The sequence below is a fragment of the Cellulosimicrobium sp. 22598 genome (genome assembly GCF_052044445.1).
Taxonomy (GTDB): Bacteria; Actinomycetota; Actinomycetes; order Actinomycetales; family Cellulomonadaceae; genus Cellulosimicrobium; species Cellulosimicrobium cellulans_G.
In genome coordinates, this window is record NZ_JBQEMZ010000006.1 from 113305 (window position 1) to 170539 (window position 57235).

A 57235-nucleotide genomic window follows, 5' to 3' on the forward strand; every position below is an offset into this window, starting at 1 on the left:
GAACCGACTGGCGGTCCGCCGATGAGCACCCAGCAGTCCGTCCTCTTCGACGCCCCCGGCCCTCGCGCCCGGCGCGCGATCCTCGTCGGGAACGTGATCGGCGCGGTCGTCGTGCTCGGCGTCGCGGCGCTCGTGCTCGTCGCGCTCGGCCGCAAGGGCCAGCTCGCCCCGGAGCTGTGGTCCTCGCTGTTCACGTCGGACGCCTGGCAGTACTACTTCATCCCGGGCCTGCAGAACACGCTGCGCGCCGCCGGCTTCGCGATCGTCGGCGCGCTCGCGTTCGGCCTCGTGTTCGGCACCGGGCGGCTCTCGCACCTGCGCGCCGTGCGCATCGTGAGCGGCGTCGTGGTCGAGTTCTTCCGCGCCGTCCCCGTGCTGCTCATGATGATCTTCTTCTGGCTGCTGCTGGGTCTGAGCAAGGTCGACGACGCGCCGTTCCTCGCGGTGGTCTTCGCGCTCGTGCTCTACAACGGCTCCGTCATCGCGGAGCTGGTCCGCTCGGGCGTCGGGAACCTCCCGCGAGGCCAGAGCGAGGCCGGGCTCGCGATCGGGCTCACCGCCGGACAGACGCTGCGGTCGATCCAGCTCCCGCAGGCGCTCATCGCGATGCTCCCCGCGCTCGTGTCCCAGCTCGTCGTCGTCCTCAAGGACTCGGCGCTCGGGCAGATCATCACGTACAACGAGCTCCTGCGGGCCGCGCAGCTCTACGGCGTCGGCAACGGCAACATCCTGCAGTCGCTCGTGCTCGCCGCGGTGATCTTCATCGTCATCAACTGGCTGCTCACGCTCGTGGCGCGCTGGCTCTCCCGCTTCCTCAGCGGTCGCACCGCGGGTGCGACCGCCGCCGGCCCCGGCATCGGCAACCCCACGGTCGTCGCGGGTGGACCGACCGAGGACGCGCCCGCGGTCTCCGCCACCCGCTGACGGACTCAGTCGAGCGGGGGCTCGACGGTCTCGGCGTCGAGCTCGCGCTGGACGATCTCGAAGGCCAGCGACGGGCTGTAGCCCTTGCGGGCGAGCGCCCCGACGGTCCGGCGCACACGCACGTCGCGGTCGAGGCCGCGCGTGCGGGCGAGGCGCGTGCGCGCCAGCTCGAGCGCCGCGTCGGCCTCGGAGTCGTCGTCGACCTGCTCGAGCGCCGCGGCGCCGACCTCGCCGTCGATGCCGCGGCGCCGCAGCTCGGTCGAGATCGCGCGGCGGGACAGCCCGCGCTCGGCGTGCCGGGTGCGGACGATCATCTCGGCGTACTGCGCGTCGTCCACCAGACCCACCTCCTCGAAGCGGTCGAGGATCGGCAGCACGACGTGCTCCGGATAGCCCTTGCGCGCGAGGGACTGCGCGAGCTCCGCGCGGCTCTTCGGTGCGGCCGTGAGGATGCGCAGCACCGTCTCCCGAGCACGCTCGGCGAGATCGGCGTCGCTGATCTCGCCCCGTTCGACGAGCTCGTGGAGGGTCGGGCGCGGGCGCCGCGCAGCCGTGCGGCCGGCACGACGCCCGTCGTCCACCTCGGGCGGGTCGGAGCGCTCGACGCCCTCGTCCCCGCCCTGCCCGCCGATCAGAACGGCGACTTCTTCCCCTTGGCGGCCGCGGCCGGTGCCTTCGCCGCGGCGGGAGCCGCAGCACCGTCGGCCGCGACCGTCACGCCCGCAGCCGGGTCGGCCGGCGCGTCGACCTTGGCGCCGACGCCGAGCTTCTCCTTGATCTTCTTCTCGAGCTCGTTGGCGAGGTCCGGGTTGTCGCGCAGGAACGAGCGCGCGTTCTCCTTGCCCTGGCCGAGCTGGTCGCCGCCGTAGGTGAACCACGACCCGGACTTGCGCACGAACCCGTGCTCCACGCCCATGTCGATGAGGCCGCCCTCGCGCGAGATGCCGACGCCGTAGAGGATGTCGAACTCGGCCTGCTTGAAGGGCGGGGCCATCTTGTTCTTGACGACCTTGACGCGGGTCCGGTTGCCGACCGCGTCGGTACCCTCCTTGAGCGTCTCGATGCGGCGGATGTCGAGCCGGACGGACGCGTAGAACTTCAGCGCCTTGCCACCGGTCGTCGTCTCGGGCGAGCCGAAGAAGACGCCGATCTTCTCGCGGAGCTGGTTGATGAAGATCGCCGTCGTCCCGGACGCGTTGAGCGCACCCGTGATCTTGCGCAGCGCCTGCGACATGAGGCGGGCCTGGAGGCCGACGTGGCTGTCGCCCATCTCGCCCTCGATCTCGGCCTTGGGCACGAGGGCCGCGACGGAGTCGATGACGATGATGTCGAGCGCGCCCGAGCGGATGAGCATGTCCGTGATCTCGAGCGCCTGCTCCCCCGTGTCGGGCTGGGAGACGAGCAGCGCGTCGGTGTCCACGCCGAGCTTCTTGGCGTACTCGGGGTCGAGCGCGTGCTCGGCGTCGATGAACGCCGCGATCCCGCCCGCGCGCTGCGCGCTCGCCACCGCGTGCAGCGCGACGGTCGTCTTGCCGGAGGACTCCGGGCCGTACACCTCGATGACGCGCCCGCGCGGCAGGCCGCCGATCCCGAGCGCGATGTCGAGCGCGATGGACCCCGTGGGGATGACCTCGACGGGAGCGCGGCCCTCCTCGCCGAGGCGCATGACGGAGCCCTTGCCGAAGCTCCGGTCGATCTGGGCGAGGGCTGCCTCGAGCGCCTTCTCGCGGTCTGCGGGTGCGGGCATGTCAGTCCACCTTCGGTTCGACGTTCATCTGTTCGTTGTGGCCCGACGCTACGGGCAGCCACCGACACGCGGCTCCGGCGACCCGCGAACCTGTGGATCGTCGTGCTGGACCGGCGTCCTGGGCCCGCCGCGGCGGGCCCTGTGCACAACTCTAGCCGAACACGTGTTCGATCCCGGAACGCGCACCTCGGCGTGTCACGCGTCTCGCGCGTCGCCGGACGACGACCACGCCTCCCCCGGCCGCAGCACCACGACCCGCGTGCCCGGCGCCTCGCGCTGCGCGGCGGCCTCGAACGCCGCCCCCGCGTGGTCCATCCAGCCGCGCGGGAGGTGCCGTCCGCCCGGTGCGTGCAGCGTGCCCCAGTGCACCGGGATCGCGACGCCGACGCCCACTTCGGCGCACACCCGCGCCGCCTGAGCGGGGCCGAGGTGCCCGCCCGACAGGCGCGGGCCCCACCCGCCCACCGGGACGAGCGCGACGTCCACGGGGCCGCCCGCGAGCGCCGGGAGGTGGACCATGTCCGGGTAGTGCTCGGTGTCCCCGACGACCCAGACCCGCACGCCGCGCGGACCGTCGGACCGCACGAGGTGCCCGTTCGCCGCGTTGGGCCGGTGCGGCATCGGCCGGTGCCCGTGCACCGCCGTCACGAGGCGCACCTCGACCCCCGCCGCGGCCGGACCGACCGCGTGCCACGCGTCGTCGAGCCCGACGCCGCGCAGGCCCCGGGCCCGCAGCCACCGCGCGTTCGCCGGGGCGGTGAGCACGGGCGCGTCGCCGAGGAGGCGCAGGGAGCGCAGCTCGGCGTGGTCGTGGTGCAGGTGCGAGAGGAGGACGGCGTCGCTGCCCTGCCACACCGCGGCGGGCCTCTCCCCGCGCCGCCGCAGCATCCCGGCGTGCCGGTGCAGGAGCGGGTCGGTGACGAGCCGCACGCCCGGGACGCCGGCGCGGCCGGAGCCCAGGTCGAGGACGACGCTCGAGTGACCGAGCCACGTCACGCGGACGCTCACGGCTCCCCCTCCGCCGCGGGCGCGGCGGGTCGCAGGCCGAGGTCGCCGAGCCAGGCGACGAGCCGCCGGTGGACCGCCTCGGCCCCGACGAGCATGCGCGCGCCGTCCACGTCCTCGAGCTCGTCGTCGGGCAGCGCCAGGTGCGCGGGATGCAGGAGCACGGCCTCGTTCTGCGCCCCGCCGAGGCCGCCGTGCGACCCGACCAGCCCCTCGAACGCGTGCACCATCCCGACCTCGTCCACGCGCGAGACGAGCACGAGGTCGCCCGCGTCCTCGAGGTCCGCGACGCGCAGCAGGTCCGCCGCCGCTCGCGACCCGTAGCCCGTGAGCGGGTCCTGCCCGACGACCTCCCCGGTCCGCAGGTCGCGCGAGCCGCCCCGTCCGTGCGCCCGCAGCGCGCCGCCGGTCCCGCGCTCGACGACGACGCCGACGGCGGGGCTGGCCACGAGGCCCGGGAGCAGCGCGGGCCACCGCGCGCGCACCTCGTCCCCGGTGAGCCGCCGCGGCTCGCGCGGGAACCACACCATGCCCAGGTTGCCCGACCCCACCACCGCGACCTTGGGCAGCTCGGGCAGCGCGGCGGCCCCGGGACCGCCGCGTCGCTCGGAGCGGTCCGGGCCGACCAGCATGCGCCCCGCGCCCTCCGGGACGGCCTCGGGCGCCGCGGGCCGCAGGGCGTTGAGGGCCGTGTTCGTCGGGCCCCACGCCTCGCTGTCCGGGGCCGTGGCCCGACGGCGTCCCTCACCCCGCGACCTGCCCTCGCCCGCGCGGGGGCCCTCGTGCGGGCCGGGTCGGAGCGCCATCAGACGACGGACCTCGTCGAGGAAGGACCGGCCCTCGACCTGCTCGAACGTGGACCCGAGCGACTGCCCGTGGTCGGACAGCACGACGACGTCGTACCGGCGCGGGGACACGGCCGCGACCTGCTCCCAGAGCCCGACGACGCGGTCGAGGCCTTCCAGGGCGCGGAGCGACTCGGGGCGCAGCGGCCCGGCGTGGTGGGCGATCTCGTCGTAGTCGACGAGGTCGACGCACACGACCGGCGCCCCGCGCACGAGCTGCTCCGCGACGAGCGTCGTGTTGAGGTCGCGCAGCACGACGTTCGTGACCGCGCGCAGCACCGGGTACCAGCCGAGGCGCGAGACGCGGGGCTCGACGCCGCGCACGGCCTGCTGCCAGCCCTGGTAGAGCTCCTTGAAGAACTCTCCCAGCGCGACGACGACCGCACGCACGAGCACGAACGGGCTCGCGAAGAAGTGCACGAACATCTGGCCGGGCCCGAGCCCCTCGCGCGCCCGGCTCATGACGAGCAGGCTCGTCGCCGCGTCGCCGGAGAACATCGTGGAGACGGCGACTCCCCCGCCCGCGAGCAGCCCGGAACCGTCGCTCGTGCGGGCCTCGACCGCCGCCGCGTCGGCGGGCCGGTTCGTCACCACGAGCCGCCCGAGGGCACGCGACCACCAGCGGAACGCGGGCACGTGCTCGGTCGAGCCGTGCAGGAGTCCGATCGTCGAGGCGGGCGTGGTCGCGGGCACGCGGGCCCACCACGTCGTGAGGTGGTGGCTGCCGCTCCCGAGCCAGCGCGCGAGGGTCGGGGTGAGCCCGGCCTGGAGCGCGTAGTCGAGCGTGGGGCGCGCGACGCCGTCGAGCAGGACGACGAGCAGGCCGGCCGGGCGCTCGGCCGCGCCCACCGCGCCGCGGTCCCGTCGCGGCAGACCGGCCTGCCGGCGCGCGCGCCGGAGGAGGTCGCCCAGGACGTACTCGTTGTCGCTCGCCCCCACGACCCAGCGCCCGATCGCCATGAGGACGGCGGCGAGCACGAGGACCGCGAGGACGTCCACCCAGGACCCGCTCCGGAACCCCGGCAGGTACGTGAGGGCCGCCCACGCGACCGCGAGCTGGGCCACCACGCCGGACACGAGCGCGCCGACCACGCCGAACCGGTGCGCGAGGCTCCGCAGCACGGGGCGCAGGAGCACGTCGCCCAGACCGACCGCGAGCGCCGCGAGGAGGAGCGACCACGGGTTGGTGACCTCGACCCCGGGCACGAACCAGATCGCGAGCCCCAGGCCGACGGTCGTCGAGACGAGCGACCAGACCGCGCCGCGGACGTCCGCGGCGGTGACGCGCGGCCCCGGCGCGGGGCGACGACGGGCGGGGACGCTCATGGCGCCATCATGGTCGCGCGCGGCGCGGTGTGCCCCTCGACCGGGTCGGAGGCCGGGACCCGGCGTGCCGCGCTCACCGGCGGGGCGGCGCCTGGCGGTGGTCGTCGTGGCCCCAGCGCCGCGCGTCGGGCACGTCGAGCGCGTCGCACAGGGCGTGCCAGACGACGCGCGGCTCGACGCCGTCCTCGAGGGCCTGGGCGGCCGTCCGGTCGTCGAGCGCGGACAGCACCTGCTCACGGACGTAGGCGCGTCCCAGGGACGCGCCGAACACCTCGTCGACCAGCTCGGAGAACTCGCGGTAGCGCACGGCACCAGCCTCCCACGGACGAGGGGCGGGTCCACCCCCTCCTCGCCCGGACGGGCCCGGCCCCGCGGCGGGCGACGCGTCCCGGCACGCGGCGTCGGCGCGCCGACGCGGCGCTCGGCCGCCGTCCCTCGCGCGGGCGGCACACCGGTCTCCCGTCGCGCGGCGCGTGTGGGTGGGCGCGACGACAATGAGCGGGTGACCACGGACCCGCTCGCGCGCTTCGCCGCGCCCACGCGCTCCTGGTTCTCGGGCGCGTTCGACGCCCCGACCGCCGCGCAGGCGGGGGCGTGGGACGCGGTGTCGAGCGACCGGCACGCGCTCGTCGTCGCCCCGACCGGGTCGGGCAAGACGCTCGCGGCGTTCCTCTGGTCGCTCGACCGGATCATGGGCGCGCCGAGGGCCGGCGAGGAGGTCGCCCGGGAGCACCGCTGCCGCGTCGTGTACGTGTCGCCCCTCAAGGCGCTCGCCGCCGACGTCGAGCGCAACCTCCGGTCGCCGCTCGCGGGCATCCGGCAGGCGGCGGTGCGCCTCGGGCTCGAGGTGCCGGACGTCGTCGTCGGCACCCGGACGGGCGACACGCCCACGAGCGAGCGGCGGCGCCTCGCGACGCACCCGCCGGACATCCTCATCACGACGCCCGAGTCGCTGTTCCTCGTGCTGACCTCGCAGGCCCGTGCGGGCCTCGCGGGCGTCGAGACGGTGATCGTCGACGAGATCCACGCCGTGGCGGGGACCAAGCGCGGCGCGCACCTCGCCGTGTCCCTCGAGCGGCTCGACGCCTTCCTGGAGGCGCAGGGCCGACCGCCCGCGCAGCGCGTCGGGCTCTCGGCGACGGTCCGACCCGTCGAGGCCGTCGCGACGTTCCTCGGCGGCCACCGCCCGGAGGCGGAGGCCGGGCGCGAGGTGGTCGTCGTGCAGCCGCCCGCGAGCAAGCGCATCGAGGTCGACGTCGTGGTGCCCGTCCCCGACCTCGCGGACCTCGGCACGGCCGCGCTCGTGCCCGACACCTCGAGGCGGACGGCGGCGGGGGCAGACGATCCCGGTGGGCGTGCCACGGCGCCGGGGACGACGACCGACGGCCTTCCGCCCCTGCCCCCGGGCGAGCCCGACCTGTCGGGTCCGGCGACCTCGCGACCCACCGGGGCGCCAGACGTGCGCCCGCCGCGGCCGTCGGTGTGGCCGCACGTCGAGGAGCGCGTCGTCGACCTCGTCGCCGACCACCGCTCCACGCTCGTCTTCACCAACTCGCGCCGGGGCGCCGAGCGGCTCACGGCGCGCATGAACGAGGTGTGGGCGGAGCGTCAGGGCGAGGACGTCCTCGACCCCGGGACGGTCACCGCGGCCCAGGTGCAGGCCCAGTCGGGCGCGAGCTCCGGCGTCGAGCCCGTCATCGCCCGCGCGCACCACGGGTCGATGAGCCGCGCCGAGCGCACGCGCACGGAGACCGAGCTCAAGGACGGACGGCTGCCCGCGGTCGTCGCGACGTCGAGCCTCGAGCTCGGCATCGACATGGGCGCGGTCGACCTCGTGGTGCAGGTCGGCGCCCCGCCGTCGGTCGCGTCCGGGCTCCAGCGCATCGGGCGCGCGGGGCACCAGGTGGGCGCCGTCTCGCACGGCGTCGTGTTCCCCACGCACCGGGGCGACCTCGTGCCGTCGGCCGTCGTGGCCGAGCGCATGCGCACCGGGGGCATCGAGGAGCTGCACGTGCTCGCGAACCCGCTCGACGTGCTCGCGCAGCAGGTGGTGGCCATGGTCGCCGTCGACGAGTGGACGGTGGCGGAGCTCGCGACCGTCGTGCGCCGCAGCGCGCCCTACGCCCACCTGGGCGACGCGTCGCTGCACGCGGTGCTCGACATGCTCGCAGGACGCTACCCGAGCGAGGACTTCGGCGAGCTGCGCGCACGGATCGTGTGGGACCGCGCGTCCGGGCGGATCACGGGTCGTCCCGGGGCGCTGCGCCTCGCCGCGACGAGCGGCGGGACGATCCCCGACCGCGGGATGTACGGCGTCTTCCTCGCGACGGACTCCGGGACCGTCGCGGGCGACCCGGACACCGCGGGCGGCCGGGCGCCGCGCGGCGGGAAGCGCGTCGGCGAGCTCGACGAGGAGATGGTGTACGAGTCGCGCGTCGGCGACACGTTCACGCTCGGGTCGAGCACGTGGCGCATCGAGGACATCACGCCCGACCGCGTGCTCGTGACCCCGGCGCCGGGCATCCCGGGGCGCCTGCCGTTCTGGAAGGGCGACTCCCCCGGCCGGCCCGCCGAGCTCGGCCGCGCCCTCGGTGCCTGGGTCCGCGAGACCGACACCCTCGCGGCGGACGACCACGACGCCGCGGCCGACCGGCTGCGCTCCGCGGGGCTCGACGCGTGGGCGAGCGACAACCTGCTCGCCTACCTCCGCGAGCAGCGCGACGCGACCGGCCGCGTCCCGGACGACCGGACGGTCGTCGTCGAGCGGTTCCGCGACGAGCTCGGGGACTGGCGCGTCGTCGTGCACTCGCCCTACGGGGCGAAGGTCCACGCCCCGTGGGCGCTCGTGCTCGCCGCGCGGCTGCGGGAGCGGTACGGCGTCGACGCCGCCGCGATGCACGCGGACGACGGCATCGTCCTGCGCCTGCCCGACACCGGGGACCCGTGGCTCGAGGGGTCGAGCGACGGGACCGGCGGGCTCGGCGGCGACGCGCCGGTCGTCCCCGTGGAGGACCTGCTCCTCGACCCCGACGAGGTCCTCGACGCGGTGCGCGACGAGCTCGGCGGGTCCGTCATGTTCGCGTCCCGGTTCCGCGAGGCCGCGGCGCGCGCGCTCCTGCTCCCCCGGCGTCGCCCGGACCGCCGCCAGCCGCTGTGGCAGCAGCGCCAGCGCTCCGCCCAGCTCCTGTCGGTCGCGTCGCAGTACCCCGAGTTCCCGATCGTCCTCGAGGCCGCGCGCGAGTGCCTGCAGGACGACTTCGACGTCGCGGCGCTCACCGACCTCATGCGCGACCTCGCCGCCGGGCGCGTGCGCCTCGTCGAGGTGACGACGCCGACGCCGTCGCCGTTCGCACAGTCCCTCCTGTTCGGGTACACGGCGCAGTTCCTCTACGACGGCGACGCCCCGCTCGCGGAGCGGCGGGCGGCGGCGCTGTCTCTCGACCCGACGCTGCTCGCCGAGCTGCTCGACGGGGACGGCGTCGCGGCCCAGCTCGCCGACCTGCTCGACCCGGCGCAGATCGAGCGGACCGAGGCGGAGCTCGGCGCGCTCGCGCCGGAACGCCAGGCCCGCCACGCCGAGGACGTGTGGGACGTGCTGCGCCGCGTCGGCCCCCTCACGGACGCCGAGGTCGCGGCCCGCACGCGCGAGGACGTGCGCGCCGGCGCACAGGAATGGCTCCGCGAGCTCGAGGCGGCCCGGCGCGTGATCCGCGTCCGGCTGGCGGGCGTCGTCCCCGGGCGGGCGGTGCAGTGGGCCGTCGTCGAGGACGCCGGGCGACTGCGCGACGCGCTCGGCGTCGCGCTGCCCGTCGGCATCCCCGAGGTGTTCACCGAGCCCGTGCCCGACCCGCTCGGCGACCTCGTGCGGCGCCACGCGCGCACCCACGGACCGTTCACCGCGGCGGACGTCGCGGCGCGGCTCGGCCTCGGCGTCGCCGTCGTGGCGCAGACGCTGGAGCGGCTCGAGGCCGCCCGGATGGTCGTCCGCGGTCGCCTGCGGCCGGAGTCGATCGGGGGCACCGGCGACGACTGGTGCGACGCCGAGGTGCTGCGCGTGCTGCGGCGCCGCTCGCTCGCCGCGCTGCGCGCGGAGGTCGAACCGGTGGCGTCCGAGACCCTCGGCGTCTTCCTCCCGCGGTGGCAGGGGCTGGGTGCGCTGCGCGGGGCCGACGGCCTCCTGCGCGTCGTCGAGCAGCTCTCGGGGGCCGCCGTGCCCGCGTCGGCGCTCGAGACGCTCGTCCTGCCGTCGCGGGTCACGGACTACACGCCGACGATGCTCGACGAGCTCACGACGACCGGAGAGGTCGTGTGGTGCGGCCACGCCCCGCTGCCCGGCTCGGGCGGGGGCGACGGGCTCGTGAGCCTCCACCTGGCCGAGTGGGCGCCGCTCACGCTGCCGGACCCCGGTCCCGCGCCGGAGACCGGGCTCCACGCGACCCTCCTCGACCTGCTCGACGGCTCGGGCGGCTACTTCCTCCCACGGCTCGCCGAGCGGGCGGGCGCCGAGGTCGGGCCGACGCTCGAGGCGCTGTGGGACCTCGTCTGGTCGGGGCACGTGACCAACGACGGGCTGGGCTCGTTGCGCGCCCGGCTCGGCACGGGCGGTGGTGCGCACCGCGCCCCCCGGGCTCCCGCGCGCGCCCGTCCGGTGGGGCGCGGCCGGTTCGCGGGCCTGCGGCCGCCGACGTCCCCGGACACCACGCTGCGCGGCGGAGCGGGCCGCTGGTCGGCGCTGCCGCCGCGCGAGACCGACCCGACCCGGCGCGCGCACGCGCTCGCGCGCGTGCTGCTCGACCGGCACGGGGTGCTCACGCGCGCCGTCGCCCCCGCCGAGGGCGTCGCGGGGTCGTTCCGCGCGGTGTACCGCGTGCTGAGCGAGCTGGAGGCGACCGGGGCGGCGCGGCGCGGGTACTTCGTCGAGCACCTCGGCGGTTCCCAGTTCGCGCTGCCGGGCGCGGTCGACCAGCTCCGCACCGACGCCCAGGACCGTGAGCGGGCGATCGAGTCCGCCGCGGCCCGCGGGTCGGGCACCGGGCCGGACGGCCTGCCTCGGCCGCGTCCCGACGACGGCACGTCGCGCGGGGGCCCTCGCCCGGGCGCGGTGCTCCTCGCGGCGACCGACCCCGCCAACCCCTACGGGGCCGCGCTGCCGTGGCCCGCGCGACCGGCCGCGGCGAGCCCGGGGCCGGGCACCGCGGCGGCCGCGCCGGCCGGCGGCGGAGCGCCGTCGGATCGTGCGGCGACCAGTGGCGAGGCGTCTCGCGGGCACCGCCCCGGGCGCAAGGCCGGGGCCGTCGTCGTGCTGAGCGACGGCGACCTCGCCCTGTACGTCGAGCGCGGAGGACGGTCGGTCCTCTCGTTCGTCGACGGCCCGCGGCTCGCGGAGGCGAGCGCCGAGCTCGTCCGCGCGGTGCGCGCGGGCCGGCTCGGCAAGGTCGTGGTGCAGCGGGTCGACGGCGTCGAGGCGCTGGCCGGGGCGGGCACGACGGCCACGTCCGCCGACGAGGCGGTCCGTGCCCTCCTCGACGCCGGGTTCCGCGCGACGCCGCGCGGTCTGCGGGCGGCCTGACGTGGCACCCCTGCGATCACGACCCGGTGGGAGCCGGGGACGCCCGCCGAGCATCGGGAGGGACGGCCGTGCCCGAGGGTGACATCCTGCGGCTCGTGTCCGCGCGTCTGGACGAGGCGCTCGCCGGGCGTGTGCTGGTGCGCGCGGAGCTGCGGTGGCCGACCGCCGCGGAGGCCGACCTCACGGGCCGCACGGTCGTGGCGAACGTCCCGTACGGCAAGCACCTGTTCACGCGGCTCGACGACGGTCGGTCGCTGCACACGCACCTGCGCATGGAGGGGTCGTGGCGGATCGCGCGCACGGGCGCCCGGGACGCGCGCGCCGCGGAGCCGTCGGTGCGCGTGGTGCTCGCCAACGCGTGGTGGACGGCAGTCGGGAACCGCATCGGGATGCTCCACGTGCTGCGCACCGCCGACGAGCCGACCATCACCGGCCCGCTCGGCCCCGACGTGCTGGCCGACGACTTCCCCACGGAGGGGGTCGTGGAGGCCGTCGTGCGCCTGCGGGCGGACGACGCCGCGGGCGGCACCGGGCCACGGCACCGGCCGGGCCGGGAGAGGACCGGCGTCCCGGTCGCGGAGGCGCTGCTCGACCAGCACCTCGTCGCCGGCATCGGCACGATCTACACGGCCGAGTCGCTCTTCGCGGAGCGGATCTACCCGTGGACGCCGGTCCGGGACGTCGAGGACCTCGCGGGCGTGCTCACGACGGCACGAGCGCTCATGCAGCGCACCGTCCGGCACGGGTTCGACCCCCGGGCCGGCGTCGTGCGTCACGTGCACGCGCGCACACGAAAGGCGTGCCACGTCTGTGGCACGCCTGTCGCAGAAGGTACGGCGAACGAGCCGCCGTACGAACGTCCGGTCTTCTGGTGTCCCTCGTGCCAGGCGCCGCCCGCGAGCGGGTGATCGCGGGCGTCTCTGCCCGGCACCTGCTCCGGGGCGGCCCCGGCGTGGACCGTCAGCCGACGGGCTGCAGGTCCTCTCGTCGTGCGGTGCCGTCGGGGTTCTGCCGCCCGAGGACCGCGGTCGCGAAGTCTGCCGGGATCGTGTCCGGGATGAGCAGACCCTCGGCGACGGCGACCCGGTCGCTGACCTCGCGCAGCACCAACGACATCGGGATGTCGAGCGCCTCGCAGATCGAGCCGAGGAGCTCCGACGACGCTTCCTTCTGACCGCGCTCGACCTCGCTGAGGTAGCCCAGCGAGACCCGCGCGGCGGAGGACACCTCTCGCAGGGTGCGCCCCTGTCGCTGGCGAGCGTCTCGCAGCACGTCCCCGATCTCTCGTCGAAGAACAATCATCTGGCGACCCCCTTCCGTGTCCCGTGCGCCCCCGGGAGCCGGTGAGGCCCCCACCGGGGTGCGCGTACTGCTCGTGCCGGTCTTCCTGTTCACTGCCCCGCGTGACGGGGTCGTCCTACCGTACCCCGCCCGCGGTCCGCTCACGTCTCCGGTGCGGCGTGCCGGACCGGCCGTCGGCGCGTTGTCCGTGCGGCCCACCGGTCGGTTGACGGTCCTGTTGGCGATCACGTGCTGTGCAACGTCCCGACGTGGGGCCTTGTTCCCGCACCCCGCCGCCCGGCGAACCCCCCGCGGCACGTTCACGACCTCTCCACCTGCACCTCCCGGACCGGGCTCTGCGGGCCGCTCGGGCGACCACGGTTCACCCGCGGATTTCACCCCGCCGGTCCGCGGAGGGCCGGTCCTCCGTCACCGCGCGCGCGAGGTCGACCGCCGCCGCGACGGTCCCGGCGCGGACCGCCGCGCGCTCGCCGTCGAGGTGCAGCCGCCGTACGTGCGTCCCGCGGGGCCCGCTCGCCGCCACGAACACCGTGCCCGGTGGTCGGCCGTCCTGCGGGTCCGGTCCCGCGACGCCCGTGGTCGCGACCCCCACGTCCGCGCCGAGCACCTCCCGTACCCGCTCCGCCATCTGGCGCGCGACGTCCGGGTGGACCGCCCCGTGCGCGGCGAGGAGGTCGCCGTCGACCCCGAGCACCGACTGCTTGACGTCCGTCGCGTAGGCGACGACCGCGCCGCGGAGCACGCGCGACGCGCCCGGGACGTCGACGATCGTCGCGGAGAGCAGCCCGCCCGTGAGCGACTCGGCGGTCGCGAGGGTCCACCCGCGCGCCTCGAGCGCGGCGAGGAGGCCGACGACGTCCGGTCGTGCGACCAGGGGCCCCGCGGCCTCGGCGTCGCGGGCCGCTCCCGTCATGACGTCGACGCGGCGCCCGGCGTCGCCCCGCGCTCGGCGAGGCGGGCCGCGCGGATCGCGTCGCGCCGCAGCCGCCAGCCCTGGTAGGCGTACTCCACGCCCGTCACGACGGTGACGAGGATCGCCGCGGCGAGCACCACCCACGCGACGACGCCGATCCACGCGGGCAGGTGCGCCAGCGGGAGGAGGAAGAGCGTGATCGCGACCGTCTGGAGCACGGTCTTGAGCTTGCCGCCGCGGGACGCGGGCATGACCGCGTACTTGAGGACCGCGAACCGCAGGAGCGTGACGCCGAGCTCGCGCGCGAGCACGACCACGGGCACCCACCAGGGCAGCACGCCGAGGGGCCACGCGAGCAGGACGAGCGCGGTGCCGACGAGCAGCTTGTCCGCGATCGGGTCGAGCAGCTTGCCGAGGTCCGTGACGAGGTCGTACCTGCGCGCCAGGTAGCCGTCCAGGCGGTCCGACGTCGCGGCGAGGACGAAGATGCCCGTCGCGACCAGCCGCCACGTGACGGACTCCCCGCCGTCGACGAGCAGCGCCCACGCGAAGAACGGGACGAGCAGGATCCTCGCCATGGTGACGAGGTTCGCGGAGTTCCACGGCGAAGGGACGGCGGTGACCACGCCACCAGCCTAGGGGGTGCTCAGGGGTGCCCCGACCGGCGACCGCTCCTCGCGGTGCCGATCCCGGGGCGGCTCCGGTCCCACCCCGTGCGCCCTCAGCGCCAGCCTGACTCCACGTCGGCCCCGTCGTGGTAGTCCGTCGCCACCGGCGGCATGTGCCCGTCGGTGCCCTCGCCGTAGTCGTGCCCCGTCCCGCCACCAGGCGCCGCTGCGGACGCGGGTGCCTGGCCGTCGAAGACGTCCTGTGCCGGCTCGCCGCGGATCAGCGCGAGCGCGGACGGCAGCTCCTCGGGCGAGACGAGGACCTCGCGCGCCTTCGACCCCTCGGAGGGGCCGACGATCTCGCGCGACTCGAGCAGGTCCATGAGGCGGCCGGCCTTGGCGAACCCGACGCGCAGCTTGCGCTGGAGCATCGACGTCGAGCCGAACTGCGACGTCACGACGAGCTCCGCGGCCTGCAGCAGCAGGTCGAGGTCGTCGCCGATGTCCTCGTCGATCTGCTTCTTCGCCGCGGCCTGCGTGACGTCCTCGCGGTACACCGGCTTGAGCTGGCCCTTGACGTGCTCGACGACGGCGTGCACCTCGGACTCGGAGACCCACGCGCCCTGGACGCGCATCGGCTTCGCCGCGCCCATCGGGAGGAAGAGGGCGTCGCCCTGGCCGATGAGCTTCTCGGCGCCCGGCTGGTCCAGCACGACGCGCGAGTCCGCGAGCGAGGAGGTCGCGAACGCGAGGCGCGACGGCACGTTGGCCTTGATGAGGCCGGTGACGACGTCGACCGACGGCCGCTGCGTCGCGAGGACGAGGTGGATGCCCGCGGCGCGCGCGAGCTGCGTGATGCGCTGGATCGACGCCTCGACGTCGCGCGGCGCGACCATCATGAGGTCGGCGAGCTCGTCGACGACGACGAGCAGGTACGGGTACGTGGCGATCTTGCGCTCGGAGCCCGGCAGCGGCTTGACCTTGCCCGAGCGCACGGCGGCGTTGAAGTCGTCGATGTGCTTGTACCCGAACGCGGCGAGGTCGTCGTACCGGGCGTCCATCTCGCGCACGACCCAGTCGAGCGCCTCGGCGGCCTTCTTCGGGTTGGTGATGATGGGCGTGATGAGGTGCGGGATGCCCTCGTAGATCGTCAGCTCGACGCGCTTCGGGTCCACGAGCACGAGGCGCACCTGCTCAGGCGTCGAGCGCATGAGGATCGACGTGATCATGGAGTTGATGAAGCTCGACTTGCCGGCGCCCGTCGCGCCCGCGACGAGGATGTGCGGCATCTTGGCGAGGTTCGCGACGACGTAGCCGCCCTCGACGTCCTTGCCCACGCCCATGACCATGGGGTGCTCGGTCCGGCGCGCCGCCGACGAGCGGAGCACGTCGCCGAGCACGACCGTCTCGCGGTCGGTGTTGGGGATCTCGATGCCGATCGCCGACTTGCCGGGGATCGGCGCGAGGATGCGCACGTCCGCGCTCGCGACGGCGTAGGCGATGTTGTTCGAGAGCGACGTGATGCGCTCGACCTTGACCTTGGGGCCGACCTCGACCTCGTACCGCGTGACCGTGGGGCCGCGCGTGAAGCCGGTGACCTTCGCGTCGACCTCGAACTGCTCGAAGGTCTGGGTGAGCGCCTCGACGACCCGGTCGTTCGCGGCCGAGCGGACCTTGTGCGGCGCGCCCTTCACCAGGGAGTCCTCGTTCGGCAGGAGGTAGACGGTGTCGCCCTCGAGCATCGGCTGGACGCCGCGCGGCAGCGGACTGCTCGGCGGGGGCGGCGGGACGCTGCCCGCGCCGTCGCCCGGGGCGGGGGCGACGGCGCCCATCGCGGCTGCCGCGGTGTCCTGCGCGAGGCCCTGCCCGACGGCGGGCACCGCCTCGGTCGGCGCGGTGCCGGGCGCCGGGTCGTCGCCGCGGCGCTTCTTGCCCCGGCCGCGAGGGGAGTCGTCCTCGTAGTCGAGGAACGCCGCCGTCTCGAACGCCTCGTCGCCCGAGAACCCGCCCTCGGGCTTCTCGATCTCGGCGGCCTCCGCCGCGCGCTGCGCCTTGGTCTTCCGGGGCTTGCGCGGGCGACGACCCGCCGGCACGTCCGTGCCGTCGTGGCGCGAGACACCCTCCGCGAGCGCGAGGCCGTCGGCGTCCAGCTCCTCGTCGTCCGCGCGGTGGTTGCCCGTGAGCACGTCGTAGAGGCCGCGCAGCCGGCTCGGGATCCGGTGCACCGGGGTCGCGGTGACGACCAGCAGCCCGAAGAACCCGAGCAGCAGGAAGATGGGCACCGCGAACCAGGGCGTCAGGCCGGTGGTCACGGGCGTCGCGGCGAGGTAGCCGACGATGCCGCCCGCGTCCTGCACGGCCTCGAACCCGTCGCGAGGCGCCGGGAGGTCCTCGGAGATGTGCACGAGCGAGCACACCGACACGACGATGAGGGTGAGGCCGATCGCGACCCGCGAGTTCGCCTGGGCGCGCTCGGGGTGGCGCATGATGCGCACGGCGAGCCAGAGCAGGAGCACGGGCACCGCGACGCCCGCGAGGCCGAACGTGCCGGCGACGACGCCGTGGACGACCAGGCCGAACGTGCCCTGGATGCCCCACCACTCGCGGGCCGCGACGACGACCGCGAGGGCGATGAGGAAGAACGCGACGCCGTCGCGCCGGTGTGCCGGGTCCAGCTCTCTTGCTCCCTTTCCGATGGTGCGCACGAGCGCTCCGAGGCCGTGCGCGGCGCCGAGCCAGACCGCCCGCACCGCGCGGACGGGCCACGGCGGACCCGACGCGGGGCGCCGCGCGGGCCGGCGCGTGCCGGAGGAGGAGGACCGCCCGCGACCGGTACCGGCGCGCGACGTGCCGCGGGCCGAGGACGAACCGCCGCGCGCCGAGGTGCGGGGCGCTGGCGTGCGGTTGCTCGCGGTCCGACGTGCCTGCGGGGACGTGCGGGTCGCCATAGTGGTCCTAACCTACCTGCGGGGGACGACACGGACGCGGACCCGGCGGCGCGTGTCCCGGCCGGGACGCGACCGGGCCACGACCGGTGAGCGACCACCCGTGACGAGGACCGGTGGCGGACGAGGACCGGAGGCACCGTGCACGAGCCCACGCACGCCGGGCGACGCGACGTACCGAGCGACCGATCGAGCGGCCCACCGGCCGGCCCGGACGCCATCGCGCCGCTCGGGGCGACCACCGCGCCGCGAGCGCGCGACCTCGTCGAGGTGGCTCCCGGCGTCTGGGTCGCCACGGCGGAGATCTGGACGACGACGTCGACCGTCGTCACCGCGCCGGACGGCGAGGCGCTGGTCGTCGACCCGGCGGTGACGGTCGCCGAGGTCGAGGGGCTCGCCGCCGCGGTCCGGGCGCGCGGCTGGCGCGTGACCGCCGGTTTCGCGACGCACCCGCACTGGGACCACGTGCTGTGGTCGCCCGCGCTCGGCGACGCGCCCCGCTGGGCGACGGCGCGCACCGCCGACGCGACGCGGCGGCGGCGGGCCGCGGTCCTCGCGTCGGCCGACGCCGCCGCACCCGGCCACGACCCCGCGCTCGTGGGGACGCTCACCCCGCTCCCCCGCGGCGCACGACGGGTCCCCTGGCCCGTCACCGCGCCGGAGGGCCCGGGGCCCTCCGGCCCGGGCACGGTGACCGTCGTCGAGCACGACGCCCACGCACCGGGCCACGCCGCTCTCGTGGTGCGCACGCCGCACGCGAGCGTGCTCGTGGCGGGCGACATGCTCTCGGACGTGGAGGTACCGCTCGTCGACACCGACGCCCGGGACCCCGTCCGGGTCTACCGGGGCGCGCTCGACGCGCTCGAGCTCGCCGCGCGCGACGTGGACGTGCTCGTCCCCGGCCACGGGAGCCCTGCCGTCGGTCGCGCTGCGGTCGCCACGCGCTTCGCGGCCGACCGCGCCTACCTCGACGCGCTCGACGCGGCGGTCCGGCAGGGCACGGCCGTGGACGACCTGCGGATCGCCGGGTACGTCGCCGAGTGGCACGCCGACCAGCTCGACGTGCTGCGCTCCCGCTGACGCTCTCACGGCCGCCGACCAGCCCGTGGGCGTCGGGGCCGCCTCAGTCGTCGAGCCCGAGCTCCGTGGACCGGGCGAGCGCCGCGTCGAGCGCCTGCTCGTCCGTGACCAGGCGGTGCAGGTGCCGGGCCGCGGCGTGCAGCGCGTCGAGGTCCGACCCGTAGACGCTCACCATGCCGCCCTCGGGGTCGAATCCGACGGCGTCGAGGACGCTCGGCTCGTGGTCGGTCAGCGTTGCCTGGAGCGCGCCGGAGAAGTCGTACCCGGAACCCTCGACGCCGCGACGCTCGAGAGCGTCCCGGTGCTGGTGCCACTCCGGCCCGCCGGGCGAGTAGATGACGCTCCATCCCTGGGCCTGGGTCACGAGGCGGACGGGTTCGAGCGGGGCGAAGTCCTCGGCGGTGGTCATGCGGGAACCGTAGCGGTGACCACCCACGACGCCGCAGCGGACCTCCGGGGACGCCGGCCGGGCCCGGGTCCGCCGTCGTCACCCGAGGAAGAGCCCGATCGCGAGCGTCACGACGCCCGAGGCGAGGACCAGCCCGCCGGCCGGGAGCAGCACGACGGCCCGGTTCGGCGCCTCGCGTCCCGAGCCCACGGCGGAGAGGAAGAACCCGGCGGGCAGGAGGATCGCGGCGACGAGCACCCCGGTGGCCGCGAGCCACCGCCAGAGGCCCGTGAGGTCGGTGGCCTCCGCGAGCAGCAGGCACACGAGACCCAGGACCACGAGCACGCCCGCGTGCGCGTGCCCGGCGCGGAAGAAGGACGTCTGGAAGCCCGTCGCCGGCACGCGCCGCGTGACGACCTTGACGAGGAACGCGCCGCCGGACTCGATGCCGACGACCGTGAGCAGGACGATGCCGGCGGTGATGCGGGCGGCGTCGGTGAGCTCGAGCACGGGAACCTCCGGGGTGGGACGGGCAGGACGACCCGGGCACCGCGCGCCGCCCGGGTTTACGAACACTGTTATAGAACACCGTTCGCATACGCGGGTCAAGCCCCCTAGACTCGTCGCGTGGCACGCCCCCGACTGCACGACGACGCGCTGCGCGACCGCCTCCTCGACGTCACGTCGCGCGCCCTCTCCGAGCACGGCGAGGGCGCGGTGACGGTGCGGTCGGTCGCGGTGGCCGCCGGCACGAGCCCGTCAGCGGTGTACGCGCTCTTCGGCAGCCGCGACGACCTCGTCGCCGCCGTGTCCGCCGAGGGCTTCCGGCGCTTCGCCGCCCACCTCGCGGCGGTCGAGCGGACCGACGACCCGGGAGCGGACCTCGCCGCCCTCGGCCGCGCGTACCGCGCCTTCGCGCTCGCGGACCCGCACTTCTACGCCGTGATGTTCGCGCGCGGCGTGCGGCCCGGCGCGGACCGACCCCGCGCCGTCGAGGAGGCGACCTTCCTCGTGCTGCGCGACGCCGTCGCGCGCCTCGTGCCCGACACGGGGGCCGTCGACGACGTCGCGCTCGGGCTGTGGGGCCTCGTGCACGGCCTCGTCTCGCTCGAGCTCGCCGGCCTCGTCCCCGGCGACGACGCGGAGCGCACCGCGCGCTACGGCGCGACGCTCGCCGCCGTCGGCCCCGGGCTGGTCCGCAGCGCCGGGACGTGACGACCCCAGCCCCGAGACGTGAGAAGTGGCCCCCGCCAGACCGACGGCAGGGGCCACTTCTCGCTTCTCGCGCCGGCGAACGACGTCGCCGGTCAGGCCTCGACGACCACCGGGACGATCATCGGGCGGCGCCGCAGGCGGTTGGAGACCCACCGCCCGATGACGCGGCGCATGACCTGCTGGAGCTGGTGCGTGTCGGTCGCGCCGCCGGCGATCGCGTCCTCGAGCGCCTTGACGACCTCCGGCTGGATGTCCTGGAACACCTTGTCGTCCTCGGCGAAGCCGCGCGCGAGGATCTGGGGGCCGGCGAGCACCTTGCCGGTCGCGGAGTCCACGACGGCGAAGACGGACACGAAGCCCTCCTCGCCGAGGATGCGCCGGTCCTTGAGCTCGGCGTCGGTGATCTCGCCGACGCTCGACCCGTCGACGTACACGTACCCGCACGGCACCGCGCCGACGACCGACGCCTTGCCGTCGACGAGGTCGACGACGACGCCGTCCTCGGCGAGCACGACGCGGTCCGCGGGCACTCCCGTGCGGACCGCGAGCGCCCCGTTCGCGACGAGGTGACGGACCTCGCCGTGCACCGGCATGACGTTCTTGGGCTTGAGCACGTTGTAGCAGTAGAGGAGCTCGCCCGCGCTCGCGTGCCCGGACACGTGCACCTTGGCGTTGCCGCCGTGCACGACGCGCGCCCCGAGCCGGGTGAGCCCGTTGATGATGCGGAACACGGCGTTCTCGTTGCCCGGGATGAGCGACGACGCGAGGATCACGGTGTCGCCGTGGCCGACCTGGACCTTGTGGTCGCCGTTGGCCATGCGCGACAGCGCCGCCATGGGCTCGCCCTGGGATCCGGTGCACATGAGCACGATCTCGTCGTCGCGCAGCGAGTCGACCTTCTTGAGGTCGATGAGCACGCCCTCGGGCACGTGGAGGTACCCGAGCTCGGCGGCGATGGTCATGTTGCGGACCATCGAGCGCCCGACGAGCGCGACACGGCGCCCGTGGTGGTGCGCCGCGTTGAGGACCTGCTGCACGCGGTGCACGTGCGAGGAGAACGACGCGACGATGATGCGCTTCTCCGACGCCGCGAAGACGTTGTCGAGCACCGGGCCGATCTCGACCTCGGGCGTGACGAACCCGGGGACCTCGGCGTTGGTCGAGTCGACCATGAACAGGTCGACGCCCTGCTCGCCGAGGCGCGCGAACGCGCGCAGGTCGGTGATGCGCCCGTCGAGCGGGAGCTGGTCCATCTTGAAGTCGCCCGTGTGCAGCACGGTCCCGGCGCCGGTCGTCACGGCGACCGCGAGCGCGTCGGGGATCGAGTGGTTCACGGCGACGAACTCGCAGCGGAACACGCCGAGCTGCTCGACCTGCCCCTCCTTGACCGCGAGGGTCACGGGCGAGATGCGGTGCTCCTTGAGCTTCGCCTCGACGAACGCCAGCGTGAGCTGCGACCCGACGAGCGGGATGTCGCGGCGCAGGCGCAGCAGGTACGGGACGGCGCCGATGTGGTCCTCGTGGCCGTGCGTGAGGACGATCGCCTCGATGTCGTCCAGCCGGTCCGCGATGTAGTCGAAGTCCGGGAGGATGAGGTCGACGCCGGGCTGGTTGTCCTCGGGGAAGAGGACGCCGCAGTCGATGACGAGCAGGCGCCCGTCGTACTCGAGGACGGCCATGTTGCGGCCGACCTCCCCGAGCCCGCCGAGGGCGACGATGCGCAGCCCTCCGGTGGGGAGCTCGGGAGGCAGGGAGAGTTCGGGGTGGGGATGGCTCACGGGGCCTCCTGTCGTGGCTGAGCCGGGGGTTTCGAGGGCTCCTGCCCTCGCTAGTTCGTGGGTGCGGCAGCGCCGGCGAGCACGCCCGCGGCCGCGAGGGCGTCGCGGACCAGCGCGACGTCGTCCTCGGTCGCCGCGACGTTCGGCAGGCGCAGGAACCGGTTGTCGGTGATGCCGAGCAGCTCGACGGCGGCCTTGGCCATGACGGCCTGGAAGCCCGCGCCGTTGAGCGCGTCGATGACCGGCGTCGTGGTGAGGAAGACGTCGAGCGCGCCCGCGTGGTCGCCCGCGTCGAAGCGGCGCACGACCTCGGCGAACGGTCCGGCCACCACGTGCCCGGAGACGGAGACGATGCCGGCCGCGCCGTGCGCGAGGAACGGCAGCAGCAGGCCGTCGTCGCCGCTGTAGAACGCGAGCCCGGTCGCGGCGGCGAGCTTGGCGGCGGCGTACACGTCGCCCGTCGCGTCCTTGCTCGCGACGACCCGGTCGTGCGCCGCGAGCCGCGCGTACGTCGCGGGCGCGATCCGCACGCCCGTGCGGCCGGGGACGTCGTAGAGCATGACGGGGAGGTCGGTCGCGTCGGCGATCGCCGTCACGTGCCGGTACACGCCCTCCTGGCTGGGGCGCGAGTAGTAGGGCGAGACGACGAGGAGCCCGTCGGCCCCGGCCTCGGCCGCCTGCTCCGCCATGCGCAGGGCGTGGTCGGTGTCGTTGGACCCTGCCCCGGCGACGACCGCCGCGCGGTCGCCCACCGCCTCGACGACGACGCGCACGAGGTCCTGCTTCTCCGGCGCGTGGGTCGTGGGCGACTCGCCCGTCGTGCCGCTCAGCACGAGACCGTCGTTCCCGTCGTCCACCAGGCGCTTCGCGAGCCGGGCCGCCGCCGCGAGGTCGACGGCGCCGTCGGGCGTCATCGGGGTGACCATGGCCGTGAGGACGGCACCGAACGGGCGCGCAGGGGTGGCGGGAAGGACCATGTGCACAAACTACCGTGCGGCGGCTCCCCGCACCGCGCCCGTCCAGGCCCGGGACCGCCCCGCGCGACCGCCGCCCGGGTGCGGCCCCGCGACCCCGAGGGCGATACTCGGAGCATGTCCCGCCCCGCCTCGACGTCGAACCTCTCCCCCGCGCTCGTCGCGCACGTGCCCACGGGGCTGCTCGTCGACGGGCACTGGGGCCCGGCGGAGGGGGGCCGGACGTTCGAGGTCGAGGACCCGGCCACGGAGGAGTCCCTCTTCGACGTCGCCGACGCGAGCCCGGCCGACGCCCTGCGCGCCCTCGACGCCGCGCACCGGGCGGCGCCCGCGTGGCGCGCGACGCCCCCGCGGGAGCGCGGCGAGGTCCTGCGCGCGGTCTACGACCGGGTCGTCGCGCGCGCCGACGACGTCGCCGCGCTCATCACGGCCGAGTGCGGCAAGCCGCTCGCCGAGGCGCGCGCCGAGGTGCTCTACGGCGCCGACTTCCTGCGCTGGTACGCGGAGCAGGCGGTGCGCGCCGACGGGCTCGCCCGCACCGCACCCGCGGGCGGCAACCGGCAGCTCGTCTTCCGTCGCCCCGTGGGCCCGGCCCTCCTCGTCACGCCGTGGAACTTCCCCATCGCGATGGCGACGCGCAAGATCGGGCCGGCGCTCGCCGCGGGCTGCACCGTCGTGATCAAGCCCGCGCGGCTCACGCCGCTGACGACGGCGCTCGTGGCCGAGGTCATCCGCTCCGAGCTCGCGGACCGCGGTCTGCCGATCGGCGTCGTCAACGTCGTCCCGTCGTCGCGCGCCGCGGACGTCACCGAGCCCCTCCTCGCCGACGAGCGCCTGCGCAAGCTGTCGTTCACGGGCTCGACGGCCGTGGGGCGCACGCTCCTGGAGAAGGCCGCGCCCCAGGTGCTGCGCACCTCGATGGAGCTCGGCGGCAACGCGCCGTTCCTCGTGTTCGCCGACGCGGACCTCGACGCCGCGGTCGAGGGCGCGCTCGTCGCGAAGCTGCGCAACGCGGGCCAGTCGTGCGTCGCGGCCAACCGCTTCCTCGTGCACGACGCCGTCGCGCGCGAGTTCGCGCAGCGGCTCGCCACCGCGTTCGAGGACCTGCGGGTCGGTCCGGGCGCGCAGGACGGGACGCAGGTCGGCCCGCTCATCGAGGCGAAGGCGGTGGACAAGGTCGCCGAGCTCGTCGACGCCGCGTCCGACGGCGGCGCGCAGGTCCTCACGGGTGCCGACCGGCCGCGGTCCACGGGATACTTCTACGCGCCGACCGTGCTGTCCGGCGTCGACCCGGACGCGCGCGTCGTCACCGAGGAGATCTTCGGGCCGGTGGCGCCGGTCGTCGCGTTCGGCGACGACGACGAGGGCCTCGCGCTCGCGAACGCGACCGAGTACGGCCTCGCCGCCTACGCGTACACCACCTCGCTCGACCGCGCCGTGCGGGTGTCCGAGGAGGTCGAGGCCGGGATGATCGGCATCAACCGCGGGATGGTGTCGGACGCGAGCGCGCCGTTCGGCGGGCTGAAGCAGTCGGGCCTCGGCCGCGAGGGCGGGGAGGCGGGTCTCGAGGAGTACCTCGAGACCGTGTACGTCGCGCTCTGACGCGGGACGTCGACACGACGCCCGCGGGGCCGGCGGGCGCGTCCGGCACCGTGGTGACCGACGACGTGCCGACGCCGCACGTTGGTAGCCTGACGCTCCCCTGCCACCGACTCCCGGAGAGCCCACGCCCGTGCCCTCGTCGCCCGCGTCGACCGTCAGCCCGAACGTCCCCTCGCCCAGCGCCCGCGTCACGACCGTCGGGTACATGATCTTCGCGTCCCGCTGGCTCCAGGCACCGCTCTACTTCGGCCTCATCGTGGCCCAGGTGGTCTACGTCTGGCAGTTCCTCAAGGAGCTGTGGCACCTCATCGTCGGCGGCTTCGCCGGCGAGGTGTCGGTCATGAACGCGGACACGCACCAGCTCGAGACGCACACCTACGGCGCCGAGGAGATCATGCTGGCCGTCCTCGGCCTCGTCGACGTCGTCATGATCTCCAACCTGCTCATCATGGTCATCGTCGGCGGCTACGAGACGTTCGTGTCGCGCATCCGCCTCGACAACCACCCCGACCAGCCGGAGTGGCTGAGCCACGTCAACGCGAACGTGCTCAAGACCAAGCTCGCGATGTCGATCATCGGCATCTCGTCGATCCACCTGCTGCGCACGTTCATCGAGTCGTCGAGCAACCGCATCACGTCCGAGACCATGCTGTGGCAGACGATCATCCACCTCGCGTTCGTCGTCTCGGCGCTCGCGCTCGCGGCGATCGACCGCATGTCCCTCACCGCGCACCAGCGCGCGGCCAACGCCGCCGCGGCGGGCGAGGGCCCGGCCGACCCGCACGCATGAGCCGGCCCGACGACGTCCCGCGCCCAGGCGCCGAGCCGGACGCCCCCGCGTCGCTCGACGCCGAGGTGACGGGCGCCGTCGAGCACGCCGTCGAGGACGAGGTCCGCGCCGCGGTCCGCCAGGCCGTCTCGGTCTCCGTCGCGACGGGGCTGTACGGGATCTCGTTCGGGGCGCTGTCCGTGGTCGCGGGGCTCGACGTCGCGCAGACCATGGCGCTGAGCCTGCTCATGTTCTCGGGCGGCTCGCAGTTCGCGCTCATCGGCGTGGTCGGCGCGGGCGGCGCGCCGACGGCCGCGATCGCCACCGCGGGCTTCCTCGGGGTCCGCAACGCGCTGTACGGAGCGCAGCTCGGCCCGCTGCTCGCGCTGCGGTCGTGGCACAAGGTCGTCGCGGCGCAGTTCACCATCGACGAGTCGACGGCGGTCGCGACGGCGCAGCGGTCCCGCCGCGCCGTCCGGGCGGGGTTCTGGTGGACCGGCGTCGGGATCTTCGTGCTGTGGAACGCCATGACGCTCGTCGGCGCGCTCGCGGGCGACGCGCTCGGCGACCCGCGCGCGTGGGGGCTCGACGCCGCCGCGGCGGCCGCTTTCCTGGCCCTCCTGTGGCCCCGGCTCGCAGCGCGGGCGATGCAGCTCACCGCGGCGGCGGCCGTCCTCGTCGCGGTCCTGCTCGTCCCGGTCGCGCCGGGCGGCGTGCCGGTGCTCGCCGCGGCCGTCGTCGCGATCGTCATCGGGCAGGTGGACGCGCGACGGCGACGCCGCGCCGCGGGCGCGCCACCCTCGTCGTCCACGGACGAGAAGGAGACCTCATGACGTCAGCGACCGTGTGGGTCGTCGTGCTGGCCGCGTCGGCGCTGTGCTTCGCGCTCAAGCTCGCCGGGCACCTCGTGCCCGAGCACTGGCTCGCCGACGAGCGCGTCGCGCGCACGGCCGCGCTCGTGACCGCCGCGCTCCTCGCCGCGCTCGTCGCGGTCCAGACGGTCGGCGACGGCCAGGCCCTGGTCGTCGACGCGCGCCTGCCCGCGCTCGGCGTCGCGGCCGTCGCGCTCGCGCTGCGCGCGCCGTTCATCGTCGTCGTGGTCCTGGCGGCGGCCACGGCCGCCGGCCTGCGCGCCCTGGGCTGGGGCTGAGCGCCGGCCCGAGGCGTGGCCCACGTCTCGTAGGGTGAACCCGTGAGCCTCTTCCGCGAGACCGCCGACGTCTCCGTCCGCCCCGCCGTGCCCGGAGACGACGTCGCGATGACCGCGATCCAGGTGGGCGCGTGGCGCTCGTCGCACGAGGAGGTCCTCGGCGAGGACGTGCTCGACGCCCTCGACACCGTGCGGATGCGCGAGCAGTGGGCCGCCGCCATCTCCTCCCCTCCGGGACCGGGGTTCGGCGTGCTCGTCGCGTGCGTCGGCGCCGACGTCGTCGGGTTCGCCGCCGTGGCGCCCGGGCAGGTCCTCGCGCTCGAGGTCGAGCCGCGGCACCAGCGCGGCGGGCACGGGTCGCGCCTGCTCGCCGCCGCGGTCGACCGGCTGCGCCGGGACGGCGCGGAGGAGGTCGTCACGTGGGTGCTCGACGGCGACACCGCGCGCGAGACGTTCCTCGCCGGCGCCGGGCTCGGGCCCGACGGGCGGACCCGGACGCTCGCCACCGGGGTGCGCGACGTCGTGGAACGCCGGTGGGCCGCCGAGATCTGAGGGCTCGCGCGACCGTTCGTCACGCAGCCGTGACACCGCCGTGACCCGTTCGCGCGCGTGACCTGCGAGGATCGACCGCCATGGGCATCCTCACCGACTACTTCTCCGCACCCGACGACGCGCAGGCCGGTCGCGCGGCACGGACGGGCCCGAGCAGCCCCGACCCGCTGACGAACCAGCCGGTGTTCCCCACGGTCGAGCTCAAGGGGATCGACCCGTTCGTCGTGCTGGGCACGCTCGCGGGCCTCCTCACGGACCGCCCGTACGCCGAGGCGGAGAGCGACCCCCGGCACGGGGAGCTCGTCGCGAGCGCGGGCGACGAGGGTCCGTGGGTCGTCGCGGTCACCGCGGAGCTCGTCGCGGCGCTCGCCGCGGCGACACCGACCGACCTCGACGCCGTCGCCGTGCGCTGGGCCGCCACCGAGGAGCTGGAAGGCTCCGACCCCGCCGACCTGGCCGGTGCCCTGCACCGGCTCGCGACCCTGTGCGTCCAGGCGGACGACGCGGGCCACCGCCTCTACTGCTGGACGAGCCTCTGACCTGCCGACGTGGTCCGCCCACGCCGGGTGGACCGCCTCGGTCAGCGACGGGCGCGGTAGAGAGCCGCGGCCTTGCGCAGCGCCTCGCGCGCCCGACGGCGGTCGCGCGCGGCGTCGTACGCGAACGCCAGGTGGTACCACGCCTCCCAGCTCTGCGGGTCGGCGTCGACCGCGTCGCGGTACGGCCCGAACGCCGCGTCGGCGGCGTCCCGGTCGATGCGCCCGCCGGGTGAGCGCGGCAGGTCGTCGACCGGGAGCCGACCCTGGGCGGCGAGGTCGTCGGCCATGCGCTGCACGGTCCCCGCGAGCAGGAACTCGCGGCCGACCAGGCCGACCACGAGCAGGGGCAGGACGAGCACGCCCGCCCCGATCACCATCGCGACGGGTTCGCCCGTCCCGATGAGCGCGGCGGCACGCCACGCCACCTGCGACACGTAGATCGCGAGCAGGATCGTCACGAGCACCGCGCCGACGATCGCCTTCCAGGGCCGGACGGCGCGCGACCGCCCGGTCGTCCCCTCCGGACGGCCGTCGTCGCTGCCGCCGCCGGCGTCGGGACCGACCGGACCGCCGGGCGCGCTCACGCCAGGTCCAGCACGTTCTCGAGACCGACCGCCAGGCCCGGGCGCCCGACGACCTCGCGCACGGCGAGCAGCACGCCCGGCATGAAGGAGACGCGGTCGAACGAGTCCTGGCGGATGACGAGCTGCTCGCCCGCGTTGCCGAACAGGATCTCCTCGTGCGCGACGAGGCCGCGCAGACGCACCGCGTGCACGCGCACCCCGTCGACGTCGGCGCCGCGCGCCTCCCACCCCGTCTCCGTCGCGTCGGGGCTCGCCGCGAGGCCCGCGTCGGCGCGCGCGGCGGCGATCGCCGCCGCGGTGTGCCGGGCGGTGCCGGACGGCGCGTCGACCTTGTCCGGGTGGTGGAGCTCGATCACCTCGGCCGACTCGAAGTAGCGGGCGGCCTTCGCGGCGAACGTCATCGCGAGGACGGCCGAGAGGCCGAAGTTCGGGGCGATCAGGACGCCGAGGGCGGGGCCGCCGCCCGCGGCGACACGCTCGAGGTGCTCGGTGACGCGGCCTCGGCTCTCGTCCGTCCAGCCCGTGGTCCCGACGACGGCGTGCACGCCCGCGTCGATCAGCGCGTGCACGTTCGCCTCGGTCGCGGACGGGACGGTGAAGTCGACGGCGACGTCGGCGCCGCCGAGCGTGGCGGACGTGACCTCGTCGCCGGCGTCCAGGCGCGCGACGAGGTCGAGGTCCGCCGCGCCCTCGACGGCCGCGCACACGGTCGCGCCCATGCGTCCGGCCGCGCCGAGGACGGCGACCCGCAACGGGCGGCCCGGCCCCTGGCCGGGGGCGGTCGCGGCGGGATCGGGCGCGGGGATGTTCTGCTCGCTCACGCCCGTCACCCTATCGCCGGTGCGCGGGCCGGCCGGTGCGCCGTCCGCGGCACCGGCGCCGAGCCCGCCCACCGCACCGGCCCGGCACGACGGCGGCCGCCCTCCGGGAGGAGGACGGCCGCCGCGAGTCGCCGTGGTCGGCGACGGTTCAGCCGCCGAACGGCCCGACGCGCACGACGGACCGGGGCCGCGAGGCGAGCTCGCTCGCCAGCTTCTGCACGTCGTCGGCCGTGACCGAGCGGATCGCGTCGAGCGACTCCTCGACGCTCAGGAGCTCGCCGTAGACGAGCTCGGCCTTGCCGAGCCGGCTCATGCGCGAGCCGGAGTCCTCGAGCCCGAGGACCATGCCGCCGGAGAGCTGGCCGATGCTGCGGTCGAGCTCGGCACCGGTGATGCCGTCGCCGGCGAGGCGGTCGAGCTCGGCGTGCAGGAGCTCGGTCACCTCGTCGACCTTCGACGGCGCGCACCCGGCGTAGAGGCCGAACGTGCCGATGCCGCCGTGACCCGAGGCGAAGGAGTACGTCGAGTACGCGAGGCCGCGCTTCTCGCGGATCTCCTGGAACAGGCGCGAGCTCATGCCGCCGCCCAGCACCGCGCTGAGCACGGAGAGCGTGAAGCGACGGTCGTCCGTCGCCGACAGGCCCGTGCCGCCGATGACGACGTTCGCCTGCTCGACGGCCCGGTGGACCGAGAGCTCGACGCCCGTGGTCCCGACACCGGCGAGGGCGGGGTCCTCGGGGTCGCGCCGGGGTCGCGGCGCGGTGGCCGCGTCGAGCGACCAGCCGCCGTCGTGCAGCGCCTGGCCCACCTGCGCGACGAGCGTGTCGTGGTCGACGCCGCCGGCCGCCGCGACGACGAGCGTCTCCGGGCGGTAGTGCCACCGGTAGTGCTCCCAGACCGCGTCGCGCGGGACCGCGTTGATCGTGTCCGGGGTGCCGCCGATGGGGCGGCCGAGCGCGTGACCGCCGAGGACGGCGGCCGCGAACTCCTCGTGCACGACGTCCGAGGGGTCGTCGTCGTTCATCGCGAGCTCTTCGAGGATCACGCCGCGCTCGGTCTCGAGCTCGTCGGGGTCCAGGCGTGCGGACGTCACCATGTCGGCGACGACGTCGACCGCCATGGGCAGGTCCGCGTCGAGCACGCGCGCGTAGTAGCACGTGTGCTCCTTGCCGGTCGCGGCGTTGGCCTCGCCGCCGACGGCGTCGAACGCCTCGGCGATGTCCATCGCCGAGCGGCGCGCGGTGCCCTTGAACAGCAGGTGCTCCAGGAAGTGCGTCGAGCCGAAGTGGCCGTCGGTCTCGTCGCGCGATCCGACGCCCACCCACGCGCCCATCGTCGCCGAGCGCAGGCCCGGCATCGACTCGGTGAGCACGCGGACCCCGCCGGGCAGGACGGAGCGACGGATCGTCGCGCCGTCCTGCCCGGCGGTCAGCTCGGCCCCGGCGTCACCCGCCGGGACGAGCGGGAGGTCCCAGGGCACGTCAGGCGTCCGCGCCCTCGGTCGCGGGAGCGTCGGCCGGAGCCTCCTCCTCGACCACGGCGTGCAGCGAGAGCTTGCCGCGCGGGTCGATCTCGCCGATCTCGACCTGGACCTTCTGGCCGATGGACAGCACGTCCTCGACGTTCTCGACGCGCTTGCCGCCCACGAGCTTGCGGATCTGGCTGATGTGCAGCAGACCGTCCTTGCCCGGGGAGAGCGAGATGAACGCGCCGAACGACGTCGTCTTGACGACCGTGCCGACGAAGCGCTCGCCGATCTCCGGGACGTGCGGGTTGGCGATCGCGTTGATCGCCGCGCGGGCGGCCTCGGCCGACGGGCCGTCGGTGGCGCCGATGTACACGGTGCCGTCGTCCTCGATGGAGATGTCCGCGCCCGTCTCCTCCTGGATCTGGTTGATCATCTTGCCCTTGGGGCCGATGACCTCGCCGATCTTGTCGACCGGCACCTTCACGGAGATGACGCGCGGGGCGTTCGGGGACATCTCGTCGGGCACGTCGATGGCCTCGGCGAGGACGTCGAGGATCGTCAGGCGCGCGTCGCGCGCCTGGGTCAGCGCACCGGCGAGCACCGAGGCGGGGATGCCGTCGAGCTTGGTGTCGAGCTGGATCGCCGTGACGAACTCGCGGGTGCCGGCGACCTTGAAGTCCATGTCGCCGAACGCGTCCTCGGCACCGAGGATGTCGGTGAGCGCCGCGTAGCGGGTCTCACCGTCCACCGTGTCGGAGATGAGGCCCATCGCGATGCCCGCGACGGGGGCGCGCAGCGGCACGCCCGCGTTGAGGAGCGAGAGCGTCGAGGCGCACACGGAGCCCATGGACGTCGAGCCGTTGGAGCCGAGGGCCTCGGACACCTGACGGATCGCGTACGGGAACTCCTCGCGGCTCGGGAGCACCGGCACGAGCGCACGCTCGGCGAGCGCGCCGTGGCCGATCTCGCGGCGCTTGGGGCTGCCCACGCGGCCGGTCTCGCCGGTCGAGTAGGGCGGGAAGTTGTAGTTGTGCATGTAGCGCTTGCGCGTCTCCGGACCGAGCGAGTCGATCTGCTGCTCCATGCGGAGCATGTTCAGCGTGGTGACGCCCATGATCTGGGTCTCGCCACGCTCGAAGAGCGCGGAGCCGTGCACGCGCGGGAGCACCTCGACCTCGGCCGACAGGGTGCGGATGTCCGCGAGCCCACGGCCGTCGATGCGCACGCCCTCGGTGAGGACGCGCTGGCGCACGAGCTTCTTCTGCAGCGCGCGGTACGCGGCGGAGAGCTCCTTCTCGCGGCCGTCGAAACCGGCCTGGAGCTTGCCGACCATCTCGTTCTTGATCTCGTCGAGACGGTTCTCGCGGTCCTGCTTGTCCGCGATGGCGAGCGCGGCGCGCAGGTCGGTCGCGACCTCGGCCTCGACCGCGGCGAACGCGTCGTCCTGGTAGTCCAGGAAGACCGGGTACTCCTTGACGGGCTTCGCGGCCTGGGCGGCGAGCGCCGACTGCGCGTCGCACAGGGCCTTGATGAACGGCTTGGCCGCCTCGATGCCCTCGGCGACGACCTCCTCGGTCGGCGCGGCGACGCCCTGGTCCTTGACGAGGCCCCAGGCACCGTCGGTGGCCTCGGCCTCGATCATCGCGATCGCGACGTCGTCACCCACGACACGGCCGGCCACGACCATGTCGAAGACCGCGCGCTCCTTGTCGGAGTACTTGGGGAACGCGACCCACTGGCCGTCGACGAGCGCGATGCGGACCGCGCCGACCGGGCCGGAGAACGGCAGGCCGGAGATCTGCGTCGACGCCGAGGCGGCGTTGATCGCGAGCGTGTCGTACGCGTCGTCCGGGTGGATCGCGAGGACCGTGATGACGACCTGGACCTCGTTGCGCAGGCCCTTGACGAAGAGCGGGCGCAGCGGGCGGTCGATGAGGCGGCACGCGAGGATGGCGTCCGTCGAGGGGCGGCCCTCGCGGCGGAAGAACGAGCCGGGGATGCGGCCCGCGGCGTACATGCGCTCCTCGACGTCCACCGTCAGCGGGAAGAAGTCGAACTGGTCCTTGGGGTGCTTGCCGGCCGTCGTGGCCGACAGGAGCATGGTCTCGTCGTCGAGGTACGCGGCGACGGAGCCGGCGGCCTGACGGGCGAGGCGCCCGGTCTCGAACCGGACGGTGCGGGTGCCGAAGCGACCGTTGTCGATCGTGGCCTCGGCGAACTGGATCTCGGGACCCTCCACGGGTGCCCTCCCTTTCTCGAAGCGCCGCCCGGGTAGCCCCTGTCGAGGGTTCCGGTCCGCGCCCCGGCGCGCGTGGCGCGGGGGCTCCGGTCGCACTCGACGCTCGGCGGTCTTCGATCGAGGTCCACGGCGGTTCCCGCACGATCGCGTCCGGGGACGAGACCGCGGGGGTCCGTGAGCCACTACCGAGGACCGAACGAGAGGCCGGCGGCGCGGTGGGTGGTGTGCGGCTGGGTGGTGCTCAGCCGGGGTGTGACGGGTACATCACACCAGACCAGCCCGGTCCCCGCAGGGACCGGGCTGGCGGTGTCGTGTCAGCGACGCAGACCGAGGCGCTCGATGAGGCTGCGGTAGCGGTTGATGTCGACCTTCTGCAGGTAGCCGAGGAGGCGACGGCGCTGGCCGACGAGGAGGAGCAGACCACGACGGCTGTGGTGGTCGTGCTTGTGCTCCTTGAGGTGCTCGGTGAGGTCCTTGATGCGCTGCGTGAGGAGCGCGACCTGGACCTCGGGCGAACCGGTGTCGCCCTCGCTCGTCGCGTACTCGGTCATGATGCGCTGCTTCGTGGCAGTGTCGAGCGGCACGGTTCTCCTTCGGGTTCGTTGCGCGGTGCGCCGGGGACGGTTCTCCCGGGCTCTCTGGATCCGCGGCCGGTCAGACGGCGCATCCATCGTACCAGCGCGCGGCCGCGCCGCCGGCGACGGGCGGTGCGGCCGGCGTCCGGACGCACCTCCGCCGACGGCGCGGCCGCACCGCCCTCGGCCTTCAGGCCCCGTCGTGCCCGGCCGTCCCGTCGCCGCGGAACCGGCCCGCCGCGTCGGGCAGCACGCCCGCGAACCGGAGCAGGTCCGGCAGCGTGAGGACGAGGGACCCGTCCTCGAAGTGCACGCCCTGCGCCGGGGTCCAGTGGTTGCTCGCCCGGACGTACGACGTGTCGTCCTGCCGCAGCAGGTACACGAACGTCTCCGCGAGCACGCGGCTGCCGACCTCGCCGAGGAAGCTCCCGTCGCCCTGGAGCTCGGCCTCCTTGAGGACGTAGTACCACAGCGGGGTGCCGCCGTGGTCGCCGTCCCGCAGGGCCGCGAGCGCCTGCTTCACGTCGTCGCCGGCCCGGTCCTCGAGCTGGGCCGGGGTGAGCGGGGTGACGCCGAGCGCCGAGGCGACGGCCTCGCCCGTGGGCAGCGCGAGCATGTAGCCGCGCAGCAGGTTGCGCTGCGCGAGCTGCTTCTGCAGCGCGCTGGCCACGAGCTGGGCCTGCGTGTGCGCGGGCGGCTCGGGCGGCAGCGCGCCCTCCTTGACGAGATCGCCGAGGCTCGGTGCCAGGAACGTGTCGATCTTCTCGGCGGCCCGGAACGGTGAGGGGTCGCCCTTGTCGACGAACCGGGCCCACTCGATCGGCCAGTTGGACGGCAGCGCGGGGACGCCCGCGGGGCCGGGGCGCAGGCTCCCGCCGTTGCCGGTGAACTGGAAGAGCTGGACGAGGCTCGCGTTCCGGGGCGGCGGCCCCGTGAAGTTCACGTTGTAGTCGTACGAGTCGCGGATCATCGAGTGCCCGAACCGGAACGCCGCGACCGCGAACTCGAGCGGCATCGAGACCGGGTAGCGCGGCCGGAAGAACGACGTGTCACGCAGGAGCGTCGCGTCGAGCACGCCCGGCTTGGTGAGGGTGCGCAGGTAGTCGTTGACCACGAGCCACTGGTAGTGCCAGCGCACGAGCTGGCTCGCGCGCTCGAAGACGCCGCGCTCGCCGCCCGTGAGCCGCGTCCACGGCTCGACGTCGTCCACCCAGTCCACGACGGCGTTGTGGAACCGGATCATGGCGAGGTGGAGCTGGGCCACGACGAGGTTCTCGTCGTTGCGCCCGTCGGGCACGAGCGGTGCGCCCTGCTCGTCGCGCGGCAGGTCGCGCTGGGCGTCGCCGCCGGGCTCGACGACGGCGAACGACGGGCCGCCCGGGATCACGAGCGGCTCGGTCGAGATGCGTCCGAGCCGGAGCTTGGTGGACCCGGGGACGTAGGACGCCTCGCTGCGGGTGGTCCGGTAGCCGCGCTCCCCCGCGAACACGGGGCCGCTCCCGTAGAGCGAGTCGAGGTTGAGCGCGGGGTGCCGCCCGTTGTGGAGCGAACGCACGACGACGCGCGGCGCGAAGACCTGGAACGGGACGGCGTCGACGTCGCCGAGCGCCTGGTCGCCGTCGCGGCCGGCCGTCGTGTCCGGGCCGTTCGTGTTGAGCGTGATGTCGTGGTCGATGAACTGGCCCCAGTACGTGTACACCGCCGGCACGTGGGAGTTCAGGTCGCGCGGCGGCTGCCCGGGCGGGGCGACCGGCCGGGCGACCATGGACGCCCCGAGCGTCTTGAGCGCCTCGACGGTGCCCGCCGTCGCGCCGTCGCCGACCGGCAGGTGGAACGCGGGGAAGCTCTCCGCGAGCTCCGGGAACAGGTAGTCGAACGCGGTCGTGGAGTCGTAGCGGTGGAGCTCGTGGTCCCGCGCGACCGCGGCCTCGGCCGCGGGCAGGAGCGGGGCGTTCGACTCCGCGGGGTCCACGTCCGCGTCCGGCGTCGGGCCGTCCGGCGCGACGGCCGAGCCGTGACCGACGCTCCGGACGGTCCGGCCGATCGGGGTGGACGCCTGGTCGACGGCGTCGGGGGCGACGTCGTCGACCACCGTCTCGGCGACGGGTGTCGCCGCGTGCTGCTGAGCCTCCATGGCTCTGCCTCTCTGTGGGGAGGTCGTCGTGCGGCCCGCTCGACGGGCCACCGGACGCCCCCGCGGGCGGCTCGCGCTCGCGCAGGGGCGTGTGCGACCGCCCCCTGGACTGCGGCCCGGGGATCGCGCGGCCGCGACGGACGCCGTGCACGACGGCGCCGCTCACCCGGAGGGAGGGGCCGCACCCGGGCCTGTGACACCCCGCGGGCGACGACGGACGCCCCGCCGGCAGGCGTCCGCTACCCGCGCAGGAGGCCGCGCCGTCGGGCCTCGGCGACCGCCGCGGTGCGCGAGGGCGCGCCGAGCTTGTCGTAGACGTGGACGAGGTGCGTCTTGACGGTCGCGCGCGAGAGGAACAGCTTGTGCGCGATCTCGTCGTTGGTGCGCCCCTCGGCGACGAGCGAGAGCACCTCGAGCTCGCGCGCTGTGAGCGCCGTGCCGGGGCTGCGCAGGCGGCCGAGCAGGCGCCGCTGCACAGCCGGTCCGAGCGCGACCTCGCCCGCCGCGGCGGCGCGCACGGCGGCGACGAGCTCGTGCGTCGGCGCGTCCTTGAGCAGGTAGCCGCGGGCGCCCGCCTCGACCGCCGCGAGGATGTCGGCGTCCGCGTCGTAGGTGGTCACGACGAGCACGGCGGGCCCGTCGGTCGCGACGATCTCCCGGACCGCGTCGACCCCTCCGAGCCGGCCGGGCCCGAACTGCAGGTCGAGCAGCACGACGTCGGCCCGCAGCCCGCCGCGCAGCCGTGCGAGGAGCTCCTCGGCCGCGCCGACCTCGGCGACGACCCGCACGTCCGGCTCGGCCTCGAGCACGGCGCGCAGCCCCGTGCGCACGACCGGGTGGTCGTCCGCGAGCACGACGTCGACGACGGCCGGTCCGGTCATCGCCCCTCCTCGACGTCCTCGGCGGCCCCGAGCGGCACCCAGGCCGCGACCGCGGTGCCCGCGCGGGGCGCGGACTCCACGGACAGCGTGCCACCCAGCTCGGCGAGCCGCGCACGCATCGCCACGAGGCCGAACCCGCCCGACGGCCCCGGCCCGTGCTCGGACCGGCCGGGGACGCCGCCGGCGTCGAAGCCGCGCCCGTCGTCGACCACGTCGAGGGCGACGGCCTCCTCCCCCGGCGCGACACCGGCCAGGAAGCTCAGCGTGACCGCGACGCGCGACGCGTCCGCGTGCTGCTCGACGTTGGCGAGCGCGGACTGTGCCACGCGCAGCAGCGCTGCCTCGACGTCCGTCGGCAGCGCCACGGGGTCGCCGCTCACCTGCACGACGACGTCGGGCCCGCGCCCGTCCCCGTGCGCCGCGATGCGGGACGCCGTGCGCGCCGAGGTGCGGCGCAGCGCGTCCACGAGGTTCGACGACGCGAGGTCGGCCGGCGCCAGCGCGCGCACGACGCGGCGCGCCTCGGCGAGGTTGTGCCGCGCGACCTCCCGCGTCTGCTCGACGTACCCGCGCGCGGTGCCGACGTCGCCGGCGTCGAGCGCGGTCTGCGCGGCACGCAGGAGGAGCTCGGCCGAGGAGAAGCCCTGGGCGAGCGTGTCGTGGATCTCGCGCGCGAGGCGTTCGCGCTCCGCCGCGACGGCGCGCTCGCGCTCGGCCGTGGCGAGCTCGTCGCGCGTGCGGACGAGCTCGTCGAGGGTGCGCTGCCGCTCCTGCGACTCGCGCACGACCGCCTCGAGCGCGAGCACGACGACGACCGCGACGGCCCCGCCGATCGCCGGTCCGAGCACGAACGGCAGCGCGACGTCCGCCGTGTAGACCCCCATGACCCCGACCACGAGGAGCACGAGCACCCCCACCGCGACCGGGCCGCGACGCGGGCCGAGCACGTGCATCGCGAGGAACATGAGCGGGAACGCGACCCACACGGCCGTGACCGAGACCAGGCACAGCGCGACCCACAGCACCACGAGCCCGGTCACCCACGCGCCCGCGGGCCACCACGCGCCCCGGGGCGCCCGCACGTCGGCCGGGAGCGGCAGTCGGCGCCGTCCCAGCACGTAGAGGGCGAGCAGCGCGGCGCCCACCCCGACGGCGACGACGCCGCGCACCGTGCCCGTCGCGAGAGCGCCGACGAGCGCGAGCACGAGCAGTCCCACGAGCAGGACGTCGAGGCCCCGGCGCAACCACCGCGTGGCCGCCGGGACGACCCGCGCGCCGTCCCCGACGAGCCCGGCACGCCCACGGGGCGCGACAGCAGGGCTCGAGGACGCGGTCGGGATCACGCCGTCACCCTAGCCACGCCGCCCGCGCCCGGCATCGTCCGAACGGTCGATGCCCGGCTCCACCCCACGGCGCCGCAGGACCGACCGGCACGGCGATCCGGACCGGCTCCCGCCGCGGGACCGTGGAGAGGACGTCGGGCACGCACGGCACCCACGGGGTGCCGGGTCCGTCGTCGTCCACCCGCCCACGGCACCCCTGGAGGTCCTCCCCGTGTTCCTCGCCCTGCGCGACCTGCGCCACGCCCGCGGGCGCTTCGCGCTCATGATCACGGTCGTCGCGCTCATCACGTTCCTCGTCGCGTTCCTCGCGGCGCTCACCGCCGGGCTCGGTCGCGCGAGCACGTCGGCCGTGACCGGGCTGCCCGTCGACCGCCTCGCCTTCGCGCCGCCGGCCGAGGACGCCTCGCCGACCTTCACCGAGTCCGAGGTCACGGCCGCGCAGCAGCAGGCGTGGGCGGACGTCCCCGGTGTCCGGTCCGCGGAGCCGCTCGGCGTCGCGACCGTGCGCGCGTCCGGCGAGGGCACGGCCGCCGTCACCGCGTTCGGCGTCCGGCCGGGCTCCGGCCTGGTCCCCGGGACGGGCGACGGGAGCGCGGACGTCTCCGCCGGGACGGTCGTGCTCTCGCGCGGCGCCGCCGACGCGCTGGGCGCGGACGTCGGCGACCAGGTCGGGGCCGGACCGCTCGACCTGCGCGTCGCCGCGGTCGAGGACGCCGAGGCCGACTTCGCCCACACGCCCGTCGCGTGGGTCGCCCTCGACGACTGGCAGGCGGTCGGCGCGCGCGGGGGCGATGCGCAGGACGGCCCGACCGCGACCGTCGTGGCGCTCCGGTTCGGCGACGACGCGCCGTCGGCGGACGCGCTCGCCGCGGCCGACGCGGACCTCGGGACCGTCACCGCCACCCCCCGCGAGGCTCGGTCGGCCATCTCCTCGTTCACCGCCGAGAACCTCTCGCTGACGCTCATGCAGGTGTTCCTCCTCGCCATCTCCGCGCTCGTCGTCGGCGCGTTCTTCACCGTCTGGACCATCCAGCGCGCCGGCGACGTCGCCGTGCTGCGCGCGCTCGGCGCCTCGACGCGCTACCTCCTGCGCGACGCGATCGGCCAGGCGGGCGTCGTGCTCGGCGTCGGCGTCGGTCTCGGCACGGCGCTCGCGGCCGGGGCGGGGCTGCTCGCGGCGCAGGTCATGCCCGTCGTCGTCGACCTCTCCACGACGCTCGTCCCGGCCGTCGTGCTCGTCCTCCTCGGCGGGCTGGGCGCGGTGCTCGCCGTGACGCGCGTCGCGCGCGTGGACCCCCACGCCGCGCTCGCCGCCCGCTGACCGCCGCCCGCCCTCGGCCCACCACGCACCCGAACCTGTACCGAAGGAGTCCCCGTGGACCTCGTCCTCGACCGTATCCGCCTCGCCTACCCCGACGGCGACGACGTCCTCGTCGCCGTGGACGACGTCTCGCTCACCGTGCCCTCGGGCACCACGACGGCGCTCCTCGGCCCGTCGGGTGCCGGCAAGTCCAGCCTGCTCGCCGTCGCCGCCACCCTCACGCCGCCGACGTCCGGCGTCGTGCGCGTCGGCGACGACGTCGTCAGCGCCCCGCTCTCCGCGCCCGACGTCTCCGCGGGCGGGCCCAGGACGGGCCGCGGCGCCCGCCGTCGGGCGCGGCGCGCCGCCGACCGCGCGGCCGCCCTGCGCCGCGAGCGCATCGGGATCGTGTTCCAGCAGCCGCAGCTCGTCGCGTCCCTCACCGTGCTGGAGCAGCTCGAGCTCATGAGCCACCTCCGGGGCCGGCCCGCCGCGTCGCGCCGCGCGCACGCGCTCGCCCTCCTCGACGCGGTGGGCGTCGCCGACCGGGCGGACCGTCGCCCGGAGCACCTCTCGGGCGGGCAGCGCCAGCGGGTGGCGATCGCGCGGGCGCTCATGAACGACCCCCAGGTGCTCCTCGTCGACGAGCCCACGTCGGCGCTCGACCACGAGCGCGGCGTGCAGGTCGTGGAGCTCGTCGTGCGGCTCGCGCGCGAGCTCGACGCCGCGACGCTGCTCGTCACGCACGACGAGGCGACCCTCGGCCCGGTCGACGCCCGCGTGCACCTGGCGGACGGCCGGGTCGTCGAGGCGCCGGTCGTCGCCTGACGGCTCCCCCCGGCCGCCGACCGCGGTCAGCGCGCGGCGCGCACGTGCGTCGCGACCGCGAGCGCCAGCCCCGCCGCGACCGCCTGGGCGACGACCGCTCCCCAGCCGGGGACGCCGACGAGGAGCGCCACCCCGAGGGGGACGGCGCCGAGGACCGCGACGTCCGGCCCCTTGCGCAGCACCGCGGCGGCGCCCGTGGGCACCCCGCCCGCGGGCGTCGCGAGCAGCGGGCCGCCCCAGTTCGGCGGCTCGCGGTAGGCGCTGCGCACGGCGGCGGCGCCCTGGACGACGGCCGCGAGCGCACCGAGGGCCAGCCAGCGCGCGTCGCCCGTCGCGACGACGAGCGGCACCGACCCGGCGACGAGGCAGGCGGCGGCCGTGAGCGTGGGGACGACGCCGCGCGCGAGCCGGGTCCACCGCGCGGCGAGCGGCACGAGCGCGTCGACGACGGGCGCCATCTCGGCGGTGCGCGCTCCCTCGGCGCCGAGCACCGCGGCGCCGAGGCCCGCCACGACCAGCACCGCGAAGAGGCCGAACCCCGAGCCGAGGCCCGGGACCTGCTGGGCGACGACCGTCAGCGCGCCCAGGCCGACGAGCTGCGCGAGCGCGGACGGGCTGCGCCCGAGGAGGACGAGGTCGGCCGCCACCACCGCGCCGAACGCGCCGCGGACCGCGGCGAACCGGCGCGAGCGCCGGACGCGCACGCGCGTCGCGCCCGCCCGGCGCAGGGCGCGGCCGAGGTCGCGGGTGTCGAACGAGAGCACGGCTCCGCCGACCTGGTCCGCCACGGAGCTCTGCGCGCGCAGGACGGTCGCCCCGAGCGACTCCAGCCCGCGCCACCAGCGCAGCACGAGCACGGCCCCGACGGCGAGGAGGCCGAGCGCGACGAGGGGCGGGGCGACGAGCGCGGGCAACCCGGGTCGGCCGGCGGCGACGAGCACGAGCCCGGCGACCGGGACGGCGGCGACCGCGACGTCGCTCGCGCGGGCGAGAGCGCCCGCCGCCCGGGGGTAGGGCTGGACGAGGCCGGCGACGGCCACGAGCAGGAGGCCGAGCGCGCCGCCCGTCAGCGTCGCCCGGAGCGCGGTGACGGCGTCGAGGCCGGCGGCGACCGACACGACCGCCGTCCCGACCGCGCCCAGAACCCCGCCCAGGAGCACCGCCCGGACGAACGACGGCGACACGAGCCCGCGCCGGTCCGCCGGTGTCGGCACCCACCAGCGCACGCCCGCGCTGCCCGCCCCCACGGGTCCGAGCCGCACGGCCGTGCCCGTGAGGAGCGCGAGCAGCGCGGCGGTCCCGAGCGCCTGGACCGCGCCCGGCCCGAGCACCGGCGCTCCGGCCGCCGAGCCGGGGTCGAGGGTCGAGCGCAGCATCGAGGCGAGCCCGATCACCCAGCCGGTCGCGAGCGCGACGGACACGACGGCGTAGGCGGCGTCGACGACGATCTCCCCCGGGCCCGCGTCGGCGCGCGCCGCCGCGGCGCGCGCGGTCAGACGGCGCAGCTCGCGTCCGGTGAGCAGCTCGTCGGGGTCCGTGCGCAACGCGTTCGCCGCGCCGTCGGCATCGTCGCGGTTCGTGCGGCGGGCCTCTCCGGGGAGTCCGCCGGGGCGCGCGTCGGTCACCGTCAGCGCACCGCCAGGAGCGCGTCGTGGGTGTCCGACGGGTCGAGCGCGACGCACGCGTCGTCGCCGACGAGGAGGCCGCGGGCGCCGGTCCGCGCGACGAGGTCCGGGTCGTGCGTGGCGAGGACGACCGCGACGCCGCTGCGCGCGTCGTCCACGAGCAGGCCCGCGAGACGCTCGCGCATCCCGGGGTCGAGGCGCTGCTCGGGCTCGTCGAGCACGAGCAGCTCGCGGGGCCGCACCAGCCCGGACGCGAGGAGGAAGCGGCGCCGCTGGCCCGACGAGAGCGCCGACGGCAGCGACGCCGCCTGCTCCGCGATCCCGAACCGCTCCAGGAGCCCGTCCACGGCCGCCCCCGCGCCCACCACGCCGTGGCCGCGCGCGACGAGGACGAGGTGCTCGCGCACCGTGAGCGCGGGGAAGAACGCGTCGTCGTCGAGCACGCCCGCGACGCGGGCGCGGAAGCCCCGCTCGCGCTCGTCCACGTCCCGACCGAAGGCGCGCACCGTGCCGCCGAGCGGTGGCTGCAGGCCGATCACCGTGCGCAGGAGCGTCGACTTCCCGCTGCCGTTCGCGCCGATGACGACGACCAGTTCGCCGGGGTGCACCGTGAGGTCGACCGGCGCGCACACGGCCACGTCGGCGTAGCCGACGCGCAGGGCGCGCGCCTCCAGCACGGGGGCGGGCGCCGGTGCGGGAGCCACCACGGTCAGGCCCCCGACGTCGGCGCGGCCGGCTCCCCGCCCGTGCCGGCGAGGATCTCGCGGGCGCGGGCGACGTCGTCGTGCATCTGGGCGACGAGCGGCTCGATCCCGTCGAAGCGCAGCGTCGGGCGCAGGCGCTCGACCAGCTCGAGGACGACGTCCTCGTCGTACAGGTCGAGGTCGGCCCGGTCGAGGACGTAGGCCTCCACGCGACGTTCGACGCCGTCGAACGTCGGGTTGGTGCCGATGGAGATCGCGGCCGGGAGCCGGACGTCGGCGTGCCGGGGGTCGGCACCCGCGAGCTGCGGGCGCTCCAGCCAGCCCGCGTACACGCCGTCGGCCGGGACCATGCCGCTGATCGCGCCGAGGTTCGCCGTCGGGAAGCCGAGCTCGCGGCCCCGGGCGTCGCCGTGCACGACCGTGCCCCGCACGCGGTGCGCTCGGCCGAGGATGCGGGCCGCCTCGCGCACGTCGCCCGCCGCGAGCAGCGCCCGCACGCCCGTGGAGGACCAGCGCACCTGCGAGTCGCCCGGCGTCGCCTCGTCCGTGACGGGCACGCCCTGGTGCTGCCCGACGTCGTCGATCGCCACGACCTCGAACCCGAACCGCGACCCGAGCTCGATCATCGTCTCGATCGTCCCCGCGTTGTCGCGGCCGAAGCGCACGTCATGCCCCACGACGACCGTCCCCACCCGGAGCCCGTCGACGAGGTACGTGCGCACGAACTCCTCCGGGGTCTGGCGCGCGAACTCGAGCGTGTACTCGACGAGGAGGACGGCGTCCAGGCCCGTCGCCGCGAGCAGCTCGACCCGGTCGGCGATGCCCGTGATGAGCTCCGGCGCGCTCTCGGGGCGGTGCACGACCGCGGGGTGCGGGTGGAAGGTCACGGCGACCGCCCGCGCGTCGCGCGAGCGGGCGAGGTCGACGATCCGCCCGAGCACCTGGGCGTGGCCGCGGTGGACGCCGTCGAAGTTGCCGATCGTCACGACGGACGGGCCGAAACCCGGGGGAACCTGGCTCAGGTCCGTCCACAGGTGCACGCGAGAACTCCTCCGGTGAGGGGGCGGGTCGGGCGCGCCGGCAGGGAGTCGTCGGCGCCGCTGGACAAGACTGCCACGCCCCGGCCCCGACGCCGAACCGAGCGCGTCAGGCGGGCGCCAGGACGAGCACGGGCTTCGCGAGGTCGGCGCCGCCGCGACGCGTGTCCTCGACGAGCGCGACGAGCTCGCCCGCCGGGGAGATCGCCGCCGCCGTGCCCCGCGTCCCCGTCGCCGGGATCCACTGCCCGTACGACAGGGCCGTGGCCTCCTGCGCCGTGAGGTCGCGCACGGGGAACGTCGCGCGCGCCGCCTCGGCGAGCGGCAGGGTCGCGAGGACGCCGTCGCGGTCGGCCTGGGCCTCGAGCTCCTCGAGCGTGGAGGCGACGTCGAGCCCGTACCCGCCGACGCGCGTGCGCCGCAGGGCCGTGAGGTGCCCGCCCACGCCGAGCGCGGCACCGAGGTCGCGGGCGAGCGCCCGGACGTAGGTGCCGGACGAGACGGTCACGGCGACGTCCACGTCCAGGGCGGGGGGCGCGCCGTCGGACGCCTCCCCCGGGCCCACCGGGCGCACGTCGAGGACCTCGAAGCGCGAGACGACGACGGGCCGCGCCGCGAGGGCGACGTCCTCGCCCGCCCGGGCGCGCGCGTACGCCCGCTTCCCGTCGACCTTGATCGCGCTCACCGTGCTCGGCACCTGGAGGATCTCGCCCGTGAGGCCCGCGATCGCGCGGTCGAGGTCCGCGCGCCCGACGCCGGACGCGTCGGCGCGCGCGACGAGCTCGCCCTCGGCGTCGTCGGTCGTCGTGCTCGCGCCGAGCCGGATCGTCGCGTCGTAGTCCTTGTCCGCGCCGACGACGTACGTGAGGAGCTTCGTCGCCCGGCCGACCCCGAGCACGAGGACGCCCGTCGCCATCGGGTCGAGCGTGCCCGCGTGCCCGACCTTGCGCGTGCCGGCGAGCCGGCGGCCTCGACCGACGACGTCGTGGCTCGTCCAGCCGCCCGGCTTGTCGACGACGACGAGACCGTCGGGTGCGGTGGGCCGGCGCGGGGACGTCGTGCGGGGTCGTCCCGAGCGCGACTCGGTCATCGTGCCTGCTCCGTCGCGACCCGCCGCAGGGCGGCCGAGGGGTCGATCGTGCACCGCACGAGCATCGCCAGCGACGGGTCGTCGTCGGCGTGCGCGTCGGCCTGGAGCGCGAAGAGCGTGTTGAGGAGCATGCCCTGCGCCACGAAGTCGCGTGCCTCGACGTCGCTCGCACCGGTGCGCGCGCGGTAGAGATCGAACGACCGCGCCAGCACCTCGCGCCCCCGCGATCCGAGCACGGGGTCCGAGCCGAGGACGAAGCCGTGCATGAGGACCCGGAGCTGGTCGGGGTCGGCGACGAGGCGCGTGTAGGCCTCGACCATCGCGGCCTTCGCGTCAGGACCGGGCCGAACGGCCTCGAACCGCGCGAGGACCTCCGTCGCGATGCGGTCGAACACCTCGCGGAACAGCTCCTCCTTGGTCCCGAAGAGCCGGACCACGTACGGCTGGGAGACGTTCGCGGCGCGCGCCACCTGGTCGGTGCTCGTGCCCGCGTAGCCGCCCTCGGCGAACACCGCCGTCGCGGCGTCGAGGATCTGCTCGCGACGCTCGTCGCGCGTCATGCGCCGGGTCGGGACGTCGGGACTCATGGTTGACAGGTTATCAGTCGATAACTAGCGTCCGTCGGGTAGTAATCAATCAATGCTTACTAGCCGGAGGATGCCATGTCCGTCTCCCCGCCCGACGCCGTCGCCCGCGACGACGAGCACCTCGCCACCGTCGCGGAGCCGTCGCCGTCCGCCGCGCACGCCCCGCCCGAGGCGGGCCCGCGGCGCGCGCGGCCGGTCGCGCTCGCACTCGTCGCCGCCTCGCTCCCGATGTTCATGGCGACGCTCGACAACCTCGTCGTCACCGGCGCGCTCCCCGTGATCTCCGCGGCGCTGCGCCCGACGGTCGAGGAGCTGCAGTGGTTCGTCAACGCGTACACGCTCACCTTCGCCGCGCTCATGCTGCCCGCGGCCGCGCTCGGAGACCGGTTCGGTCGCCGCCGGGTGTTCGTGGCCGGGATCGCGCTCTTCACGCTCGCGTCGGCGGGGGCAGCCCTGGCGTCCACCCCGGGCGCGCTCGTCGCGGCCCGTGCGGTGCAGGGCGCAGGAGCCGCCGCGATCCTCCCGCTCTCCCTGGCCCTGCTGGTGGGCGCGGTGCCGCCGGCGCGACGCGCCCTCGCGATCGGCGTCTGGAGCGGCGTCTCCGGCCTCGGCGTGGCGCTCGGCCCGCTCGTCGGCGGCGCCGTCGTCGAGGGACTGAGCTGGGAGGCGATCTTCTGGCTCAACGTCCCGGTCGCGCTCGTCGCCGTCCCGCTCGTCCTCGCCGGGCTGCGCGAGACCTTCGGGCGGCGCCAGCCGTTCGACGTGCCCGGGCTGCTGCTCGCGGGCAGCGGGATCCTCCTCGCGGTGTGGGGCATCGTCGACGCCGAGCGGCGCGGCTAGGGCTCGGGGGCCACGGTCGCCACGCTCTCCCTCGCGACGGCCCTTCTCGTGCTCTTCGTCGTCCACGAGTCGCGCACGGCGCACCCGCTCGTGCCGCTGCGGCTGTTCCGCTCGCGGAGCTTCAGCGCGGCGAACGTCGCGAGCCTCGCGTTCGCGGTCGGGATGTTCGGCGCCGTCTTCCTGCTCACGCAGTTTCTGCAGGTCGGGCTGGGCTTCTCCCCCCTCGATGCCGGCGTCCGCACCCTCCCCTGGACGGCCGCACCGATGGTCGTGGCACCGCTCGCGGGCGCTCTCGCGGGCCGCCTCGGCACCCGTCCGCTCGTCGTCGGCGGCCTCGTGCTCCAGGCGGCGGCGCTCGGCTGGATGGCCGTGCTCGTCGGGTCCGGGATGTCCTACGCCGCGCTCGTCCCGGCGTTCGTCCTCGCCGGGGTGGGCATGGGCCTGACGTTCGCCCCGGTCTCGACGGCGGCGCTCGCCGGGGTGGGGGACGCCGACCACGCGACGGCGAGCGGCGTCAACGCCACCGTGCGGGAGGTCGGCGTCGCGCTCGGCGTCGCCGTCCTCACCGCCGTCTTCCTCGGCGCGGGAGGTGCGCTCACCCCTGCCGCCTTCGCCACGGGCCTCGCTCCGGCGCTGGCCCTGGGCACGGCGGTCCTCGTCGTCGCCGTCGTGGCGGGCCTCGCCATCCCGCGCGGCACAGGTCGCTGACCGGCGGCGCACGACGACGGGACGCCCCGCGAGACGACGGTGCCCGGCCGGGGAGCGCGTGTCCGCCGCTCCCCGACCGGGCATCGATGTCCTGTGGCGCAGGACGCTACGCCTCGGTGGCGCCGTCCTCCTCGCTCGTCCGGTACGGGTCCGCGTCCCCGGCGAAGGCCTTGCCCTCGCGCAGGGCCGCGAGCTCCGCGTCGCGACGGCGCGCCTCGACGAGCGCGGCGTCGAGGTGCGCAGCCGTCTCGGGGACCGAGTCGAGGTGGAACTCGATCGTCGGCGTGAGACGGATCCCCGTCTGCTTGCCGACCTCGGACCGGATGAGCCCCTTGGCGCTCTCCAGCGCGGCGGCCGTCCCGGCCCGCTCCTCGTCCGTGCCGTACACGGTGTAGAACACGGACGCGTTCTGCAGGTCACCGGTGACGCGCACGTCCGTCACCGTGACGAACCCGAGCCGCGGGTCCTTGATCCGCGTGTCGAGCAGCTGCGCGACGATCTCCTTGATGCGGTCGGCGAGCTTCCTCGCCCGGGGGTGGTCGACCATGGCTTCTTCCTTTCGTGCCGAGCGTTCCGGCGACGGTCCCGACGACCGTACGCCGAACGGTCCCCGTCGGCCGGGCGTGACGAGCGTCAGGAACGCGGCTTCTCCCGCATCTCGAACGTCTCGATCGTGTCGCCGACCTGGAGGTCGTTGAACGAGCCCAGTCCGATACCGCACTCGAAGCCCTCGCGGACCTCGGTGGCGTCGTCCTTGAACCGCTTGAGCGACTCGACCGTGAGGTTGTCCCCCACGACCTTGCCGTCGCGCAGGACGCGCGCCTTGGCGTTGCGGCGGATCTCGCCCGACCGGACGATCGAACCCGCGATGTTGCCGAACTTGGAGGAGCGGAAGATCTCGCGGATCTCCGCCGTGCCCAGCTGGGCCTCCTCGTACTCCGGCTTGAGCATGCCCTTGAGCGCGGCCTCCACGTCCTCGATCGCCTGGTAGATGATCGAGTAGAAGCGGACGTCGACGCCCTCGCGCTCGGCCAGGTCCTCGACGCGCTCGCCGTACTTCACGTTGAAGCCGATGATGATCGCGTTGTCGACCGTCGCGAGGTTGACGTCGTTCTGCGTGATCGCACCGACACCGCGGTGGATGACGCGCAGCTCGACCTCGTCGCCCACGTCGATCTTGAGCAGCGCGTCCTCGAGAGCCTCGACGGCACCGGACACGTCACCCTTGAGGACGAGGTTGAGGGTCTCGACCTTGCCCTGCTGGAGCGCCTGCGTGAAGTCCTCGAGGCTGATGCGCTTGCGGCGCTTGGCCAGGAGGGCGGCGCGCTCGGCGGCCTCGCGCTTCTCGGCGATCTGGCGCGCCGTGCGCTCGTCCGGCGCCACGAGGAACGTGTCGCCCGCGCTCGGCACGGACGCGAGACCCAGCACGAGGACCGGACGGGCGGGGCCCGCCTCGGTCACGGCGTTGCCGTGCTCGTCGAACATCGCGCGGACGCGGCCGTGGGCAGTGCCGGCGACGATCGCGTCACCGACGCGCAGCGTGCCGGACTGGACGAGGACGGTCGCGACGGCGCCGCGGCCCTTGTCCAGGTTCGCCTCGATCGCGACGCCGCGAGCGTCCTTGTCGGGGTTCGCGCGCAGGTCGAGCGAGGCGTCGGCCGTGAGCAGGACGGCCTCGAGGAGGTCGTCGATGCCCATGTTCTGCTTGGCCGACACGTCGACGAACATGGTGTCGCCGCCGTACTCCTCGGCCACCAGGTTGTACTCGGTGAGCTGCTGGCGGATCTTGGCCGGGTTGGCCGACTCCTTGTCCACCTTGTTCACCGCGACGACGATCGGCACGTTCGCCGCCTGGGCGTGGTTGAGCGCCTCGATGGTCTGCGGCATCACGCCGTCGTCCGCGGCCACGACCAGGATCGCGATGTCCGTCACCTGGGCACCACGGGCACGCATGGCGGTGAACGCCTCGTGACCCGGGGTGTCGATGAAGGTGATGGCGCGGTCGGTGCCCTCGTGCTCGTGGCGCACCTGGTAGGCACCGATGTGCTGGGTGATGCCGCCGGCCTCGCCCGCGACGACGTCCGTCTGGCGGATCGCGTCGAGGAGCTTGGTCTTTCCGTGGTCGACGTGACCCATGACGGTGACGACCGGCGGACGAGCCATGAGCTCGTCGTCGCCCTCGGCCTCGAGCTCCGCGTCCAGGTCGATGTCGAAGGACCCGAGCAGCTCGCGGTCCTCCTCCTCCGCCGAGACCATCTCGATGACGTAGCCGAGCTCGGCCGCGAGCGTGCCGAACGTGTCCTCGTCGAGCGACTGCGTCGCGGTCGCCATCTCACCGAGGTGGAAGAGGACCGTGACGAGGCTCGCGGGGTTCGCGTCGATCTTGTCCGCGAAGTCGTTCAGGGACGAGCCGTGCCGCAGTCGCACGACGGTCGAGCCGTTCCCGCGGGGAACCTGCACGCCGCCGAGCGACGGCGCCTGCATCTGCTCGAACTCCTGGCGCTTCGCGCGCTTCGACTTGCGCCCGCGCACGGGACGGCCGCCGGCGCGCCCGAAGGCGCCCTGCGTGGAGCCGCGACCCGCGCCGCCGCGACCGCCGCCACCGGGACGACCGGCGAAGCCGCCGCCGCCACCGGGCGCGCCGCCACCACCGGGACGACCGCCGAAGCCGCCACCGCCGCCACGACCGCCGCCGCCACCGCCGGGACGACCGCCGGGAGCGGGACGCTCGCCGGGGCGACCGATCGAGGTGCGGCCGGGCATCATGCCCGGGTTCGGGCGCGGGCCACCGGGACGCGGAGCGGGACGGGGGCCACCCGGGCGGGGGCCGCCCGGACGCTCGCCCGACGCCGCCGCGGCACCCTCGGCGCGCTCGGGACGCGCGCCGGGCCGGGGCATGCCCTGGCTGGACGCGAAGGGGTTGTTGCCCGGGCGCGGGGCGCCCGGACGCGGGCCGCCACCCTGCCGGGGCATGCCCTGGCTGGAGGCGAACGGGTTGTTGCCCGGGCGCGGGGCACCGGGGCGCGCGCCCGAGCCACCCGGACGGGGGGCGGGCGCGTTCGTGCCGCCGCCCGGCTTGGGCGTGGCGGTGGGCTTCTGGGGCGCCGGGCGCTCGGCCGCGGGGGCCTGGGGCGCAGGAGCCTTCGGTGCCGGTGCGGCGGGCGCCGGGACCTGAGGTGCCTTCGCGGGCTCGGCCGGGGCCGGGGCCGCCGACCGGGGCGCGGGAGCCTCCGCCTTCGGCGCGGCCGGCTCGGTCTTTGCCTCGGGCTTCGGGGCCGGCTTCGGCGCGGCCGGGCGCGCGGCGGGCTTGCTCGCGGCGCCGCCCCCGGCGGGGAAGGCGTCGCGCAGCTTGCGGACCACCGGTGGCTCGATGGTCGAGGATGCCGAGCGGACGAACTCACCGAGCTCCGTCAGCTTGGTCATGATGGTCTTGCTCTCCACCCCGAGCTCCTTCGCGAGCTCGTAGACGCGGACCTTTGCCACAACTCTCCTGTCTCGGCCCGCCCCGGACAGGGAGGACCGTCGTTAGTGCTGGGTGCTCATCGCTGGGTACTCATCGGGTGCCCATCGGCTTCTAACCCGCTTCCTTGTCGACGTGTCGTGCAGTGCGGCCCCGGGGACGGGGCCGTGACGCATGGCTCAGACGTGCTCTCCCGGCCGCGCCTCGATCACGGTGCGGACCGCGGCGAGGTCGAGGGGCCCGGCGACGCGCAGGGCCCGCGGGACGGCCCGCCGGCGTTCCGCCGTCTCGAGGCACCGGGCCGACGCGTGGAGCCACGCACCGCGACCCGGCAGCGACCGTCCGGCGTCCACCACGAGCCGGGGCTCGTCGGTGCTCGCACCGGACCGGTCGAGGACCAGACGGAGGAGAGCTGACCGCAGGTCGCGCTCCCGGCATCCGACGCACGTACGGACAGGACCCGAGCCCGTGGGTACGGGGCGGGTCGTGGTGTCCTGGGGCATGGTCGAGGTGCGGGCGCGCGGCCCGGTCGAGGACAGTCTACCGCGCCGTCCCGTCATCCGTGACCGTCCCACCCCCGTCGACTACCGGTCTCCGGTGCGAGGACCTGCGGGAGCGTCGTCGCCGGACCGCTCCGCCGGGGCGCCGCCCTCGTCCGAGCGGATGTCGATGCGCCACCCCGTGAGCTTCGCGGCCAGGCGGGCGTTCTGCCCCTCCTTGCCGATCGCCAGGGAGAGCTGGAAGTCCGGGACGACGACGCGCGCGGCGCGGGCCACCTCGTCGACGACCGTGACGGACGACACACGAGCCGGCGACAGCGCGTTGGCCACGAACTGCGCCGGGTCGTCGCTGTGGTCGACGATGTCGATCTTCTCGCCGTGCAGCTCCGCCATGACGGCGCGCACCCGGGAGCCCATCGGGCCGATGCAGGCGCCCTTGGCCCCGAGACCGGGGACCCGGGAGCGCACGGCGACCTTCGTCCGGTGCCCGGCCTCGCGGGCGATGGCGGTGATCTCCACCGACCCGTCCGCGACCTCGGGCACCTCGAGCTCGAACAGCTTGCGCACGAGGTTCGGGTGCGTGCGGCTCAACGTGATCTGCGCGCCCTTCATTCCCCGGGCCACCTCGAGCACGTACGCGCGCAGGCGCTCGCCGTGCACGTACTCCTCCGTGGGCACCTGCTCGTGCGGCGGGAGGACCGCCTCGGTGCCGCCGACGTCGACCAGCACCACGCGCGGGTCGCGGCCCTGCTGGATGACGCCCGCGAGGACCTCGCCCTCCTTGCCGCGGAACGTGCCGAGGATCTGGTCGTCCTCGGCGTCGCGCAGGCGCTGGACGATGACCTGGCGCGCGGTCGACGTCGCGATCCGGCCGAAGTCGGCGGGCGTGTGGTCGAACTCCGGCCCGTACTCGACCGGGCCGCGCGGGGCGTCCTCGTCGTCGGTCTGGGGAGCCGGCAGCTCCTCGCGCGCCCACACGGTGACGTGCCCCGTCTTGCGGTCGAGCTCGACGCGCGCGCGGGAGTACGCGTCCGGGGTGCGGTGGTACGCCGAGAGCAGGGCCTGCTCGATCGCGGCCACCAGGACGTCGAGGCTGATGTCCCTCTCGCGCTCCAGCAGGCGCAGCGCGCTCATGTCCACGTCCATCGTCAGGCCTCCTCGTCGTGGGCGGTCGTGTCGTCGGTCGAGCCGGGCGCCGGATCGTCGGCAGCGTCGTCGAGCTCGGGCAGGTCGGCCTCCAGGGCGCGCCTGAGCTCCACCTGCACCTGCCCACGGACCACGTCGGCCAACGGCACGACGCGCTCCGTCACGACCCCGCGCGCGCCGGGGACGTCGAGCAGCAGGTCCGGGCCGACCTCGGACCCGGCCCGCAGGCGCCCCTCGACCGTGCCGCCGTCGGCGAGCACGAGGCGTACGAGGCGACCGCGGGCGCGCCGGAAGTGGCGCGGCTCGGTGAGCGGACGGTCGGTGCCGGGCGTCGAGACCTCGAGCGTGTACGCGCCGCGGAGCGGGTCCACCGCGTCCAGCGCCGTGGAGATGGGGCGGGTCGCCTCCGCCACGGTGTCGAGGTCGAGGTTCCCCTCGACGTCGTCCGGGAGGTCGAGCACGACGCGCACCACGGAGCGGGCTCCGGCGCGCGACACCGTGACGTCCTCGAGGAAGAGTCCCGCGTCCCGGACCGCGGGCTCGATCGCCGCGCGCACGCTCTCGCGGAGCGCGTGCGACGTCGCGTCGCCCCCGGGTGCCTTGCCGGACTGACCGCCCGCCTGCCCTGCCATGACTCAGCTCCTGTCCGTGTCCCACGCCGGGTACGGAAGACGACCGGTGTGTTGTTGTCTCGGGATCTCCCGACGATCCGCTCGTCGGGACGTTCGACCGGGGACCAGCCTAACGACTCGCGGGCCCCGGACGTGACATCATCGCCCCCGATGACTCCCCACGCGACCGCGGCACCCGCGGCGACCCGTTCCCGCCCGGGCCGGACGCCCCGGCCCGGGGGCCGCCTGCTCGCCGCCGTGACGGTGCTCGCGACCGGCGTCCTGACGGCCGGGTGCGGCCTCCGGCTGGAGACGCCGCCCCCCACCGAGCCGTCGCCCGACGCCGTCGAGGTGCTCCGCGCCGGCGCGGTGGACGACGCCCTCGCGATCGCCGACCTCGTGGCGGACGTCACGCCGGGCGTGACCGACCCGGCCACCCTCGCAGCCCTCGCGGACGTCGCGACGTTCGCCGGGCAGCACGTCGACGCCCTCGGCGGGGTCTACGACTCCGGGCTGGGCGACCTCGACCTCCCCGGTGACGACAACCCCCCACAGGGTCCCCCGCCGGGGGACGACGACGAGGCCGCCGGCGACGAGACGCCGGCCGGCGGCGAGGGCACCGACGACGGCTCGCCCGACGCCCCCGGCACCGGCGGCGACGTCGCCACGACCGACGACGTCGTCGTCGCGCTCGTGGAGGCCGCACAGCGCGCGGGCGCCTCGGCCGACGCGTCGACGGACGCCGGGCTCGCCCGGCTCCTCGCGTCGGTCGCGGCGTCGGACCACGTCTCGGCGCGACGCCTCGCCGCGCTCACCGGGTCCGCCGCGGCCGACGGGCTCGCGACGACGGCCCCGCCCGTCGAGGAGTCGCCCGCCGGCATCGGCGCGCCGGACCTCGCGACGCTCGTCGAGTCGGAGGACGCCGCGGGGTACGCGTACGAGGTGCGCGCCGCGCAGTCCGAGGGCGACGCCCGCACGGCCGCGGTCGCGCGCGCCGCCGAGCACCGTGCGCGCGGCCAGGCGTGGGCCCTCGCAGCCGGGACGGACGGCACCGCGCAGGACCCCCGGCGCGTCGCCTACGCGCTGCCGGACGACGCGGACCTCGCCTCCCTGGCGCGCCAGGTCGAGTCGGGCCTCGCACAGTCGTACGCGAGCCTCGTCGCGACCGCCCCGGCCACCTCCCGGGCCGAGGCGGTGGCCCTCCTCGTCGACTCGTGGGCGGGCGCGGTCGCGTGGGGCGAGCCGCCCGTCGCCTTCCCCGGGCTCCCGGAGCAGGCCGCCGGCTGATCCCGGCCGCGCCCCGGCGCCGGACGGGCGCCACCCGGCTCGGTGCGGGAGCGGCCCGCGACCCGCGCGGGACCGCCGCTCCTCCCGCTCTCCTCCGGGGACGACGGAGGCGCCCCCGGCCCGTGAGACCGGACCGGGGGCGCCTCCGACGCTGCGACGTGTCAGCCCAGGAGCTCGGCCACCTGCGCCGCCACGTGCTCGACGGCGTCCGCGACGGCGACCTGCACGGCCTCGCCCGCGCGGGGGCGGACCTCGACGACGCCGTCGGCCAGGCCGCGGCCCACGACGAGGAGGAGCGGCACGCCGAGGAGCTCGGCGTCCTTGAACTTCACGCCCGGCGAGACCTTCGGACGGTCGTCGTAGACCACCTCGACGCCCCGGGCCGTGAGCTCGGTCGCGAGGCGCTCGGCCTCGTCGAAGACGCTCGCGTCCTTGCCCGTCGCGACGACGTGCACGTGCGCGGGCGCGACGTGCGCGGGCCACGCGAGCCCGGCGTCGTCGTGGTTCGCCTCCGCGAGCGCCGCGAGCACGCGCGTCACGCCGATGCCGTACGACCCCATGGTCACGACGACCTGCTTGCCGTTCTCGTCGAGCACGGTGAGGCCGAGCGCCTGGGCGTACTTGCGCCCGAGCGCGAAGATGTGGCCGATCTCGATGCCGCGGGCCAGCTCGAGCGGGCCCGAGCCGTCGGGCGCGAGGTCGCCCGCGCGGACCTCGGCCGCCTCGACCGTGCCGTCGGCGGCGAAGTCGCGCTCGGCGACGAGGTCGAACACGTGCCGCCCCGGCTCGTTCGCGCCGGTGATCCAGCGCGTGCCGGCGACGACGCGCGGGTCGAGCAGGTAGCGCACGGAGTGCCGCTCGGGCACCTCGCCCTCGACGACCTCCGCGGGCACGTCGCGCCGGACGTTCGGGCCGAGCACCTGCGGGCCGATGTAGCCCTTGACGAGCTCGGGGTGCGCGGCGAAGTCCGCGTCCGTCGCCGGCTCGACCTCGGCCGGCTCGAACGCCGCGCCGACGCGCTTGAGGTCGACCTCGCGGTCGCCGGGCAGCCCGACGACGACGACCTCGCGGCGGCCGTCGGGGTGCGTGAGGGCGAGCACGACGTTCTTCAGCGTGTCCGCCGCCGTCCACGCGCGGTCGGGGCGCGGGAAGCGGGCGTTGGCGAGGGCGACGAGCGAGTCGATCGTCGGGGTGTCGGGCGTGTCCTCGACGTGCGCCGCGGGCGCGTCGGCGTAGTCGACGTCCTCCGGGACGGGCGTCACGACCGCCTCGACGTTGGCCGCGTAGCCGCCGGGCGAGCGCACGAACGTGTCCTCGCCGATCGGCGTCGGGGTGAGGAACTCCTCGGAGCGCGAGCCGCCCATGGCGCCCGACGTCGCGGCCACGATCACGTACTCGAGCCCGAGCCGGTCGAAGATGCGCCGGTACGCCGCGCGCTGCGCCTCGTAGGAGCGCTCCAGACCCTCGTCCGTGGTGTCGAACGAGTAGGCGTCCTTCATGACGAACTCGCGGCCGCGGATGAGGCCGGCGCGAGGACGCGCCTCGTCGCGGTACTTGGTCTGGATCTGGTAGATCGTCAGCGGCAGGTCCTTGTACGACGAGTACAGGTCCTTGACGAGGAGCGTGAACATCTCCTCGTGCGTCGGCGCGAGGAGGTAGTCGCCCTCCTTGCGGTCCTTGAGCCGGAAGATGTTGGGCCCGTACTCCGTCCAGCGGCCCGTCGCCTCGTACGGCTCCTTGGGCAGCAGCGCCGGGAAGTGCACCTCCTGCGCGCCTGCCGCGGCCATCTCCTCGCGGACCACGTCCTCGACCTTGCGCAGCACGCGCAGGCCGAGCGGGAGCCAGGTGTAGATGCCAGGCGCGGCGCGGCGGATGTAGCCCGCTCGCACGAGGAGCTTGTGGCTCGCGACCTCGGCGTCGGCCGGGTCCTCGCGCAGCGTCCGGACGAACAGGGTGGACAGGCGCAGGAGGTCGGCGCCCCGGACGCGGGTGGAGGCCGCGGCGGGCGCGCCGGACGTGACGGAAGACATGCGCCCCACCCTACCGGCGGGGAGGATGTCCCCATGCCCGAGCTGCCCGAGGTCGAGGCCCTCGTCCGGTTCCTCGACGACCGCGCGACCGGACGCACCGTCGTCGCCGCCGACGTCGCCCAGATCGCCGCGCTCAAGACGTTCGACCCGCCCGTCGGGGCGCTCGTCGGGCGCGTCGTGACCGGTGCCCGCCGCCACGGCAAGTGGCTCGACCTCGTCCTCGCGCAGCCCGTGGGCGGCCCGCCCGCGCCGGGGCCCGACGACGAGGTCCACCTCGTCTTCCACCTCGCCCGCGCCGGGTGGCTGCGGTGGTCGGAGAAGGCACCGACGACGCCCGTGCGGCCCCGGCTCGGCGGCAGCGGGGGCGGGAAGGCCGCGGTGCTCGCGCTGCGCGTGCGGTTCGACGACGGCTCGGGGTTCGACCTCACCGAGGCGGGGACGCGCAAGCGGCTCGCGGTGCACGTCGTCCGGCACCCCGAGGAGGTCCGGGCGATCGAGACGCTCGGGATCGAGCCGCTCGACCCGGGCTTCACCCCCGAGGCGCTCGGGGCGCTCATGGCCGCGCGCAACCAGCAGGTCAAGGGGCTCCTGCGCGACCAGTCGTCGATCGCGGGGATCGGCAACGCCTACTCCGACGACATCCTCCACGCGGCCCGCACGAGCCCGTTCAAGCTCACGCGCTCGTTCACTCCGGACGAGGTCGCCCGGGTGCACGCCGCCGTCGGCGAGGTGCTCGCGGAGGCCGTGGCGGCGTCGTCGGGCAAGCCCGCCGCGGAGCTCAAGGACGCCAAGCGCGCGGGGATGCGCGTGCACGGACGCACCGGGCTGCCGTGCCCCGTGTGCGGGGACGTCGTGCGCGAGGTGAGCTTCGCCGACCGCAGCCTGCAGTACTGCGCGACGTGCCAGACGGGGGGCCAGGTCCTCGCCGACCGCCGGATGTCGCGGCTGCTCAAGTAGCGCGCGGGTCGCGGACCGTCAGAAGAGGACCGTGGCGTACGTGCCGACCTGCTCGAACCCGACGCGCCGGTACGTCGCGAGCGCGCGCGCGTTGTAGTCGTTGACGTACAGCGACACCACCGGCGGCGCGACGCGGCGGGCGGCCTCGGCCGGGGTCCCCCGGCGGGCGAGGTGCACGACGGCGGCCATCCCCGGCGCGGCCAGGCCCTGGCCGCGGTACCGCGGGTCGACCCACACGCCCTGGACCTGCGCGACGAGCGGCGTCACCGCGCCGAGCTCCGCCTTGAAGACGACGTGCGGCGCGCCGTCGCCCCCCGCGATCCGGACGAACGACCGGCCCGCGAGCACGAGCGACCGCACCCGCTCCTCGTAGGCGCGCCCGCCGCCCTCGACGGGCGAGTAGCCGACCTCCTCGGTGAACATGCGCACGCACGCGGGCAGGACCACGGGCACCTCGGCCGCGACGGAGCGACGCACGCCCGGGTCGGGCTCGACGTCGGGGTCGCGGTCGATCGCGAGCGACGGCTGGTTCGCCCGGATCTCGCGCGGCGACGGCCAGTGGGGCGCGAGCTGCTCCCACAGCGCGAGGACGGCGTCACGCTCCCCCACCACCGACGACGACCGTCGTCCGGCGTGCCGCGCGAGCACGGCGAACGCCGCGACCGCCGCGCGGGCCCGGTCGGGGTCGAGCGACGCCGGGACGACCGGCACGAGGTTGGCACCGGCCCAGCACACCGCCTCGAGCGGCCCGACGGCCGGGAACCCCCAGGCCTGCCCGCCCGCCGCGTGCAGACCCGCGTGCTGGGCGACCGCGAGCCGCGCCGCCGCGAGCGTCGACGCGACCGGGTCGCCCGCGCAGACCGCCAGCGCCTCCGGGACGTCCGCGTCGACGAGGACGCGCGCCCGGGCGTGCTCGCCGGCACCAGCCTCCCCGCGCGACCGCGGCCTCAGGGCCGGGACGGTCGGACGCCAGCGGGCCACCGGACCGTCAGCCGACCGTGACGACCGGCGGACCGGCCTGCGCGTCGTTCTCCGGCGTCATGGTCTCCGCGATGCGCAGCGCCTCCTCGATGAGCGTCTCCACGATCAGCGCCTCCGGCACCGTCTTGACGACCTCGCCCTTGACGAAGATCTGGCCCTTGCCGTTGCCCGACGCGACGCCGAGGTCCGCCTCGCGCGCCTCGCCCGGGCCGTTGACGACGCAGCCCATGACGGCGACGCGCAGCGGCACCTCCATGCCCTCGAGCCC

General features: G+C 75.5%; 52 protein-coding genes (2 of these 52 running past the window's edge). 18 read left to right on the top strand and 34 right to left on the bottom strand.

Annotated features, from left to right (window positions below):
- A protein-coding gene (locus ACTJIY_RS08405; protein ID WP_253051332.1) for an amino acid ABC transporter permease crosses the window boundary here: on the top strand, positions 1-25 show its end. 665 nt of this gene lie to the left of the window's left edge; only the last 25 of its 690 coding nucleotides appear in the window; its start codon lies beyond the left edge, outside the window; it ends in the stop codon at positions 23-25.
- Entirely contained in the window at positions 22-924 is a 903-nt protein-coding gene (locus ACTJIY_RS08410) for an amino acid ABC transporter permease (RefSeq protein WP_439157531.1), read from the top strand. The genes ACTJIY_RS08405 and ACTJIY_RS08410 overlap by 4 nt, the downstream gene beginning before the upstream one ends.
- Positions 925-929: 5 nt before the next feature.
- Here the strand turns inward: ACTJIY_RS08410 and ACTJIY_RS08415 are convergent, their stop codons facing one another.
- From ACTJIY_RS08415 to ACTJIY_RS08435, 5 genes are all read right to left on the bottom strand, one after another.
- Positions 930-1505 (bottom strand): regulatory protein RecX, encoded by a 576-nt coding sequence (locus tag ACTJIY_RS08415; protein WP_440674181.1) that lies wholly within the window; start codon positions 1503-1505, stop codon positions 930-932.
- 50 nt (positions 1506-1555) lie between these two features.
- Complete coding sequence (gene recA, locus ACTJIY_RS08420) at positions 1556-2671, bottom strand: recombinase RecA (protein ID WP_253051329.1); 1116 nt, start codon at positions 2669-2671, stop codon at positions 1556-1558.
- Positions 2672-2866: 195 nt separating this feature from the next.
- A complete protein-coding gene (locus tag ACTJIY_RS08425) occupies positions 2867-3679 on the bottom strand; it encodes an MBL fold metallo-hydrolase (RefSeq protein WP_440674180.1) in 813 nt (270 codons plus the stop codon).
- A complete protein-coding gene (locus ACTJIY_RS08430) occupies positions 3676-5847 on the bottom strand; it encodes an alkaline phosphatase family protein (RefSeq protein ID WP_440674179.1) in 2172 nt (723 codons plus the stop codon). Before ACTJIY_RS08430 ends, ACTJIY_RS08425 begins: the two co-directional genes overlap by 4 nt.
- A 73-nt stretch (positions 5848-5920) precedes the next feature.
- Complete coding sequence (locus ACTJIY_RS08435) at positions 5921-6154, bottom strand: DUF3046 domain-containing protein (protein ID WP_087471778.1); 234 nt, start codon at positions 6152-6154, stop codon at positions 5921-5923.
- Between the two features lie 195 nt (positions 6155-6349).
- On the opposite strand from ACTJIY_RS08435, the gene ACTJIY_RS08440 reads away from it, so the two are divergent.
- Positions 6350-11416 (top strand): Lhr family helicase, encoded by a 5067-nt coding sequence (locus ACTJIY_RS08440; RefSeq protein WP_440674178.1) that lies wholly within the window; start codon positions 6350-6352, stop codon positions 11414-11416.
- 68 nt (positions 11417-11484) lie between these two features.
- Positions 11485-12324, top strand: a complete 840-nt coding sequence (locus ACTJIY_RS08445; protein ID WP_440674177.1) for a DNA-formamidopyrimidine glycosylase family protein — start codon at positions 11485-11487, stop codon at positions 12322-12324.
- Between the two features lie 52 nt (positions 12325-12376).
- On the opposite strand, the gene ACTJIY_RS08450 is transcribed toward ACTJIY_RS08445, so the two are convergent.
- From ACTJIY_RS08450 to ACTJIY_RS08465, 4 genes are all read right to left on the bottom strand, one after another.
- Positions 12377-12718, bottom strand: a complete 342-nt coding sequence (locus tag ACTJIY_RS08450) for a helix-turn-helix domain-containing protein (protein ID WP_024840578.1) — start codon at positions 12716-12718, stop codon at positions 12377-12379.
- 361 nt (positions 12719-13079) lie between these two features.
- A complete protein-coding gene (locus ACTJIY_RS08455; protein ID WP_440674176.1) occupies positions 13080-13631 on the bottom strand; it encodes a CinA family protein in 552 nt (183 codons plus the stop codon).
- Positions 13628-14257 carry a CDP-diacylglycerol--glycerol-3-phosphate 3-phosphatidyltransferase gene (gene pgsA / locus ACTJIY_RS08460; RefSeq protein ID WP_440674175.1) on the bottom strand — a complete coding sequence of 210 codons (630 nt, stop codon included), beginning with the start codon at positions 14255-14257 and terminating at the stop codon, positions 13628-13630. Before pgsA ends, ACTJIY_RS08455 begins: the two co-directional genes overlap by 4 nt.
- A 95-nt stretch (positions 14258-14352) precedes the next feature.
- Positions 14353-17187, bottom strand: coding sequence for an FtsK/SpoIIIE family DNA translocase (locus ACTJIY_RS08465; protein ID WP_253051322.1), 2835 nt, complete (start codon positions 17185-17187; stop codon positions 14353-14355).
- Positions 17188-17325: 138 nt separating this feature from the next.
- Between ACTJIY_RS08465 and ACTJIY_RS08470 the strand changes: the two genes are divergently transcribed.
- Positions 17326-18264 carry an MBL fold metallo-hydrolase gene (locus ACTJIY_RS08470; protein ID WP_440674174.1) on the top strand — a complete coding sequence of 313 codons (939 nt, stop codon included), beginning with the start codon at positions 17326-17328 and terminating at the stop codon, positions 18262-18264.
- A gap of 43 nt (positions 18265-18307) precedes the next feature.
- Here ACTJIY_RS08470 and ACTJIY_RS08475 read toward each other — a convergent pair whose 3' ends face one another.
- Positions 18308-18673, bottom strand: a complete 366-nt coding sequence (locus ACTJIY_RS08475; RefSeq protein ID WP_353706740.1) for an Imm51 family immunity protein — start codon at positions 18671-18673, stop codon at positions 18308-18310.
- Between the two features lie 78 nt (positions 18674-18751).
- Entirely contained in the window at positions 18752-19162 is a 411-nt protein-coding gene (locus ACTJIY_RS08480) for a hypothetical protein (protein WP_440674173.1), read from the bottom strand.
- Positions 19163-19279: 117 nt separating this feature from the next.
- Between ACTJIY_RS08480 and ACTJIY_RS08485 the strand changes: the two genes are divergently transcribed.
- Entirely contained in the window at positions 19280-19867 is a 588-nt protein-coding gene (locus ACTJIY_RS08485; RefSeq protein ID WP_353706742.1) for a TetR/AcrR family transcriptional regulator, read from the top strand.
- Positions 19868-19959: 92 nt separating this feature from the next.
- Here the strand turns inward: ACTJIY_RS08485 and ACTJIY_RS08490 are convergent, their stop codons facing one another.
- Positions 19960-21645: a ribonuclease J gene (locus ACTJIY_RS08490; RefSeq protein WP_047234710.1), complete on the bottom strand. Its 1686-nt coding sequence runs from the start codon at positions 21643-21645 to the stop codon at positions 19960-19962.
- A gap of 50 nt (positions 21646-21695) precedes the next feature.
- Positions 21696-22622, bottom strand: a complete 927-nt coding sequence (gene dapA, locus ACTJIY_RS08495) for a 4-hydroxy-tetrahydrodipicolinate synthase (RefSeq protein ID WP_440674172.1) — start codon at positions 22620-22622, stop codon at positions 21696-21698.
- A gap of 114 nt (positions 22623-22736) precedes the next feature.
- Here dapA and ACTJIY_RS08500 point away from each other — a divergent pair, with 114 nt between their 5' ends.
- From ACTJIY_RS08500 to ACTJIY_RS08525, 6 genes are all read left to right on the top strand, one after another.
- Complete coding sequence (locus ACTJIY_RS08500; protein WP_440674171.1) at positions 22737-24221, top strand: NAD-dependent succinate-semialdehyde dehydrogenase; 1485 nt, start codon at positions 22737-22739, stop codon at positions 24219-24221.
- A gap of 130 nt (positions 24222-24351) precedes the next feature.
- Positions 24352-25011, top strand: a complete 660-nt coding sequence (locus tag ACTJIY_RS08505) for a TIGR00645 family protein (protein ID WP_440674170.1) — start codon at positions 24352-24354, stop codon at positions 25009-25011.
- The gene (locus ACTJIY_RS08510; protein ID WP_440674169.1) at positions 25008-25823 is read left to right on the top strand and encodes an AzlC family ABC transporter permease; all 816 of its coding nucleotides are present in this window, start codon (positions 25008-25010) and stop codon (positions 25821-25823) included. Before ACTJIY_RS08505 ends, ACTJIY_RS08510 begins: the two co-directional genes overlap by 4 nt.
- On the top strand, positions 25820-26140 hold the full coding sequence (locus ACTJIY_RS08515) for an AzlD domain-containing protein (RefSeq protein ID WP_253051313.1): 321 nt from the start codon (positions 25820-25822) through the stop codon (positions 26138-26140). The genes ACTJIY_RS08510 and ACTJIY_RS08515 overlap by 4 nt, the downstream gene beginning before the upstream one ends.
- Positions 26141-26182: 42 nt before the next feature.
- A complete protein-coding gene (locus ACTJIY_RS08520; RefSeq protein WP_253051312.1) occupies positions 26183-26692 on the top strand; it encodes a GNAT family N-acetyltransferase in 510 nt (169 codons plus the stop codon).
- A gap of 80 nt (positions 26693-26772) precedes the next feature.
- Positions 26773-27231: a hypothetical protein gene (locus ACTJIY_RS08525; protein ID WP_440674168.1), complete on the top strand. Its 459-nt coding sequence runs from the start codon at positions 26773-26775 to the stop codon at positions 27229-27231.
- 41 nt (positions 27232-27272) lie between these two features.
- Here ACTJIY_RS08525 and ACTJIY_RS08530 read toward each other — a convergent pair whose 3' ends face one another.
- The 8 genes from ACTJIY_RS08530 to ACTJIY_RS08565 all read right to left on the bottom strand — a co-directional run bounded on the left by ACTJIY_RS08530 (position 27273) and on the right by ACTJIY_RS08565 (position 37276).
- The gene (locus ACTJIY_RS08530) at positions 27273-27707 is read right to left on the bottom strand and encodes a hypothetical protein (protein ID WP_253051468.1); all 435 of its coding nucleotides are present in this window, start codon (positions 27705-27707) and stop codon (positions 27273-27275) included.
- Between the two features lie 104 nt (positions 27708-27811).
- Complete coding sequence (gene dapB / locus ACTJIY_RS08535; RefSeq protein ID WP_440674232.1) at positions 27812-28567, bottom strand: 4-hydroxy-tetrahydrodipicolinate reductase; 756 nt, start codon at positions 28565-28567, stop codon at positions 27812-27814.
- Between the two features lie 217 nt (positions 28568-28784).
- Entirely contained in the window at positions 28785-30116 is a 1332-nt protein-coding gene (locus ACTJIY_RS08540; RefSeq protein WP_439157547.1) for a M16 family metallopeptidase, read from the bottom strand.
- A gap of 1 nt (position 30117) precedes the next feature.
- Positions 30118-32343, bottom strand: a complete 2226-nt coding sequence (locus tag ACTJIY_RS08545; RefSeq protein ID WP_440674167.1) for a polyribonucleotide nucleotidyltransferase — start codon at positions 32341-32343, stop codon at positions 30118-30120.
- Between the two features lie 314 nt (positions 32344-32657).
- Entirely contained in the window at positions 32658-32927 is a 270-nt protein-coding gene (rpsO, locus tag ACTJIY_RS08550) for a 30S ribosomal protein S15 (protein WP_021479897.1), read from the bottom strand.
- A gap of 181 nt (positions 32928-33108) precedes the next feature.
- Entirely contained in the window at positions 33109-35052 is a 1944-nt protein-coding gene (locus ACTJIY_RS08555; RefSeq protein ID WP_440674166.1) for a peroxidase family protein, read from the bottom strand.
- Positions 35053-35291: 239 nt separating this feature from the next.
- On the bottom strand, positions 35292-35933 hold the full coding sequence (locus tag ACTJIY_RS08560) for a response regulator transcription factor (RefSeq protein WP_440674165.1): 642 nt from the start codon (positions 35931-35933) through the stop codon (positions 35292-35294).
- Positions 35930-37276, bottom strand: a complete 1347-nt coding sequence (locus ACTJIY_RS08565; protein ID WP_440674164.1) for a sensor histidine kinase — start codon at positions 37274-37276, stop codon at positions 35930-35932. The genes ACTJIY_RS08560 and ACTJIY_RS08565 overlap by 4 nt, the downstream gene beginning before the upstream one ends.
- Positions 37277-37487: 211 nt before the next feature.
- Between ACTJIY_RS08565 and ACTJIY_RS08570 the strand changes: the two genes are divergently transcribed.
- Entirely contained in the window at positions 37488-38597 is a 1110-nt protein-coding gene (locus ACTJIY_RS08570; RefSeq protein ID WP_440674163.1) for an ABC transporter permease, read from the top strand.
- 54 nt (positions 38598-38651) lie between these two features.
- Positions 38652-39404 (top strand): ABC transporter ATP-binding protein, encoded by a 753-nt coding sequence (locus tag ACTJIY_RS08575; protein WP_440674162.1) that lies wholly within the window; start codon positions 38652-38654, stop codon positions 39402-39404.
- Positions 39405-39430: 26 nt separating this feature from the next.
- On the opposite strand, the gene ACTJIY_RS08580 is transcribed toward ACTJIY_RS08575, so the two are convergent.
- The 5 genes from ACTJIY_RS08580 to ACTJIY_RS08600 all read right to left on the bottom strand — a co-directional run bounded on the left by ACTJIY_RS08580 (position 39431) and on the right by ACTJIY_RS08600 (position 44447).
- On the bottom strand, positions 39431-41029 hold the full coding sequence (locus tag ACTJIY_RS08580; RefSeq protein WP_440674161.1) for a DUF6297 family protein: 1599 nt from the start codon (positions 41027-41029) through the stop codon (positions 39431-39433).
- 2 nt (positions 41030-41031) lie between these two features.
- On the bottom strand, positions 41032-41733 hold the full coding sequence (locus ACTJIY_RS08585; protein WP_253051302.1) for an ABC transporter ATP-binding protein: 702 nt from the start codon (positions 41731-41733) through the stop codon (positions 41032-41034).
- A 5-nt stretch (positions 41734-41738) separates the two neighbouring features.
- Positions 41739-42773, bottom strand: a complete 1035-nt coding sequence (locus ACTJIY_RS08590; RefSeq protein WP_353706749.1) for a bifunctional riboflavin kinase/FAD synthetase — start codon at positions 42771-42773, stop codon at positions 41739-41741.
- 106 nt (positions 42774-42879) lie between these two features.
- Complete coding sequence (truB, locus tag ACTJIY_RS08595) at positions 42880-43860, bottom strand: tRNA pseudouridine(55) synthase TruB (RefSeq protein WP_440674160.1); 981 nt, start codon at positions 43858-43860, stop codon at positions 42880-42882.
- Complete coding sequence (locus tag ACTJIY_RS08600; RefSeq protein ID WP_253051299.1) at positions 43857-44447, bottom strand: TetR/AcrR family transcriptional regulator; 591 nt, start codon at positions 44445-44447, stop codon at positions 43857-43859. The genes truB and ACTJIY_RS08600 overlap by 4 nt, the downstream gene beginning before the upstream one ends.
- 75 nt (positions 44448-44522) lie before the next feature.
- Between ACTJIY_RS08600 and ACTJIY_RS08605 the strand changes: the two genes are divergently transcribed.
- The gene (locus ACTJIY_RS08605; RefSeq protein WP_440674159.1) at positions 44523-45287 is read left to right on the top strand and encodes an MFS transporter; all 765 of its coding nucleotides are present in this window, start codon (positions 44523-44525) and stop codon (positions 45285-45287) included.
- Positions 45288-45335: 48 nt separating this feature from the next.
- Positions 45336-45995 (top strand): MFS transporter, encoded by a 660-nt coding sequence (locus ACTJIY_RS08610; RefSeq protein ID WP_440674158.1) that lies wholly within the window; start codon positions 45336-45338, stop codon positions 45993-45995.
- 106 nt (positions 45996-46101) lie between these two features.
- Here the strand turns inward: ACTJIY_RS08610 and rbfA are convergent, their stop codons facing one another.
- The 5 genes from rbfA to rimP all read right to left on the bottom strand — a co-directional run bounded on the left by rbfA (position 46102) and on the right by rimP (position 51733).
- Entirely contained in the window at positions 46102-46542 is a 441-nt protein-coding gene (gene rbfA, locus ACTJIY_RS08615) for a 30S ribosome-binding factor RbfA (RefSeq protein WP_253051297.1), read from the bottom strand.
- Between the two features lie 86 nt (positions 46543-46628).
- Entirely contained in the window at positions 46629-49478 is a 2850-nt protein-coding gene (gene infB, locus ACTJIY_RS08620; protein ID WP_440674157.1) for a translation initiation factor IF-2, read from the bottom strand.
- A gap of 156 nt (positions 49479-49634) precedes the next feature.
- On the bottom strand, positions 49635-50015 hold the full coding sequence (locus tag ACTJIY_RS08625; protein WP_440697228.1) for a YlxR family protein: 381 nt from the start codon (positions 50013-50015) through the stop codon (positions 49635-49637).
- Positions 50016-50039: 24 nt separating this feature from the next.
- Positions 50040-51101, bottom strand: a complete 1062-nt coding sequence (gene nusA, locus ACTJIY_RS08630) for a transcription termination factor NusA (protein WP_253051294.1) — start codon at positions 51099-51101, stop codon at positions 50040-50042.
- 2 nt (positions 51102-51103) lie between these two features.
- On the bottom strand, positions 51104-51733 hold the full coding sequence (rimP, locus tag ACTJIY_RS08635; protein WP_253051293.1) for a ribosome maturation factor RimP: 630 nt from the start codon (positions 51731-51733) through the stop codon (positions 51104-51106).
- A gap of 150 nt (positions 51734-51883) precedes the next feature.
- Between rimP and ACTJIY_RS08640 the strand changes: the two genes are divergently transcribed.
- Positions 51884-52999, top strand: a complete 1116-nt coding sequence (locus tag ACTJIY_RS08640) for a DUF4439 domain-containing protein (RefSeq protein ID WP_440674155.1) — start codon at positions 51884-51886, stop codon at positions 52997-52999.
- A gap of 161 nt (positions 53000-53160) precedes the next feature.
- Here ACTJIY_RS08640 and ACTJIY_RS08645 read toward each other — a convergent pair whose 3' ends face one another.
- Positions 53161-55029: a proline--tRNA ligase gene (locus ACTJIY_RS08645; protein ID WP_440674154.1), complete on the bottom strand. Its 1869-nt coding sequence runs from the start codon at positions 55027-55029 to the stop codon at positions 53161-53163.
- A 33-nt stretch (positions 55030-55062) separates the two neighbouring features.
- Between ACTJIY_RS08645 and ACTJIY_RS08650 the strand changes: the two genes are divergently transcribed.
- Positions 55063-55986 carry an Fpg/Nei family DNA glycosylase gene (locus ACTJIY_RS08650; RefSeq protein WP_440674153.1) on the top strand — a complete coding sequence of 308 codons (924 nt, stop codon included), beginning with the start codon at positions 55063-55065 and terminating at the stop codon, positions 55984-55986.
- A gap of 18 nt (positions 55987-56004) precedes the next feature.
- On the opposite strand, the gene ACTJIY_RS08655 is transcribed toward ACTJIY_RS08650, so the two are convergent.
- Together ACTJIY_RS08655 and ispG are read right to left on the bottom strand one after the other, a co-directional pair.
- Positions 56005-56967, bottom strand: coding sequence for a GNAT family N-acetyltransferase (locus ACTJIY_RS08655; RefSeq protein ID WP_308202276.1), 963 nt, complete (start codon positions 56965-56967; stop codon positions 56005-56007).
- Positions 56968-56974: 7 nt separating this feature from the next.
- Positions 56975-57235: the 3' portion of a flavodoxin-dependent (E)-4-hydroxy-3-methylbut-2-enyl-diphosphate synthase gene (gene ispG, locus ACTJIY_RS08660; RefSeq protein WP_237843615.1), read on the bottom strand. The gene runs 879 nt beyond the window's last position; the window shows 261 of its 1140 coding nt (coding positions 880-1140); the start codon falls outside the window, past its right edge; the stop codon is at positions 56975-56977.

What these genes read in the sequence shown, in the direction of transcription:
- nusA (WP_253051294.1), bottom strand. Translation starts at nt 51,101, where the DNA reads ATGGACGTGGACATGAGCGCGCTGCGCCTGCTGGAGCGCGAGAGGGAC.
- ACTJIY_RS08450 (WP_024840578.1), bottom strand. Translation starts at nt 12,718, where the DNA reads ATGATTGTTCTTCGACGAGAGATCGGGGACGTGCTGCGAGACGCTCGC.
- ACTJIY_RS08465 (WP_253051322.1), bottom strand. Translation starts at nt 17,187, where the DNA reads ATGGCGACCCGCACGTCCCCGCAGGCACGTCGGACCGCGAGCAACCGC.
- ACTJIY_RS08555 (WP_440674166.1), bottom strand. Translation starts at nt 35,052, where the DNA reads ATGGAGGCTCAGCAGCACGCGGCGACACCCGTCGCCGAGACGGTGGTC.
- truB (WP_440674160.1), bottom strand. Translation starts at nt 43,860, where the DNA reads ATGACCGAGTCGCGCTCGGGACGACCCCGCACGACGTCCCCGCGCCGG.
- ACTJIY_RS08625 (WP_440697228.1), bottom strand. Translation starts at nt 50,015, where the DNA reads ATGACGGGACGGCGCGGTAGACTGTCCTCGACCGGGCCGCGCGCCCGC.
- ACTJIY_RS08455 (WP_440674176.1), bottom strand. Translation starts at nt 13,631, where the DNA reads ATGACGGGAGCGGCCCGCGACGCCGAGGCCGCGGGGCCCCTGGTCGCA.
- dapA (WP_440674172.1), bottom strand. Translation starts at nt 22,622, where the DNA reads ATGGTCCTTCCCGCCACCCCTGCGCGCCCGTTCGGTGCCGTCCTCACG.
- ACTJIY_RS08600 (WP_253051299.1), bottom strand. Translation starts at nt 44,447, where the DNA reads ATGAGTCCCGACGTCCCGACCCGGCGCATGACGCGCGACGAGCGTCGC.
- ACTJIY_RS08640 (WP_440674155.1), top strand. Translation starts at nt 51,884, where the DNA reads ATGACTCCCCACGCGACCGCGGCACCCGCGGCGACCCGTTCCCGCCCG.
- recA (WP_253051329.1), bottom strand. Translation starts at nt 2,671, where the DNA reads ATGCCCGCACCCGCAGACCGCGAGAAGGCGCTCGAGGCAGCCCTCGCC.
- ACTJIY_RS08410 (WP_439157531.1), top strand. Translation starts at nt 22, where the DNA reads ATGAGCACCCAGCAGTCCGTCCTCTTCGACGCCCCCGGCCCTCGCGCC.
- ACTJIY_RS08510 (WP_440674169.1), top strand. Translation starts at nt 25,008, where the DNA reads ATGAGCCGGCCCGACGACGTCCCGCGCCCAGGCGCCGAGCCGGACGCC.
- ACTJIY_RS08525 (WP_440674168.1), top strand. Translation starts at nt 26,773, where the DNA reads ATGGGCATCCTCACCGACTACTTCTCCGCACCCGACGACGCGCAGGCC.
- ACTJIY_RS08560 (WP_440674165.1), bottom strand. Translation starts at nt 35,933, where the DNA reads ATGACCGGACCGGCCGTCGTCGACGTCGTGCTCGCGGACGACCACCCG.
- rimP (WP_253051293.1), bottom strand. Translation starts at nt 51,733, where the DNA reads ATGGCAGGGCAGGCGGGCGGTCAGTCCGGCAAGGCACCCGGGGGCGAC.
- ACTJIY_RS08475 (WP_353706740.1), bottom strand. Translation starts at nt 18,673, where the DNA reads ATGACCACCGCCGAGGACTTCGCCCCGCTCGAACCCGTCCGCCTCGTG.
- rbfA (WP_253051297.1), bottom strand. Translation starts at nt 46,542, where the DNA reads ATGGTCGACCACCCCCGGGCGAGGAAGCTCGCCGACCGCATCAAGGAG.
- ACTJIY_RS08500 (WP_440674171.1), top strand. Translation starts at nt 22,737, where the DNA reads ATGTCCCGCCCCGCCTCGACGTCGAACCTCTCCCCCGCGCTCGTCGCG.
- ACTJIY_RS08430 (WP_440674179.1), bottom strand. Translation starts at nt 5,847, where the DNA reads ATGAGCGTCCCCGCCCGTCGTCGCCCCGCGCCGGGGCCGCGCGTCACC.
- ACTJIY_RS08515 (WP_253051313.1), top strand. Translation starts at nt 25,820, where the DNA reads ATGACGTCAGCGACCGTGTGGGTCGTCGTGCTGGCCGCGTCGGCGCTG.
- ACTJIY_RS08605 (WP_440674159.1), top strand. Translation starts at nt 44,523, where the DNA reads ATGTCCGTCTCCCCGCCCGACGCCGTCGCCCGCGACGACGAGCACCTC.
- ACTJIY_RS08650 (WP_440674153.1), top strand. Translation starts at nt 55,063, where the DNA reads ATGCCCGAGCTGCCCGAGGTCGAGGCCCTCGTCCGGTTCCTCGACGAC.
- ACTJIY_RS08645 (WP_440674154.1), bottom strand. Translation starts at nt 55,029, where the DNA reads ATGTCTTCCGTCACGTCCGGCGCGCCCGCCGCGGCCTCCACCCGCGTC.